The organism is Acidovorax sp. M14 (assembly GCF_049331375.1).
Taxonomy (GTDB): Bacteria; Pseudomonadota; Gammaproteobacteria; order Burkholderiales; family Burkholderiaceae_C; genus Acidovorax.
This window is the reverse complement of sequence record NZ_CP186263.1, coordinates 3426944-3480995: the sequence shown is the minus strand read 5'-3', so window position 1 is coordinate 3480995 and position 54052 is coordinate 3426944. Positions and strand designations below refer to the sequence as shown.

General features: G+C 66.2%; 55 protein-coding genes (2 of these 55 cut by a window edge). 14 read left to right on the top strand and 41 right to left on the bottom strand.

Annotated features, from left to right (window positions below):
* The 7 genes from ACOYR4_RS16315 to ACOYR4_RS16285 form a co-directional block, all read right to left on the bottom strand.
* Positions 1-1010 carry the 5' portion of a pyridoxal phosphate-dependent aminotransferase gene (locus ACOYR4_RS16315; protein ID WP_422847323.1) on the bottom strand. The gene continues 175 nt to the left of window position 1, outside the view, so 1010 of the gene's 1185 nt are visible here — the first part of the coding sequence; the start codon lies at positions 1008-1010; the stop codon falls past the left edge of the window.
* 118 nt (positions 1011-1128) lie between these two features.
* Positions 1129-1668: a transcription antitermination factor NusB gene (gene nusB, locus ACOYR4_RS16310; protein WP_422847322.1), complete on the bottom strand. Its 540-nt coding sequence runs from the start codon at positions 1666-1668 to the stop codon at positions 1129-1131.
* Entirely contained in the window at positions 1665-2129 is a 465-nt protein-coding gene (gene ribH / locus ACOYR4_RS16305) for a 6,7-dimethyl-8-ribityllumazine synthase (RefSeq protein WP_015015031.1), read from the bottom strand. The genes nusB and ribH overlap by 4 nt, the downstream gene beginning before the upstream one ends.
* A gap of 19 nt (positions 2130-2148) precedes the next feature.
* Positions 2149-3270, bottom strand: coding sequence for a bifunctional 3,4-dihydroxy-2-butanone-4-phosphate synthase/GTP cyclohydrolase II (gene ribBA / locus ACOYR4_RS16300; protein ID WP_110961003.1), 1122 nt, complete (start codon positions 3268-3270; stop codon positions 2149-2151).
* A gap of 386 nt (positions 3271-3656) precedes the next feature.
* On the bottom strand, positions 3657-3953 hold the full coding sequence (locus tag ACOYR4_RS16295) for a 2Fe-2S iron-sulfur cluster-binding protein (RefSeq protein ID WP_056064834.1): 297 nt from the start codon (positions 3951-3953) through the stop codon (positions 3657-3659).
* A 12-nt stretch (positions 3954-3965) separates the two neighbouring features.
* Entirely contained in the window at positions 3966-4604 is a 639-nt protein-coding gene (locus ACOYR4_RS16290) for a DUF938 domain-containing protein (RefSeq protein WP_422847321.1), read from the bottom strand.
* 565 nt (positions 4605-5169) lie between these two features.
* Positions 5170-5451: a DUF427 domain-containing protein gene (locus tag ACOYR4_RS16285; protein WP_015015027.1), complete on the bottom strand. Its 282-nt coding sequence runs from the start codon at positions 5449-5451 to the stop codon at positions 5170-5172.
* Between the two features lie 315 nt (positions 5452-5766).
* On the opposite strand from ACOYR4_RS16285, the gene ACOYR4_RS16280 reads away from it, so the two are divergent.
* Together ACOYR4_RS16280 and gshA are read left to right on the top strand one after the other, a co-directional pair.
* Positions 5767-6675 carry an SDR family oxidoreductase gene (locus ACOYR4_RS16280; RefSeq protein ID WP_015015026.1) on the top strand — a complete coding sequence of 303 codons (909 nt, stop codon included), beginning with the start codon at positions 5767-5769 and terminating at the stop codon, positions 6673-6675.
* A gap of 71 nt (positions 6676-6746) precedes the next feature.
* Positions 6747-8273, top strand: coding sequence for a glutamate--cysteine ligase (gene gshA, locus ACOYR4_RS16275; RefSeq protein WP_422847320.1), 1527 nt, complete (start codon positions 6747-6749; stop codon positions 8271-8273).
* Between the two features lie 95 nt (positions 8274-8368).
* On the opposite strand, the gene ACOYR4_RS16270 is transcribed toward gshA, so the two are convergent.
* Complete coding sequence (locus ACOYR4_RS16270; protein WP_369750460.1) at positions 8369-8599, bottom strand: oxidoreductase-like domain-containing protein; 231 nt, start codon at positions 8597-8599, stop codon at positions 8369-8371.
* A complete protein-coding gene (locus tag ACOYR4_RS16265; RefSeq protein WP_110961006.1) occupies positions 8596-8847 on the bottom strand; it encodes a hypothetical protein in 252 nt (83 codons plus the stop codon). The genes ACOYR4_RS16270 and ACOYR4_RS16265 overlap by 4 nt, the downstream gene beginning before the upstream one ends.
* Before the next feature lie 92 nt (positions 8848-8939).
* Here ACOYR4_RS16265 and ylqF point away from each other — a divergent pair, with 92 nt between their 5' ends.
* On the top strand, positions 8940-9911 hold the full coding sequence (gene ylqF / locus ACOYR4_RS16260) for a ribosome biogenesis GTPase YlqF (protein WP_422847319.1): 972 nt from the start codon (positions 8940-8942) through the stop codon (positions 9909-9911).
* Positions 9912-10122: 211 nt separating this feature from the next.
* Entirely contained in the window at positions 10123-12399 is a 2277-nt protein-coding gene (locus ACOYR4_RS16255) for a putative bifunctional diguanylate cyclase/phosphodiesterase (protein WP_209819902.1), read from the top strand.
* Between the two features lie 144 nt (positions 12400-12543).
* Here ACOYR4_RS16255 and ACOYR4_RS16250 read toward each other — a convergent pair whose 3' ends face one another.
* A complete protein-coding gene (locus ACOYR4_RS16250) occupies positions 12544-12687 on the bottom strand; it encodes a hypothetical protein (RefSeq protein ID WP_309825294.1) in 144 nt (47 codons plus the stop codon).
* 96 nt (positions 12688-12783) lie between these two features.
* Positions 12784-14058, bottom strand: coding sequence for an MFS transporter (locus ACOYR4_RS16245; protein ID WP_422847318.1), 1275 nt, complete (start codon positions 14056-14058; stop codon positions 12784-12786).
* Between the two features lie 563 nt (positions 14059-14621).
* On the opposite strand from ACOYR4_RS16245, the gene ACOYR4_RS16240 reads away from it, so the two are divergent.
* Entirely contained in the window at positions 14622-15674 is a 1053-nt protein-coding gene (locus tag ACOYR4_RS16240; protein ID WP_422847317.1) for a DMT family transporter, read from the top strand.
* Positions 15675-15808: 134 nt separating this feature from the next.
* On the opposite strand, the gene ACOYR4_RS16235 is transcribed toward ACOYR4_RS16240, so the two are convergent.
* Positions 15809-18952 carry a WD40 repeat domain-containing protein gene (locus ACOYR4_RS16235; RefSeq protein ID WP_422847316.1) on the bottom strand — a complete coding sequence of 1048 codons (3144 nt, stop codon included), beginning with the start codon at positions 18950-18952 and terminating at the stop codon, positions 15809-15811.
* A 127-nt stretch (positions 18953-19079) separates the two neighbouring features.
* Between ACOYR4_RS16235 and ACOYR4_RS16230 the strand changes: the two genes are divergently transcribed.
* The gene (locus ACOYR4_RS16230) at positions 19080-20015 is read left to right on the top strand and encodes a succinylglutamate desuccinylase (RefSeq protein WP_422847315.1); all 936 of its coding nucleotides are present in this window, start codon (positions 19080-19082) and stop codon (positions 20013-20015) included.
* Positions 20016-20084: 69 nt separating this feature from the next.
* Here the strand turns inward: ACOYR4_RS16230 and ACOYR4_RS16225 are convergent, their stop codons facing one another.
* The 6 genes from ACOYR4_RS16225 to ACOYR4_RS16200 form a co-directional block, all read right to left on the bottom strand.
* On the bottom strand, positions 20085-20957 hold the full coding sequence (locus ACOYR4_RS16225) for a DMT family transporter (protein WP_422849678.1): 873 nt from the start codon (positions 20955-20957) through the stop codon (positions 20085-20087).
* Positions 20958-21243: 286 nt separating this feature from the next.
* Positions 21244-24897 carry a response regulator gene (locus tag ACOYR4_RS16220; RefSeq protein ID WP_422847314.1) on the bottom strand — a complete coding sequence of 1218 codons (3654 nt, stop codon included), beginning with the start codon at positions 24895-24897 and terminating at the stop codon, positions 21244-21246.
* 24 nt (positions 24898-24921) lie between these two features.
* Complete coding sequence (locus ACOYR4_RS16215; RefSeq protein WP_422847313.1) at positions 24922-25629, bottom strand: histidine phosphatase family protein; 708 nt, start codon at positions 25627-25629, stop codon at positions 24922-24924.
* A 3-nt stretch (positions 25630-25632) separates the two neighbouring features.
* Positions 25633-26811: a response regulator gene (locus ACOYR4_RS16210; RefSeq protein ID WP_422847312.1), complete on the bottom strand. Its 1179-nt coding sequence runs from the start codon at positions 26809-26811 to the stop codon at positions 25633-25635.
* Positions 26812-26973: 162 nt separating this feature from the next.
* Positions 26974-27924 (bottom strand): NAD(P)H-dependent flavin oxidoreductase, encoded by a 951-nt coding sequence (locus ACOYR4_RS16205; RefSeq protein ID WP_209819909.1) that lies wholly within the window; start codon positions 27922-27924, stop codon positions 26974-26976.
* A 70-nt stretch (positions 27925-27994) separates the two neighbouring features.
* The gene (locus ACOYR4_RS16200; protein WP_422847311.1) at positions 27995-28786 is read right to left on the bottom strand and encodes a pseudouridine synthase; all 792 of its coding nucleotides are present in this window, start codon (positions 28784-28786) and stop codon (positions 27995-27997) included.
* A 273-nt stretch (positions 28787-29059) separates the two neighbouring features.
* On the opposite strand from ACOYR4_RS16200, the gene ACOYR4_RS16195 reads away from it, so the two are divergent.
* Positions 29060-29395 (top strand): ankyrin repeat domain-containing protein, encoded by a 336-nt coding sequence (locus ACOYR4_RS16195; RefSeq protein WP_015015009.1) that lies wholly within the window; start codon positions 29060-29062, stop codon positions 29393-29395.
* A 111-nt stretch (positions 29396-29506) separates the two neighbouring features.
* On the opposite strand, the gene ACOYR4_RS16190 is transcribed toward ACOYR4_RS16195, so the two are convergent.
* On the bottom strand, positions 29507-29929 hold the full coding sequence (locus ACOYR4_RS16190; protein ID WP_422847310.1) for a TerB family tellurite resistance protein: 423 nt from the start codon (positions 29927-29929) through the stop codon (positions 29507-29509).
* 180 nt (positions 29930-30109) lie between these two features.
* Between ACOYR4_RS16190 and ACOYR4_RS16185 the strand changes: the two genes are divergently transcribed.
* Positions 30110-31027 (top strand): DHH family phosphoesterase, encoded by a 918-nt coding sequence (locus tag ACOYR4_RS16185; RefSeq protein ID WP_422847309.1) that lies wholly within the window; start codon positions 30110-30112, stop codon positions 31025-31027.
* A 98-nt stretch (positions 31028-31125) separates the two neighbouring features.
* Here ACOYR4_RS16185 and ACOYR4_RS16180 read toward each other — a convergent pair whose 3' ends face one another.
* The 4 genes from ACOYR4_RS16180 to ACOYR4_RS16165 all read right to left on the bottom strand — a co-directional run bounded on the left by ACOYR4_RS16180 (position 31126) and on the right by ACOYR4_RS16165 (position 36005).
* Complete coding sequence (locus ACOYR4_RS16180) at positions 31126-32352, bottom strand: DUF1501 domain-containing protein (RefSeq protein WP_422847308.1); 1227 nt, start codon at positions 32350-32352, stop codon at positions 31126-31128.
* 11 nt (positions 32353-32363) lie between these two features.
* Positions 32364-33968 (bottom strand): DUF1800 domain-containing protein, encoded by a 1605-nt coding sequence (locus tag ACOYR4_RS16175; protein WP_422847307.1) that lies wholly within the window; start codon positions 33966-33968, stop codon positions 32364-32366.
* Positions 33969-34118: 150 nt separating this feature from the next.
* Entirely contained in the window at positions 34119-35417 is a 1299-nt protein-coding gene (locus tag ACOYR4_RS16170; protein WP_422847306.1) for an MFS transporter, read from the bottom strand.
* A 150-nt stretch (positions 35418-35567) separates the two neighbouring features.
* A complete protein-coding gene (locus ACOYR4_RS16165; RefSeq protein ID WP_110961022.1) occupies positions 35568-36005 on the bottom strand; it encodes a thermonuclease family protein in 438 nt (145 codons plus the stop codon).
* Between the two features lie 665 nt (positions 36006-36670).
* On the opposite strand from ACOYR4_RS16165, the gene ACOYR4_RS16160 reads away from it, so the two are divergent.
* Entirely contained in the window at positions 36671-37165 is a 495-nt protein-coding gene (locus ACOYR4_RS16160) for a DUF2242 domain-containing protein (protein WP_051022730.1), read from the top strand.
* A 36-nt stretch (positions 37166-37201) separates the two neighbouring features.
* Here the strand turns inward: ACOYR4_RS16160 and ACOYR4_RS16155 are convergent, their stop codons facing one another.
* The gene (locus ACOYR4_RS16155) at positions 37202-37756 is read right to left on the bottom strand and encodes a dihydrofolate reductase family protein (protein ID WP_422847305.1); all 555 of its coding nucleotides are present in this window, start codon (positions 37754-37756) and stop codon (positions 37202-37204) included.
* 97 nt (positions 37757-37853) lie between these two features.
* Positions 37854-38744 (bottom strand): LysR family transcriptional regulator, encoded by an 891-nt coding sequence (locus tag ACOYR4_RS16150; RefSeq protein WP_422847304.1) that lies wholly within the window; start codon positions 38742-38744, stop codon positions 37854-37856.
* 132 nt (positions 38745-38876) lie between these two features.
* Between ACOYR4_RS16150 and gstA the strand changes: the two genes are divergently transcribed.
* Entirely contained in the window at positions 38877-39485 is a 609-nt protein-coding gene (gstA, locus tag ACOYR4_RS16145) for a glutathione transferase GstA (RefSeq protein ID WP_422847303.1), read from the top strand.
* The gene (locus tag ACOYR4_RS16140; protein ID WP_422847302.1) at positions 39485-40195 is read left to right on the top strand and encodes a glutathione S-transferase family protein; all 711 of its coding nucleotides are present in this window, start codon (positions 39485-39487) and stop codon (positions 40193-40195) included. The genes gstA and ACOYR4_RS16140 overlap by 1 nt, the downstream gene beginning before the upstream one ends.
* 19 nt (positions 40196-40214) lie before the next feature.
* Here the strand turns inward: ACOYR4_RS16140 and ACOYR4_RS16135 are convergent, their stop codons facing one another.
* Both ACOYR4_RS16135 and ACOYR4_RS16130 read right to left on the bottom strand, forming a co-directional pair.
* Positions 40215-40751, bottom strand: coding sequence for a pseudouridine synthase (locus ACOYR4_RS16135; protein WP_422847301.1), 537 nt, complete (start codon positions 40749-40751; stop codon positions 40215-40217).
* Between the two features lie 88 nt (positions 40752-40839).
* Entirely contained in the window at positions 40840-41766 is a 927-nt protein-coding gene (locus ACOYR4_RS16130) for a peptidoglycan DD-metalloendopeptidase family protein (RefSeq protein WP_422847300.1), read from the bottom strand.
* A 191-nt stretch (positions 41767-41957) separates the two neighbouring features.
* Here ACOYR4_RS16130 and ACOYR4_RS16125 point away from each other — a divergent pair, with 191 nt between their 5' ends.
* Positions 41958-43220: a phospholipase D-like domain-containing protein gene (locus ACOYR4_RS16125; protein WP_422849677.1), complete on the top strand. Its 1263-nt coding sequence runs from the start codon at positions 41958-41960 to the stop codon at positions 43218-43220.
* Positions 43221-43249: 29 nt separating this feature from the next.
* On the opposite strand, the gene ACOYR4_RS16120 is transcribed toward ACOYR4_RS16125, so the two are convergent.
* Positions 43250-43498, bottom strand: a complete 249-nt coding sequence (locus tag ACOYR4_RS16120; protein WP_015014994.1) for a hypothetical protein — start codon at positions 43496-43498, stop codon at positions 43250-43252.
* Positions 43499-43755: 257 nt separating this feature from the next.
* Between ACOYR4_RS16120 and ACOYR4_RS16115 the strand changes: the two genes are divergently transcribed.
* Positions 43756-44541 carry a transporter substrate-binding domain-containing protein gene (locus tag ACOYR4_RS16115; RefSeq protein ID WP_422847299.1) on the top strand — a complete coding sequence of 262 codons (786 nt, stop codon included), beginning with the start codon at positions 43756-43758 and terminating at the stop codon, positions 44539-44541.
* A 42-nt stretch (positions 44542-44583) separates the two neighbouring features.
* Here ACOYR4_RS16115 and ACOYR4_RS16110 read toward each other — a convergent pair whose 3' ends face one another.
* From ACOYR4_RS16110 to ACOYR4_RS16090, 5 genes are all read right to left on the bottom strand, one after another.
* Positions 44584-45066, bottom strand: coding sequence for an SRPBCC family protein (locus tag ACOYR4_RS16110; RefSeq protein WP_422847298.1), 483 nt, complete (start codon positions 45064-45066; stop codon positions 44584-44586).
* Between the two features lie 170 nt (positions 45067-45236).
* Positions 45237-45554 (bottom strand): DUF2322 family protein, encoded by a 318-nt coding sequence (locus ACOYR4_RS16105; protein ID WP_291447094.1) that lies wholly within the window; start codon positions 45552-45554, stop codon positions 45237-45239.
* Between the two features lie 152 nt (positions 45555-45706).
* A complete protein-coding gene (locus ACOYR4_RS16100; protein WP_291447092.1) occupies positions 45707-46036 on the bottom strand; it encodes a hypothetical protein in 330 nt (109 codons plus the stop codon).
* A 37-nt stretch (positions 46037-46073) separates the two neighbouring features.
* Positions 46074-47072 carry an FHA domain-containing protein gene (locus ACOYR4_RS16095; protein ID WP_422847297.1) on the bottom strand — a complete coding sequence of 333 codons (999 nt, stop codon included), beginning with the start codon at positions 47070-47072 and terminating at the stop codon, positions 46074-46076.
* Positions 47069-48496 (bottom strand): S1 family peptidase, encoded by a 1428-nt coding sequence (locus tag ACOYR4_RS16090; protein WP_422847296.1) that lies wholly within the window; start codon positions 48494-48496, stop codon positions 47069-47071. The genes ACOYR4_RS16095 and ACOYR4_RS16090 overlap by 4 nt, the downstream gene beginning before the upstream one ends.
* A gap of 388 nt (positions 48497-48884) precedes the next feature.
* On the opposite strand from ACOYR4_RS16090, the gene ACOYR4_RS16085 reads away from it, so the two are divergent.
* Positions 48885-49826, top strand: coding sequence for a M14 family metallopeptidase (locus ACOYR4_RS16085; RefSeq protein ID WP_422847295.1), 942 nt, complete (start codon positions 48885-48887; stop codon positions 49824-49826).
* 55 nt (positions 49827-49881) lie between these two features.
* Here ACOYR4_RS16085 and ACOYR4_RS16080 read toward each other — a convergent pair whose 3' ends face one another.
* From ACOYR4_RS16080 to ACOYR4_RS16045, 8 genes are all read right to left on the bottom strand, one after another.
* Entirely contained in the window at positions 49882-50181 is a 300-nt protein-coding gene (locus ACOYR4_RS16080; protein WP_422847294.1) for a hypothetical protein, read from the bottom strand.
* 116 nt (positions 50182-50297) lie between these two features.
* Positions 50298-50591: a type II toxin-antitoxin system RelE/ParE family toxin gene (locus tag ACOYR4_RS16075; protein WP_422847293.1), complete on the bottom strand. Its 294-nt coding sequence runs from the start codon at positions 50589-50591 to the stop codon at positions 50298-50300.
* The gene (locus ACOYR4_RS16070) at positions 50588-50821 is read right to left on the bottom strand and encodes an addiction module protein (RefSeq protein WP_422847292.1); all 234 of its coding nucleotides are present in this window, start codon (positions 50819-50821) and stop codon (positions 50588-50590) included. The genes ACOYR4_RS16075 and ACOYR4_RS16070 overlap by 4 nt, the downstream gene beginning before the upstream one ends.
* A gap of 80 nt (positions 50822-50901) precedes the next feature.
* Positions 50902-51192: a nucleotidyltransferase family protein gene (locus tag ACOYR4_RS16065; protein ID WP_060987401.1), complete on the bottom strand. Its 291-nt coding sequence runs from the start codon at positions 51190-51192 to the stop codon at positions 50902-50904.
* Positions 51193-51281: 89 nt separating this feature from the next.
* Positions 51282-51596 carry a nucleotidyltransferase family protein gene (locus ACOYR4_RS16060; RefSeq protein WP_060987402.1) on the bottom strand — a complete coding sequence of 105 codons (315 nt, stop codon included), beginning with the start codon at positions 51594-51596 and terminating at the stop codon, positions 51282-51284.
* 102 nt (positions 51597-51698) lie between these two features.
* Positions 51699-52247 (bottom strand): DUF924 family protein, encoded by a 549-nt coding sequence (locus ACOYR4_RS16055; protein ID WP_422847291.1) that lies wholly within the window; start codon positions 52245-52247, stop codon positions 51699-51701.
* Positions 52248-52447: 200 nt separating this feature from the next.
* Entirely contained in the window at positions 52448-52903 is a 456-nt protein-coding gene (locus ACOYR4_RS16050) for a hypothetical protein (RefSeq protein ID WP_422847290.1), read from the bottom strand.
* A 373-nt stretch (positions 52904-53276) separates the two neighbouring features.
* Positions 53277-54052 carry the end of a glutamine--tRNA ligase/YqeY domain fusion protein gene (locus tag ACOYR4_RS16045; RefSeq protein ID WP_422847289.1) on the bottom strand. Its footprint extends 1087 nt past the window's final position, so 776 of the gene's 1863 nt are visible here — the last part of the coding sequence; the start codon falls outside the window, past its right edge — the gene reads right to left on this strand; its stop codon occupies positions 53277-53279.

Sequence of the window (54052 nt, the reverse complement as noted above, 5' to 3'; positions counted from 1 at the left end):
CCCAGGCGCTGCGTGGCCTGCGTGCAGTCGACCCAGGCGTAGAAGGCGCCATCGGGCATCACGGGCACGCTCAGGCCCAGCGACTGCAGCGCGGGGATGAAGAAGTCGCGCCGCGCCTTGAACTCGGCGCGGCGGCGTTCGTATTCGGCAATGCTCTCGGCCTCGAAGCAGGCCAGCGCTGCATGCTGCGACACGGTGCTGGCGCAGATGAACAGATTCTGCGCCAAGCGCTCGACCACGGGCACCATCGCGTCGGGCACCACCATCCAGCCCAGGCGCCAGCCTGTCATGTTGAAGTATTTGCTGAAGCTGTTGATGCTGATGATGTTGTCGTCGATGGCGAGTGCGGTGTGGCCAAACTCTTCCTCGTACGACAGACCCAGGTAGATCTCATCGATCATCGTGATGCCGTCGTGCGACCGCACCACGTCGCGGATGCGGCGCAGCTCGTCGGGTGCAATCGAGGTGCCGGTGGGGTTGGACGGCGAGGCCAGCAGAACGCCGCGCGTTTTTTCATTCCACGCCGCACGCACCTTGTCGGCGCTCAGCTGGTAGCGCTCGGCCGCCGTGGTGGGCAGCAGCACGGCCTTGCCCTCGGCAGCACTCACAAAGTGGCGGTTGCAGGGGTAGCTGGGGTCGGGCATCAAAATTTCGTCGCCCGACTCGATGAGCGCCAGGCACGCCAACTGCAGCGCGGCCGATGCGCCCGCTGTGACCACGATGCGGCGCGCAGGCACGTTGACGCCAAAGCGGCTCTGGTACCAGCCGCTGATGCGCTCGCGCAGCGCATCGAGGCCCAGCGCGTTGGTGTACTGCGTGGCGCCGTTGTGCACGGCGCGGGCGGCGGCTTCCTGCACCAGGGGCGGGGCGGTGAAGTCGGGCTCGCCGATGTTCAAGAAGATCATCGGTTCGCGCGTGCCGGCCACCTCGCGGGCCAGGGCCTGCGCGGCCTTGGCGACCTCCATCACATAAAACGGTTCAATGCGCTCGGCGCGCGTGGAAAACTTCATGGAATGGCATCCTGCCCCGACCGGGCGCCTTGTGGACGTGGTGGCGTAAGGGCGTAGAAAGAAAAGAAACTAAGCCGCCCCGGTTCAATGGGCAGGGCGGCAGCGGGGCAGGGCAGGTTCAGGCAGCGCCCGCGCCTGCGGCCTTGTCGGCGGCCACTTCCACTGCGCGCAGCTTCGGGGCCAGGCCGTTGAGCACGGCGTTCACGTACTTGTGGCCGTCGGTGCCGCCGAACTCCTTGGCGAGTTCGATGCACTCGTTGAGCACCACGCGCCAGGGCACATCCAGGCAGTTCTGGAACTCGTACACGCCGATCCACATGGTGGCGTGTTCGATGGGCGAGATCTCGGCCATCTTGCGGTCCAGCAACGGGGTGATCAATGCGTCCATGCTGGCGGCATGCTCGATGCAGCCATGCAGCAGCGCGTCGTAGTGCGCCGAGTCGGCCTTGTGGAAGCCCGCCAGGTCGCGCGTGAACGCATCGATGGCAGTAGCGTCGTTGCCGCCCACCAGGTGCTGGTACAGCGCCTGCAGCGCAAATTCGCGCGCACGGCTGCGGTTGGACTTGGAGGCGGCCTTGCGGGTGCCCGTGCTTTTGAGGCCGGTGCGGGTTTGCTTGGGCGGACGTGCCGACGATGGCGTAGGGGTGTTTTCGCTCATGACAGTTCGTCCAGCAGGTTGGCCATTTCCACCGCCACGCGGGCTGCGTCCACGCCCTTTTCGGTCTGGCGGGCGATGGCCTGTTCCATGTTCTCGGTGGTGATGATGGCGTTGGCAATCGGGATCTGGTAGTCCAGCGACAGGCGCGTGACGCCCGCGCCGGATTCGTTGGCCACCAGCTCGAAGTGGTAGGTCTCGCCGCGGATGATGCAGCCCAGCGCGATCAGCGCGTCGTATTCATCGCTCTCGGCCATGGCCTGCAGGGCCACGGGCACTTCGAGTGCGCCGGGCACCAGCACATGCTTGATGTGCTTTTCTTGCACGCCCAGGGCCAGCAGCTCTGCGCGGCAGGCGGCGGCCAGGGTGTTGGTGATGCTCTCGTTGAAACGGGCCTGCACGATGCCGATGTGCAGCTTCTTGCCGTCCAGTTTGTCTGCGGTGCCTTTGTCTGCGCCAAACATAGTGATCCTGTTCCTGTCTTTATTCTTTGGGGATGAAGCCGGTGATTTCGAGGCCGTAGCCGGTCATGCTGGGCATGCGGCGCGGCTGGCCCATCAGGGCCATCTTGTGCACGCCGCATTCGCGCAGGATCTGCGCGCCCACGCCATAGGTGCGCAGGTCCATGCGGCCGCGCTCGGGCGCCTGGGCGGAGCGGGCGGTGCCTTCAAACTGCGCCAGCAGTTGCGCGGCGCTTTCGCCGCAGTTCAGCAGCACGGCCACGCCCTTGCCCTGTTTGGCCAGGTATTGCAGGCTGGTGTCCAGGCCCCACGAGTGCATGGAGCGGTTGACTTCGAGCGCATCGAACACCGACAGCGGCTCGTGCACCCGCACGGGCACCACGTCGTCGGCGCTCCACTGGCCCTTGACCAGCGCCAGGTGCACGGCCTGGCTGGGTTGGTCGCGGAAGGCGTGGGCAGTGAACTCGCCATAGGCCGTTTGCAGCGTGCGTGTGCCGACCTTTTCGACCAGCGACTCGTTGCGGCTGCGGTATTCGATGAGGTCGGCAATGGTGCCGATCTTGAGGCCGTGCTCGGCCGCAAACAGCTGCAGATCGGGCAGGCGGGCCATGGTGCCGTCGTCTTTCATGATCTCGCAGATCACCGAAGCGGGGCTGCAGCCCGCCATGGCGGCCAGGTCGCAACCGGCTTCGGTATGGCCGGCGCGCATCAGCACACCGCCGTCCACCGCTTGCAGCGGGAAGATGTGGCCGGGCTGCACCAGGTCGCTGGGCTGGCTGTTGCGGTCCACCGCCACCTGCACGGTGCGGGCACGGTCGGCGGCCGAGATACCGGTGGTCACGCCCTCGGCGGCTTCGATGGAGACGGTGAACGCGGTGCTGTACACCGTGCCGTTGCGCGCGGCCATGGGCGGCAGCTTGAGGAATTCGCAGCGCTCGCGGGTGAGCGTCAGGCAGATCAGGCCCCGGCCGAAGCGGGCCATGAAGTTGATGGCCTCGGGCGTCACGTGGTCGGCGGCCAGGACGAGGTCGCCTTCGTTTTCGCGGTCTTCTTCATCCACAAGGATGACGATGCGCCCGGCGCGCATCTCGGCCACGATGTCCTCGACGGGCGAGATCGGCACGGGGGTGAGGGGGGTGTTCATGGAAGGTTGGGGCTTTCTGTGGGAGCCTCTGGCGGTGTGCCAGCTGGCGGTGTGCTGCAGCACAGGTCCCCGTGGCCGAAGGCAGCTGGTGTGCCCCCAAGAAACCGCCCCAAAGAACATGCGATGCGGCGCTGCCGCACGTCAAAGGAGCTGGGGAGCCTATGCATGAATCATCGCACCGCGTGCATCTGCGGTCTCGGGCGGTCTGCTGCGTTGCAAATGCTCGCAATAGCCCCGCTATTGCTGTGCTTTGCGCCTTGCAACCCATCCCGATCCGCAGCGCACACGCCGCGTCATTCATGCAGAGGCTCCCTGGCCCCCAAAGCCTTGGATTTTAGTGCACCGGGGCCTGCTTGGCTTCTGAAAGGTGCCGCCCCTGACGCAGATCAGATGGCGCTGCCCTGCAGCACCACGTCCGACGTGGGGTAGGCCACGCAGGGCAGCACGCAGCCTTCTTCCTTTTCTTCGGCCGTGAGGCCTGGCCATTCGATGGCGTAGCGCACGGTGCCTTCGACCAGCTGGCCCAGGCAGGTGCGGCAGGTGCCATTGCGGCAGGAGCTGGGCCAGTCGATGCCGCCTTGCTCCATAGACAGCAGCAGCGGCTGCTCGGGCCAGGCGTCGCACTGGGTGCCGTCGGGCTCGACCTTGGCGATGAAGAAAGGGGCGGCGGTGGGTGTCGTCATGGGCGTGTCACTTCAGGGTTGGTGGGCGGCGTGGGTCCACACCAGCAGCAGGTTGTTGGCGGGCATGGCGTGCCGCGCGGCCAGTTGCAGGCCGGCGTGGGCAGCCACGGCCGTTACGTTTTCGATGCGGCGAATGCCCCAGGCGGCGTCTTGCGCACGCAGGCTGGCGTCAAAGGCCAGGTTGCCCGGTGCGGTGGGCACGCCGTCTTCGAGGTAGGGGCCATATGTGACCAGGCGGCCGCCCGGTGCCAGGTGCCGCGCTGCGCCCTGCATCAGCCCGGTGCAGCAGGCCCAGGGGGCGATGTGCAGCATGTTGGCGCAGTAGACCAGGTCAAACGATGCGGCGCCGAATGCCGGGCCCTCGCTGGGCCAGCGGTCGTGCAGCACGTCCAGCCGCCGTGGCGCCTGCACGTTGCGGGCACCGGCCTGCGCGGCCCAGCCGGTGATGGAGCCAAAGTGGGTGTCCTGCAAGTCGGTGGGCTGCCAGGTCCAGCCGGGCAGGGCGGCTGCAAAGTGGGCCGCATGCTGGCCGGTGCCGCTGGCGATCTCCAGCGCAGTGCCGGTGGGGGGCAGCAACGCCAGCAACTGGGCGAGGATGGACCCCTGGTTGCGCTCGGCGGCGGGGCTATGCTGAAGGGGCGGGGTGGACACGAGGATATGGAGTGTTTTGGGCCGCTAGCGCTAGTGGATCATGCGCTGGCAGCTATGAAATAAAGAGCGGTCAACAAAGAACCGCCGTGGACTGTACCGCAGACGCCTTACCACCGTAGCTGCCTGTTTTTTCAGCGGCACAAGAAGTTTCCTTGTAAATCAATGACTTAAAACTGTCATACAAGGCTTGTTCACAGTTATCCACAAGATTGTCCAGTGCAGACAGGGATAACCAGGGGTTTTGGAGCCTTCCACGGGGCGGTGGATACGGTCCACCCACAGCGGGTTGTGAGTGCCTATTTTTTGAGCGACACAAGGATATGCCTTGTAAATCAAGCACTTAAACCTGTCATACAAGGCTTATCCAAGGTTATCCACACCATTGTCCAGTGCCTGTTGGGATAACCCGCGCCATGATTTTGTGAATTGCCTAAAAATGAGGCAATGCAGTGCATTCCCTTGCAAATCAAGCACTTGGCGTTGTCATACAGGACTTGCCAAAACTTATCCACATGATTGTCCAGCGCGCGCAGGGATAACCTGCTGAGCGTGCTGGCAGGCCGTTTCAGGCCGTGACCTTCACGCCCTTCCAGAACGCGACGCGGCCCTTGATCTCGGCGGCCTCGGGCTTGGGGTCGGCGTAGAACCAGGCGGCGTCGGTGTTCATCTCGCCGTTGACCAGCAGCGACAGGTAGCTGGCCTGGCCTTTCCAGGCGCACGTGGTCTTGTGGTTGCTGAAGGTGAAGTACTCGCGGTGCAGCGCGCTTTCGGGAAAGTAGTGGTTGCCTTCCACCACCACCGTGTCATCGCTTTCGGCAAGCACTACACCGTTCCAGATGGCTTTCATGGGAGATCCTTGGGTCAAAGTGGCCGGTAGCGCTAGTACTGTGTGCGCTAGCAGCTATCAAAAAATGAGTGAGGGAGGGATGCGCCAGCCCCTCTTGGAGGCCTGCGCAGCTGCCCATTATTCCCAATGTGCCGCGTTACCGCGCGCCATGTTCTGGCTCTGGAAGGGGGTTGGTGCGGTATCCAGTCGCCTGCGCAACGCGCACGGGCCCCGCAGTGGCTTACAGTGCAGCGCGCGGCATGCACACCTGCGGTGGGGTGCCAGGGGTTTTTGCGTTCCACATTCATCGACCAAGACAACAGGAGAACCTTCACCATGGGTATTGATTTCCAAGGCCGCGTGGCCATCGTGACGGGCGCAGGCGGTGGCCTGGGCCGCCAGCATGCATTGGCGCTGGCCCAGCGCGGCGCCAAGGTGCTGGTCAATGACCTGGGCGGCGCGGTGGACGGCAGCGGTGGCACGGTGACGGCCGCGCAGGCCGTGGTCGACGAGATCCGCGCCGCAGGCGGCGAGGCGCTGGCCAATGGCGCGTCGGTCACCGACTTTGCGGCCGTCGAGGCCATGGTGCAGCAGGCCATCGACGCCTGGGGCCGGGTGGACATTCTGGTCAACAACGCCGGCATCCTGCGCGACAAGTCGTTCGCCAAGATGGACATGGCCGACTTCCGTCTGGTGGTGGACGTGCACCTGATGGGCGCTGCCAACTGCTGCAAGGCCGTGTGGCCGCACATGGTGGCCCAGCAGTACGGCCGCATCGTCATGACGACATCCTCCACCGGCCTGTACGGCAACTTTGGCCAGGCCAACTACGGCGCAGCCAAGCTGGCCCAGGTGGGGCTGATGCAGACCCTGGCCATCGAAGGCGCCAAGTACAACATCCACGTGAACGCCCTGGCCCCCACCGCCGCCACGCGCATGACCGAGGGCCTGATGCCCCAGGAGGTGCTGGACGCCCTGAAGCCCGAGGCCGTGGTGCCCGCCATGCTCGTGCTGGCGCACGAAAGCGCGCCTTCGCGCACCATTTTGTGTGCCGGTGCGGGCACGTTTGAAGCGGCCCATATCACCCTCACACAGGGCATCCACCTGGGGATTGGCGCCGATGTGCCCGAGCAACTGGCGGCCCGCCTGGCCGAGGTGACCGAGCGCGCGGGCGAGCAAGTACCACAAAGTGGCGCAGCGCAAGGAACCAACGAGGTTGGACGCGCTTTGGCCGCAAGGGCTTGACACCCCCGTGGGCGGGCCAGCGCTCAACGTGCTAAGTTCCGGGCCGACAGAAGTTGGATCGGTATAAACATATGAGCAAACTGCACGAGAGACTGGCCGCCTACCCGGCGGACGCCCTGGGGGGGATTCGCCGCGGCATTGAAAAGGAAGGGCTGCGCGTGCTGCCCACCGGCGGCCTGGCCCTCACACCCCACCCGCTGGCGCTGGGCTCGGCCCTCACACATCCCCTGATCACCACGGACTACAGCGAGTCGCAGCTGGAGCTGATCACCGGCGCCCACAAGGGCGTGCAGCAGTGCCTGGATGAGCTGACCGAGGTGCACCAGTTCGTGCACCACACCCTGAAGGACAGCGGCGGCGAGCTGCTGTGGGCCTCCAGCATGCCCTGCGGCCTGCCCACGGACGAGACCATTCCCATCGGCCGCTACGGCAGCTCCAATGTGGGCCGCGCCAAGAGCGTGTACCGCATGGGCCTGGGCCACCGCTATGGCCGCCGCATGCAGACCATCTCGGGCATTCACTACAACTGGTCGCTGCCGGGTGTGAACAGCGAACAGTATTTCGCGCTCATCCGCAACTTCCGCCGCCACGCGTTCGTGCTGCTGTACCTGTTCGGCGCATCGCCCGCGCTGTGCCCCTGTTTTGTGGAAGGGCGCGAACACCGCCTGCAGCCCATGGAGGGTGGCAGCGCGCTGTACCTGCCCCACGCCACCTCGCTGCGCATGGGCCGCCTGGGCTACCAGAGCGACGCACAGGCCACGCTGGCCGTGAGCTACAACGGCCTGACGGGCTATGCCAACTCGCTGCACGAGGCGCTGACCAAGCCGTACCCGGCCTACGAGGCCGTGGGCATCCGCAACCCGGGCGGCGACTACAACCAGCTGGGCACCAGCCTGCTGCAGATCGAAAACGAGTTCTACGGCACCATCCGCCCCAAGCGCACGGTGCGCACGGGCGAGCGCCCGCTGCACGCGCTGCGCGAACGCGGGGTCGAATACGTCGAAGTGCGCCTGATGGACCTGGACCCGTTCGTCCCCGTGGGCATCACCGCGCCCACCATGCGCCTGCTGGATGTGTTCTTGCTGCACTGCCTGCTGTCCGACAGCCCGCCCGATACGCCCGCCGAGATTGCCGAACTCAAGCAGAACCAGCACCTCACCGCAGAGCGCGGCCGCGAGCCCGGTCTGCGCCTATCCCGCAACGGCCAGAGCGTGCTGCTCACCGAATGGGGTGCCGAGGTGCTGGCGGCGTGCGAGCCGTTGGCCGCCGCGCTTGATGCCACCCATGGCACCGACGACTACAGCACCGCGCTGCGCGATGCCCGCACCTTGATGGCGGCGCCTGAGTGCACACCGTCAGCCCGCGTGCTGGACAGCATCGTGCAAAGCCACCAGCACAGCTTTGAAGCCTTTGCGCGCCAGCAGTCCATGGCCGCCCGCGACGCGCTGCTGTCGCTGCCCTGGACGGCCGAGCAGCAGGCGCGCTACGTGGCGATGGCCGATGAGTCGATCGCTGCACAAAAGGCCATCGAGGCTGCCGACACGCTGCCGTTTGAGGAATGGCGCGAGCAGTACATGGCGGTGGAGCAGCTGGGCTGAAGGCGCGATCAGGGGCAGGTCAAATTGATCTGCTATTGAATTAGTAGCTGCTCAGGCATATTGCACTGGCGCTACCAGCCCAAAACGCCTCAAAGTCAGTCCTGCAGCTGCAGCAAGGCCTCTTGCCGCCAGTATTCGGCGGCGCTCAGAAACCCTTCCCACACGCAGCCGTTGCAGCCGCGCCCGCAGCAGGTCGTGGGCTCGGGCGGCGGGTTGCGCAGTGTGATGCCAAGAGCGGCCGCGCGCTGCTGCAGTACCGCGAACATGGCTTGCGCCGTGGCGCCGTCCACCGCCGGGACCGGGGCTGTCTCCTCAGGCAAGGTCACGGCTGGCGGCGCCCTGCTTTGGCGCGGCGCAGGCCGTACTGCACGCCAAACGCAATGCCCAGCACCAGCGCAAACCAGCCCACCAGCGCCACCTGGCCCATGAGGTCGCGCACACTGGTGGAGCGGGCCACATAGGGCGCCAGCAAGATGACCAGGCCGATGAGGGCCAAGGTCACGCCCTTGAACAGCAGCTCTTTGTCGGCCTTGGTGGCCTTGGGCGTGCGCGAGGTGTCGAGAGGGGCTGGCATGCAGATAAAAACGCCGTGGCGTGGGCAGAAGGAAGACCGCGATTATCCTTGCCACCCTCGGACACCTCAGAACAACGTAGAAAGTACCCCGCATGGCCATCCAGTGGTTCCCCGGTCACATGCACCTGACCCGCAAAGCCATCACCGAACGCATCAAGGACATTGACGTGGTGATCGAGGTGCTGGACGCGCGCCTGCCCGGCTCCAGCGCCAACCCGCTGCTGGCCGAGATCACGGGCCACAAGCCCACGCTCAAGGTGCTCAACAAGCAGGACGTGGCCGACCCCGAGCGCACGGCGCTGTGGGTGGACTGGTACAACGCCCAGAGCGACACGCGTGCGTTGCCGCTGGATGCATCCGACCCCGCCCCGACGCGCAAGCTGATCGACGCCTGCCACCTGCTGGCGCCCAACCGGGGCGGCATGGCCAAGCCCATGCGCGTGCTGATCTGCGGTGTGCCCAACGTGGGCAAGTCCACGCTGATCAACACGCTGAGCAACAAGCGCCAGGCCAAGACCGGTGACGAGGCGGGCATCACCAAGCTGGAGCAGCGCATCACCCTGGCCGACGACTTCTACCTGTGGGACACGCCGGGCATGCTGTGGCCGCGCATCGTGGTGCCCGAGACCGGCTACAACCTGGCCGCCAGCGGCGCCGTGGGCCGCAATGCGTATGACGAAGAGCTGGTGGCGCTGGAGCTGCTGCGCCGCTTGCAGAAGCACTACGCCCCCTTGCTGGAGGCGCGCTACAAGCTGGGCCTGCCTGCGGGTGCGGTGGCCGAGATGCACGACGAAGAACTGCTCGAAGCCATTGGCCGCAAACGCGGTGCCATGCTGGGCGGCGGGCGCGTCAATCTGCAAAAGGCGGCCGAGATTGTGATGACCGATTTCCGCAGCGCCATCCTGGGCCGCGTCACGCTGGAGACCCCGGCCGAGTTCGAGGCCTGGCGCGCTGCCGGCATGGCCGAGGACGCCAAGCGCCAGGCCAAGAAGGACGCGCGCGCCAAGGCCAAGGGCAAAGGCTCTGGCGTGCGTGAGCCCGCGCCGGACAGCGACGCGGACTGAGTGACCCGGCCTGCGCCTGCGGGCCAGCAGGCGCTGTCGACCATCTAGTGCCTACGCTGGCGACGGTGCCGGGGGCGCAATGTATAGATGCGGATGGGATGCCGACGGGATGCCGACGGGCGGGCGCTGCAGCCTCGCCAGCGGCATTTTGTTCATAGGCGTTTTCTATGCCTGCGGTTACGATGGTTTCCTCCCCGCAATTCCCGTCGCCATGGCCGAAGCTCCCGCTGTTCCGCTGCCAGACCACGAAGACGCCACAACGCGCCACCTGGTGCGTGTGGCGGGCTGGTCCGTGATGTTGCTGGGTTTTGTCATCGGCCTGCTGCTGCTCTGGGACCAGCCCGTGCAGCCGATGCGCGTGGCGCTCAACTTTGTTGCGGGCTGCATTGGCGGCACCGCACTGCTGCTGGCGCGCTGGCGGCGGTGGACGCTGGCCACCCATCTGCTGGTGTGGGGCGTGTGGGTGTCGGTGTCGCTGGTGGCGGCGCGCAATGGCGGCGTCAATGGCCCCAATCTGCTGAACTACCCCGTGATCGTTGTGCTGGCCGGATGGCTGCTGGGCGTGCGTGCCACGCTGACGCTGGTGGTACTCACGGCCCTGCTGTTCCTGGGCTTCATCTGGGCGGACATGCAGGGCCTGCTCAAGCCGGTGCAGGTGGCCAACCGCGTGGCGGGTGCGGTGTACCTTGCGGGCATTCTGGTGCTGACCGCCGCCGCCACGCTGCTGTCGCGCCGCAACTACATGAGCCGGGTGCGCGAGGCCCAGCAGACCGCAGCCAATCTGGCAGCCAGCGAGGCGTCGCTGCGCAAGCTGCTGCGGGCCGTGGAGCAAAGCCCCGAGGCCATCGTCATCACCGATCTGCGCGAGGACATCGAGTACGTGAACGAGGCCTTTGTGCGCCGCACCGGCTACGCGCGCGACGAGGTGGTGGGCCAGGCCTCGGCCCACTACTCCAGCAACGGCCTGGCGCCCGCGCAGCGCGAGGGCCTGCGCACCACGCTGGCACGCGGGGACAGCTGGGCAGGGGAGCAGGTCAACTACCGCAAGGACGGGCAACCACTGATCGAGTCCGTGGTGGTGGCACCCATCCGCCAGACCGATGGCCGCGTGAGCCACTTTGTGGAACTCAAGCAGGACATTACCGAGCGCAAGCGCGCCGCCGACGAGATCCACCGCCTGGCCCATTTCGACAGCCTCACCAGCCTGCCCAACCGGTCCACGCTGATGGAGCGCCTTCATGCGCTGCGTGGGCGCCCCGGCCGTGTGTTGTCCACCCAGCATGCCCTGCTGCTGCTGGACCTGGACCGGTTCACCACCTTCAACGATGCGCGTGGCAGCGAAATGGGCGACCGCCTGCTGTGCGCCGTGGCGCTGCGCCTGTCCGAGATCCTGCCCCCGCAGGATCTGCTGGTGCGGGTGGCGGGCGACGAGTTTGCCGTGGTGCTGCATGGTCTGGGGGCCGACGCCTCGCTGGCCGGCCGCCATGCGCTGGCCTTTGCCGAAAAGCTGCAGACCGCCTTGTTGCGCCCCCTGCGGCTGGAGGGCGACGCGCAGGACGCCCAACTGGGCGCCAGCATCGGCATCACCCTGTACCCCCAAACCTCGGACGATGGGGCGCACGACGCACTGCGGCGCGCGGGCACCGCCTTGCACCGGGCCAAGCAGGCCGGCGGCGGCCAGGCGGCCTTTTTTGAACAGGGCATGGGCGAGGCGGCCGAGCAGCGGTTTCGGGTGGAGCGCGAGCTGCGCCACGCCATTGGCGCGGGCGAGTTGCGCCTGCACCTGCAGTCGCAGGTCGATGTGTCGGGGCAGGTCACAGGGGCCGAAGTGCTGGTGCGCTGGCAACATCCGCGCGACGGGCTGGTGGCTCCGGGCGTGTTCATCCCGGTGGCCGAAGAGTCTGACCTCATCGTCAGCCTGGGCGAGTGGGTGCTGGCCCATGCCTGTGCGCTGCTGGCGCAGCCGGTGTTCCGCGAGCGGCGTTTGCGGCTGTCGGTCAACCTCAGCGCGCGGCAGTTCCGGCAGGCGGGTTTTGTGGGGCAATTGCGGGCCGTGCTGGCCGCCACGGGGGCCGACCCTCGGCTGCTCACGCTGGAGGTGACAGAGGGATTGGTGATCGACGACTTTGACGACGCGGTGGCCAAGATGCGCGCGCTGGCTGCGCTGGGCGTGGACATGTCGCTGGACGACTTTGGCACCGGCTATTCATCGCTGGCCTACCTCAAGCGCCTGCCGATCCAGGAGATCAAGATCGACCGGTCGTTTGTGCACGAGGCCCCCACCAATGCCGACGACGGCGTGCTGGTCGAGGGCATCCTGTCGGTGGCCCGGCACTTTGGCCTGCGCGTGGTGGCCGAGGGGGTGGAGACCCAGGCCCAGGCCGACTTCCTGCGCCAGCGTGCGCCGGACATCGTGTACCAGGGCTACCTGTTTGGCCGGCCCGAGCCCGATGTGCAGTGGCTGGAGCGGCTGACCCAGCCTGCGTGAACGAGGGGAGCGGTGCGCGCCGGGTGCAGCGTTGTTGATATGGAGTTTTAAGAAAAATTAGCTGCAGGCGCTTGTTGAATATGCGCCTGCAGCTATTGATTTGATAGCGCTTCGCCTTTTGGGGCGGCAGCGCACTGTGTTGGCTTACCTGTTTTTGTCTTTGCCCTTGGGCATGACAGTGGTCACGGGCGGCATGGGCCGGTCTGATGCGCTGTGTTCCTTGGGTGGCGAGGTGTCCTTTTTGGGTTTCTTCGCCATCTTGTTGCTGCGCTGTTCGCCTTTGGCCATGGGGCCTCCTTGAAAGGTCTCGGGATGGGACCGTACAAGCATGGTACGTCACAACGTGCGTCGTTGGTGGTCACAACGCGGCTACATTCCCGCGCCCTAGCTGGCCTGCGGCGCCGCCGCACCGCTGCGCGCCCGCAGGGCCAGCCGCTGGTCGTGCGCCAATGCCAGTGCGTTCAGCACAGCAAGACCCATACCCAGCGCGCAGGTGGCGCCCCAGCCGCCCCACAGCCAGGCCACCGACCCCATGGCCGAGCCCGTGGCGGCACCCACAAAGTAGCTGGTCATGTACACCGCGTTCAGCCGCGCGCGGGCCGTGGGGTCCAGCCGGTAGATCACGTTCTGGTTGCTGATGTGCACGCCCTGCAGCGCCAGGTCGGCCACCAGCATGCCCACCACAAACCACGCCAGGCTGCTCGCGCCCAGCCACAACGCCACCCAGCCCAGCAGCAACAAGCCCACCGACAGGGCCGTGGCCACCTGTGCCTGCCCCCGGTCTGCCATGCGCCCCGCCACACTGGCCATCAGCGCACCCGCCACGCCCGCCAGCCCCACCAGCCCGATGCCTGCATCACTCAGGCGGTGCGCAGGTCCCGCCAGCAGCAGCGCCATGGTGGAGAACAACACACTCACCGATGCAAACGACAGCGCACCCAGCAAGGCCCGGCTGCGCAACCTGGGGTGTCGCAGCGCCAGCGTGCCCAGCGACCGCAAGACCTGGCCATAGCTCTGCGTCTGTGCCGAGGCGGCATTGCGCGACACCGGCATCACCCACCACAGCGCCAGCGCCACCGCCACCATGGCAACGCCCGCCACGCGGTACACCAGCGTCCAGCCACCCACCTCCGACAGCAGCCCCGCCACGCTGCGCGCCGCCAGAATGCCGGTGAGCAGCCCGCTCATCACCAGCCCCACCGCCCGGCCGCTGCGCCCTGGTGCCGCCAGGGTGGCCGCCAGCGGCACCAGCACCTGCGCCGCCACCGAGAACAGACCGGTGAGCAGCGTGCCCAGCGCCAGCATGGCATAGCTGTGAGCGAAACCGCTGGTGAACAGCCCGAGTGCCGCCAGCAGCATCAGCGTGACGATGAGCCGCCGCCGCTCCAGCAGGTCACCCAGCGGCACCAACAGCAGCAGCCCCGCTGCATACGCCACCTGCGCCAGGGTCACGATGAGCGCTGCCGATGCATCGCGCACCTGCAGCTGCGTGGCAATGGAATGCAACAGCGGCTGGTTGAAGTAGTTGCTGCCCGCACACAGGCCGCAGGCCACGGCCATGAGCAAGAGCACGGGGGGCCTGAGGCCTGGCGCGCCAGGGGGCTGTGCGTTTTGGGATGGGTGGGCGGTAGAGAGGGGGGCTGGAGAGGACGAGGTCATGGAGAGTGCTGGTGCGTATCGCGGACACATGCAACGCCCATGCCATGAGTCGTGAGGCACGCGCTTCGATGGTGACCGGCTTCTCGTTTGGCGCATTCCAACAGACTTTTCCTCCCAGCGGGGTGCCCGGAGGGACTTAGGCTATGCGCTTGCATATGGCAGGATGCCTACCGCAAGTGTTCGAGTCCTGCGGCCTTGGCATACAGATCGCTACCCCCACTTTCGCGACAGCAGCGGATGCCGAAGTACTGGACAACGAGGGGCGGACTTGGGCGGGATGCTGTGTTCCAGCGCTTTCACGGTGCCGGTCGATGCGTGTTGGTTGCAAGGCTGAATGAGGGGCGGGTTTGGGCTCTTAAGAGCCGGTCATACTTTCGGAACCATCATCCGGTTTGAGACGCTTGCGGTTATCTGTCCTCCCTCGTCTGACGCTTACTCCCGACTATGAGAGGTCGAATGTGCTCAGGAATCCAGCTGCCACCGACAAGACAAAGCAAAATCTGAATGTGTTGTTCTCGCATTCTTTGTAACTTCATTGCCGCGAGCTTCACCGGCCAATACGCATGACACACCTGTCACTTTCGCCCGCTCTAAGAGGTGGTCTGCTGGCGCTGCTGGCGGCCGCCCTGTTTGGTCTGAGCACTCCGTTTGTCCAGTTGTGGGGCCGGGGTCTCGGCCCGTTCACTACGGCTGGGCTTCTCTATGGCGGCGCGGGCCTGGTGGCCTTGTTCATTCGCCGCCCCAGAGAGCGGGAAGCGCAATTGCAGCGTGGTGATGCCGGTCGTCTGCTGGCCATGGCAGTGTTCGGCGCCGTCATTGGACCCGTTGCCCTGGTATGGGGCCTGCAGCGCACCAGCGGAACGTCCGCCTCCCTGATGCTCACCCTGGAGGCCTTCTTCACAGCGTTGCTCGCCTGGAGGCTGTACGGTGAAACGGTGGACAGGCGTGTGCTACTTGCCATGGCTTCTCTCATGGCCGGTGGGATGGTCCTCACGCTGGACCAGGGCCTGCAGGGCAACGTGCAACTGCTCGGGTTGGCCGCTGTCATGGTGGCAACAGCCGCATGGGGCGTGGACAACACCTTGTCGCGCGGCGTGGCTGACCGTGACCCTGGACAGGTAGTGCTCGCGAAATCAAGCCTGGGTGTCGTTGCTACTGTCCTTCTTGCTGGGCTGCTTGCGGAGCCTATGCCAAATCTATTGGCGGCTGGCGTGCTGCTGGGCATTGGCGCGACTGGCTACGGTCTGAGCCTGCGCTTTTATCTGCTCGCTCAGCGCACCTTCGGCGCGGCACGCACGGGCTCAGTGTTTGCGTTCGCTCCGTTCATTGGCGCACTGGGTGCTTTTGGGCTTGGAGAGCGCGCAGCCTCGGTGCTGCTGGTCCTCGGAGGGGCACTGATGCTGGCCGGGGTGGTCTTGCATCTGATTGAGTCGCACGACCACGAGCACACCCATGAGGTCCTTGAGCATGAGCACGCGCATACACACGGTGACGGTCATCATGACCACAGCCATGAGCCCATGCCACAAGGGGCTCACAGTCACTTGCACACGCACACGGCGCTGGTACACAAGCACCCGCATGTGCCTGATTTGCACCACGGGCATATGCACTGAAGCCAAGGGGCTTCGCTGGCAAATGCCTATTTGTTGGCAAATAGTACGGACTGCATGTCCGCAGACAGCCTTAAGCCATCGCCTGGAAGCTCGGAGCGGCTGAACGCTTCTGGCCGTCAACAGCCTTCATCCACCTACCACCGCACCGGCCCTGCCTCGTCCGTCCAGAATATCCAACGCCGCGTCTCCACGTACGGCGACGTGCCGATGGAATAGGGGTCCATGCCCGTCTCGCGGCGCTCCAGCCGTACCAGGTAGCCGCCGTAGCTGGCCGCCCACAGCGTTGCGCCATCCGGCGATACGTCGATGGCGCTGATCGTGCTGCCGATGTGGTGGCGCCACAGGGCTTGACCTTCGTCGCTGTAGGCGTGGAGGTAGCCGTCGGCGTCGCCCAGGATCACCAGGCCGGGCAAGGTGGCGGACGCGTACACGCGGCAATGTTCGTCCAGTGGCGGGGTGTCTTCATCCGTGTCCGCCGCCTCTTGCGATGCAACGCCGATCGGAATCGAGCGCGTAGCGCCCCAGTACAGGTGACACGAATTGGCAAACAGGCGTGTGCCGTCGTGCGAGAACACGGCGTGGTGTGGGTAGGACGACAGGGGCTCATGTTCAGCCACCAAAGCGCCGTGCGTATCCAGCACGATGTGTGGGCTGTCCTGGTCGCCCACCGCGATATGGCGCTCGTCGGTTGACAGGGCCATGTGCAGCATGTCCAGCGCCAGCACCGTGACGGTCTCTCCTTCGACCTCTTCGTCCATCTGGTTCTTGGGCCAGGTGTAGGGGCCGTCTTCGTCAAACGTCTGTGGGTGCACGCGTTGAATGGTGCTCTCAGCGCCTGGCGCCGTGTAGGTCAGCAAATAGACTCCCGTGGGGTTGCGCAGTAGTACGCGCAGACCATCGTTGAACGGGATGATGTCATCGCAGCGCTGACCCAGCGGGCCGGCCGACACCTGCACCTGCGGCGGCAGGCCTTCGTTGCCGCGCGGCAGTGTGAACCGCGCAATCACCGGGCCATTCCATCCCCGGTGGGTGGTGATGTGCCGGCCGTCGCTTTGGGCAAAACACTGTCGATTGGGCGAGCGGCCCACGCCACGGATGCTGGGCAGCAGTGCGTGCTCGGTGCCTTGCAGTACCGCCCAGTGAGCGTCGTCGTCATGGGCAGCGCCGATGCGTGCGATCACGCGGTCATCCTCCAGCAGCCATACGGGGCCGATGAATTGCCCGGCTTTGGCCGCGCGTTTCACATACGCGTCCGGGGCAAAGGCAAAGCGCTGGCGAAAGCGCGTGGCAAGCTCTTCGTCGGCCCAGCGGCTCACCACGCGTGCCAGTTGCAGCACGGTGGGCGCGTCGGCCGTGCGCGGGTCTTCGGGCAGAGGGTCTTCGTCCTCTGCGTGTTCTTCGTCTCCCCCAAGGGCTGCGGAGGCGTCGGCAGGGGCGGCAGTGTCAGCAGTATTGGCATCGCGGGCCAGCTGGCTCGCGCGGATGGCCGCCACGTAGGCTTGCCCATCGGCCTGCCACTGCTCCGACAGGGTCATGAGTTCGACGGGAAACACGGCCGCATCGGGCAGGTCGGGCGGCAAGGGTGGGGTGGCCAGCAGTTGCACGGCAGCTTCGATGCGGCGGGCCTCGGCCTGCTGGGCCTGCGCCTCTTCGTGCCGTGCGCGGATACGGGCCTGCACCACGCCGTGAAAGCGCAGCAGGCGGGCAATGTGGTCGGCGGCGCAACGGGGCAGGGGGGCGCGGCTGTCGCTCTGGCGCTGGGTGTAGCTGAACTCGACCGCAGCTGGCCCTTCGCGCGCCTCGTCCACATCGATCTGGTAGGCGCTGTGGGCGTTGTCTTCGTCGTCGCCTGGTGCATCGTCACCGTTGCGCCAGCTGTACTTGAGCGCGCGGCCCCAGGGTTCGCCATCGTGCATGCAGGGCTGGCGCGCACCCACCCAGACCTCGCCCTCCCAGTAGCCGTTGCGGTCGCTGTCCCACCAGTCGTTGTACTGTTCGGTGAACACGGGCAGGCTGGTGAAGACCTCGATGTGCTCAGCCGTCATCGTGGCTTGCAGGCGCTGGTAGAGGGGGTACCGCGCGCGGTGCTGGCCCACGGCCTTGCGCACATAGTCCAGCACCCCGCGCCAGGCGTGTTCGCAGGCCTTCCAGGCGTCGGGGGTGTGGCCGGGCTCGGCGGGGGGCACCAGCACCTGCCAGTCGCCAGGCTCGCCCTGCGTGTAGCGGCGGTACAGCAGCGTGCGCTGGGCGACCGTGGGGGCCGCGTGGCGCCACAGCTTGGTGGCCACGCGCTCCAGCCAGTTGCGCGGCGCGGGCACCTGCTCCACCGACAGGTAGAAGTCCCAGGTCTTCCAGACGGTGATGAACACGTTGTCGTCGCGCGTGTCGCCCTCGTCGTCCACATGCCGCTGGCAGAGCGAAAAATCGGTCTGCTGAAACCAGCCGTAGGCCTTGTGCTCCTTGTGCGCAATCACCGGCGTGCGCACCACGGTCAGGATGTTGTCGATGCTGATGGCGTCGCCGGCGCACAGGTCGTGGGCCACGGGCTGGTCGGCGTGGATGTCGGCGCTGCTGCGCACCGCGCTCTGGCCTGCCCGCACAGCGGCAAGCAGCTGGCGGCGGTTGATCATGGCGGCCAGGCCGTCTTCGCCAGCATCCACGCCCTCGTGGAACTCGGGGGCGAACACGGCGCCCACGATCTCGGTCGAGAACTCTGCACGGTTGGGCACACCGCGCACCTCGTCCAGCAAAAACTCCACCTGTTCGGGGCCTGCGATGTCCACGTGGTACTCGTCGGTGAACAGCGCCACCCGGGCCTGCAGCCCCCCGCGCACACGCAGCTCGCCATGGTTGTAGTGGCCCCACAGCAGCTCGTTCACCTGCAGCGCGTCCTGCACGTACACCAGCTGTCCGCCCACCACGGCGTTATGCAGATGTGCGTTGCCGGTGACGATGAGGTGGGTGGTTCCGTCGGTGTCCGCGCTGGTCAAAGCGCCGTCGATGCGCAGGTCTCCGTCCACCAGGATCAAAAACGGTGCACGGGGCACCGAGGCATCACCGGGGCCGTCTGGAACGTCATGCAACCACTGGCGCAGCGGGCTACCTGGGGCCAGGGGGGCGTCGAGGTGCAGCGCAGGCCAGTGTGCATCGCCCGTGATCCACAAGGTGGTTTCGTCCGCCAGGGCGTCGGGTTCTTCCGCCAGGCGCTGGGCAATCCAGCAGTCGGCAGGGAGGCGGTGGGCCACGTCGGCCAGCGGGCAAAGTCGGACAGTGGTCATGGGGCGGGGCGCGGAAGGGGCGGGAGAAGGGCACGTGAGGGGCTCAACCGGCGGGCATCGTACACCGCACCCTGCGGCGATCCGGCTTTGCGCCGACAATGATGTGTCATCTTATTAATTCACCGCCATGACGCAGAACCCCCCCGTTTTTGAAGTCCTCCCCCGCGACCTCTCGGCCTACCGCCAGGGCAATGTGGGCATTGACTATGTGCACCGCTTCGAGTCGGGCAAGCCTGGCCCGCATGTGCTCATCAACGCCCTCACGCACGGCAACGAAATCTGCGGCATGGTGGCCGCCACGCATCTGCTGGACACGGGCGTGCGCCCCCTCATCGGCACGCTGACCATCAGCTTTGCCAACGTCGCGGCTTACGAATCGTTTGACCAGAGCCGCCCGTTCGAGAGCCGCCAGCTGGTGCACAACCTCAACCGCATCTGGTCGGCGGCCGAGCTGGACGGCACGGCGGACAGCCCCGAGCTGCAGCGCGCCCGCGTCCTGCGCCCGGTGGTGGCTGCGGCTGATCACATCCTCGACATCCACTCCACCAGCCAGGACGTGCAACCTTTCTGGGTATACCCGGCCTATGCGCGCAACGCGGAGGCGGCGCTGGCCATCGGCCGCCCGCCGGTGCATCTGGTGATGCCCAGCGGCCTGGGCTCGGGCACGCCGCTCATCCAGCACGGCCGTCACGGGCAGGCCGAAGGGGGCGGTGTGGCGGTGGTGGTGGAATGCGGCCAGCACTTCCGCCAGTCGGCGGCTGACTTGGCCACGGCCGTGGCGCTGGACTTCCTGGCGCACTTCGGCCTCATCGCGCCGGTGGCTGATCGGCCCGCACCCGCCGAGCAGCGCCGCTACGAGCTGCTGGAGACCTGCATGGTGCGCACTACCGACTTCCGCTTCACGCGGCCCGTGCAAGGGTTTGAAGTGTTTGCCAAGGGGGACCTCATCGCCACAGACGGCCCGCACGAGATCCGCGCGCTGTGCGACGACTGCACCATCCTCATGCCCACCCGCGAGCCCATCGTGGGCCGCGAGGCGGTGTACCTCACGCGGCCGATCTGACCCGGCTGGTACGACGCCAGACATGCGGGCGCGTCGCCCGACGGTCTGGCTGCAACCGCCTGACGTTGTTCAGGGCGGAACCACCGCCTGTGTGCGCTCCTGGCGCACGAGGTACAGCCCGCTGCCGATGATGATGGCGCCGCCCAGCAGCGTGCTGTAGCCAGGCACCGTCTGCCACAGCACCCAGTCCAGCCCCATGCCCCAGGCCAGGGCCGTGTATTCAAACGGGGCCACCACCGAGGCCTGCCCGTGGCGAAACGCCTCGGTGATCGCCAGCTGCCCCGCAAACCCGGTCACGGCCAGCCCTGCCACCAGCGGCCAGTGGGCCTGCGCCACGCTCACCCACTGGGGCCACGCCAGCGCGCCGGCGCCCAGCGCCAGCAGCGTAGTGGTCCAGAACACCAGGCTGGCGCTGGAATCGGTACGGGTGAGCATGCGCCCCGTGATGGCCGATACCGCATAGCAGGTGGCTGCTGCCAGCACCGCCAGTGCGCCCAGGGTAAAGAACGCCTCCTGGTTGGGCCGCAGGGCCACCAGCACCCCCACCATGCCCAGCACAATGGCCACCCAGTGAGCGGGGCGCACCTTTTCGCGCAGCACCACGGTGGACAGCGCGGTGATGAGCAAAGGGGCAATGAAGAACAGCGTATAGGCCTCGGCCAGCGCCAGTTCGCGGATGGCAAACGCAAACAGCGCCAGCATGGCCACGTTGAGCCCGCCGCGCAGCAGGTGCAGCGGCCAGCGCACCTTCAGCAGCCGGGGCACTTCGCCACGCCACAGCGCGTACAGCGCCACCAGCGGCAGCGCCGCCCAGCCTCGCAGCGCCGCAACCTGCATGGCGGGGTAGTGGGCGCTGAGTGTCTTGAGCAGCGCATCCATCAGCGAGAAGAAGCCCACGGCCGCCACCATGGCGAGGATGCCGCGCAGATTGCCCGCGGGCATCGCCAAGCCTGCAGAGGCGCTCGGCCGCGCCTCAGACATTGTGTGGCCCTGTGGCTGCGTGCGCGCCAGCGAGGCCTCGCTGGCGGTCATGGGGGGCAGGAGCCTGCGCAGAGAAGAAAAGGCGCGGGAAAAAGCGCGGCAATGGCGGGCTGGGCAAAGGCATGGGAAGGTGGGCTCCGCAGGACTGGCGCTTGGAGAGGCCAGACCATGGCGGGGCATGTGCGGCAAGGCCAAAAAGTGTAGCGCAGGCACGCCGCGCCGCTTCGCTGAGTTTTGTCAGCCGCGCTTACCCTAATGATGGGGTGGGCGCGGGCGTGTTGGCCGGGGCGGTATCGCTGCTGCCTCCGCCGTCCGCTGTGGCGAGGATGGCGTCGAGCAGTGCCAGCGCCTGCACAAAGTCGAAACCATCGATGGCCTGGGCCAGCGCCTGGGCGCGGTCCGGGTAATGCTGCAGCATGGCGGGGTGCAGCCCGGCGTAGGCTGCGCTGGCATCGAGGTCGTCGCTGGCCAGCAAGGGCCGCAGTGCCCGCAAGCCTGCTCGCAGATGGTCGGCATCGGCTGCAGGGGCCACGCTGGTCGGCTCTGCGGCAGCATCCAATACGAAGTGCAGGGATTGCACCAGTTGTTGTAGTCGCACATCCAGGTCTTGAAGCGCGTGTTGGGTGTCGGCATCCACACCCCCTTGCGGTGTGGCTTGCACCCTGGCCTCGGCTTGCTGCGCGGCCACCTGCAAGCCGGTAAGGCCGGCAGTGCCCGCCAGGCCCTTGAGCGTGTGCAGGATGCGCTGCGTTTCAGCCAGGTCACCGCTTTGCCAGGCCTGCAACGCCTTTTGCGCGTCGTGGGGGTGTTCCACCACCATGCGTTGCAGCAGACGCACCAGCGCCGCAAAGTTGTTGCCCAGCGACCGCAGTCCCTGCTCCAGCTGAAAGCCTGCCACGCCCTGGAGTTGGGCCCGCATCTGTGCTTCGTTCTGCAGCGTGGGGGTCGATGTTGCAACGCTGGGCGTTGGGGTTGCGCCCGTGGCGTCCACGGCATGGGGCAGCAGGCGCGCCAGCACGCGCGCCAGTTGTGCCGGGTCCACAGGCTTGGGCAGGTGGTCGTTCATGCCAGCGGCCAGCGCGGCGGCGCGGTCTTCGGCGAAGGCGTTGGCCGTCATGGCCACGATAGGCGTCTGCGCATGGCCTGGCAGCGCGCGGATCTGGCGCGTGGCCTGCAGGCCGTCCAGGTGGGGCATCTGGATGTCCATCAGGATCAGGTCGTAGTGACGTTCGCGCGCGCGCTCCACCGCAATCGCCCCGTCGCCCGCCATATCCACGGCAAAGCCCAGTTGGCGCAACAGCTCACCCGCCACCTCCTGGTTCAGCGTGTTGTCTTCGGCCAGCAGCAATTGCAGCCCCGGGGTGAAACGGACGGGCGCATCGGCGGCCAACGCGGGTGCAGCGGCCTCTGGCAGTTGCGCATGGTTCCACACGCGCACCAGCACGTCTTCGAGTGCGGTGGGCAGTACGGGTTTGGGCAGGAAGGCCGCAAACGGACCGGCATCCACCTCGTCGGCAGGGCAGCTCAGGCTGCCGCTGACCAGAATGCAGGCGGGGCGGTGTTGGAGCGGCAAGGCGCAGATCTGTTGCCAGGTCTGGGTGCCATTCAGGCCCGGCATCAGCCAGTCGGTGAGCACCAGCTCGTAGGGGTCGCAGAGTTCGTCAGCCTGTGCCACCGCTTGCACGGCCTGCGCGCCGGACGACACCGCGTCGGCCCGCGCTCCCAGGTGGGTGAGCATGTCGGCCAGCAGCTCACGGGCTTCTTCCATGTCGTCCACCACCAGGACGCGGGTGCTGGGGGGCAGGGCCTGCACATGCTGCGGTGCGGCAGCCTGGGAGCTGATGCCAAAGGGCGCCTCAAACCAGAAGGTGCTGCCCTTACCGGGCTCGCTGCGCACACCCACTTGCCCGTCCATCAGGTCGGCCAGGCGGCGCGAGATGGCCAGCCCCAGGCCGGTACCGCCGTGGGTGCGAGTGGTGGAAACATCGGCCTGCTGAAACGCCAGGAACAGCTTGCCCTGTTGCTCGGGGCTCAGCCCGATGCCGGTGTCGCGCACCTCAAAGCGCAGGCGCACCTGGTTGGCTTCGCGGTGGGTGACAAACGCGTGCAAAGACACGCTGCCGCGTTCGGTGAACTTGACTGCGTTACCCATGAAGTTGGTCAGGATCTGACCCAGCCGCATGCCGTCCCCATGCAGGATGGGGGGCACACCTGCAAGTTCGGCCATCACCTCCAGGCCCTTGGCCTCGGCCTTGTCGCCGGTAATGGTGAACACGTTGCTCACCACCTTCTCCAGCTCGAAATCGGTCGGGTCCAGGGCCATCCTGCCCGCCTCGATCTTGGAGAAATCCAGGATGTCGTTGATGACGGCCAGCAGGTGCATGGCAGCGCCCGACACCTTGTCGAGTTGCTGGCGCTGGTGCGGGTTGGTGGTGTCGCGGCGGATCAGGTGGGTCAGCCCGATGATCGCGTTCATGGGCGTGCGGATCTCGTGGCTCATGTTGGCCAGGAAGGCGCTCTTGGCCTGGTTGGCCTCGTCGGCCATGGCCTTGGCGCTGCGCAGCTGGGCATTGGTGTGCTGCAGTTCCAGCGTCTGCTGTGCGAGGGCTTGGCTGGTCTTTTCGAGATCGAGCGTGCGCTCGGCCACCAGTTGTTCCAGCTCGTCGCGGTAGCGGGCCAGTTCCCGCTCGGACTGCTTGCGGCTGGTGATGTCCACCCAGATGCCGGTCATACAGTCGCGGTCATGCAGGTGAAGGGGGCGCATCGAAACCCAGAAGTCGCGGACGCTGCCGGCCTTGTCACGCCGCTGGGTCTCGAAGTCCAGGCCGCCCTGGGCCTGAATGCGCTGGAGCTTTTCATCGACCTTGCTTCTGTCCGGGTCCAGTTGCAGGTCGTAGAGGTTCATCAACGAAAACTCTTCGCGCGTGTAGCCCAGCGATTCGTAGGTGGCATCGTTGAAGCTCACGAACTGCAGGGTCTGCATGTCCAGCACCACGATGCCGATGGGCGCCTGGCTGATGATGTTGGCGTGCAGTTCCTCCCGGTCGTGCAGCTCTGCCAGGGCCAGACGGCGTTCGTCCTGTGTTTTCTGAAAGGCCAGCACCGCATTGGCCATGTCCCCAATGAGCGTGCCTTCGCGTGCGGCCATGGCCTTGATGCGGGAAAAGGTCTTGTAGTCGCTCAAGCCGCTTTCGCCGCGCGACAGCTTTTGCAGGATGGTGTTGAGCCGGTCCAGCTGGCGGGATGTGGACCGCGACAGCACAAACCACAGGGCCAGAAACACCAGCGCGGCCAGCGTGCTGTAGAGGCGCATGCGGCGATCGAAATCCTGCAGCTGGTTGCGCGTGCTGGCAGCGTTCTCTATGGCGTGGTCCATGAAGGTTTTGGCAATGTCGCCCATGCGCAGTGCGAACACACCGTAGTACGCCGTGGCGCTGATCAGGTGCTCGCCTGCCGCTGACTGGTCGATGGCCATCTGGTCCGAACTCATCAGCGCAAACTGGCGAAACTCTTGAAAGGCTCTGAGCGCAGCGGGGTAGTGGGTGCTGACATGCGAGAAGTCGTGGGCTGTGGTCAGCCCCGTCAGGTCCTTTTCGAGCGCGGCCATTTCGTCCACGATGAGCCCGTGGAGCTGGTAGGCCTTGGCTTCGTCCACCTCGCGGTATTTGGAGACAGTCAGGGTCTGTGTCAGCCGCAGCTTGATCTCCAGCAGTTTTCGGCTGATGGCCTCCGCCTTGGCGGCCACCTGGATGTCTTCCTCCTGGCTTTGCAGTGCTTTGCGCTGCACGGTTTGGGTGTGCTGCTGCACTGCGTAGTCAAACCCCATGCCCACCAGAACGGCCAGCACCACTGGCAGAAAGAAACGCAGAAAAAACCGTTGGCGTTTGAGCAGGAGGAGCATGGGCGAGGGGTGGCGCGAGATGGGTCAGCGCTTGGAGGAGGCGGGCAGCAGGGCGGCCCAGTGAGACGGCGGAATGCTGCCCAGGTATTCAAACCGCGACTGCCCCAGCGGACGCAGCACCACCATCGTTCCCTCGGGCTTGACGAAATAACCCATCAGGTCCGCCATGTTGGGCGCGTGGGCCACGATGACGCGGTTGGTGCCGGCAGGAACCGGGGTGGATACCAGGGCCCGCGTGGCGGCGATCACCGGCTTTTTCTGCTCGCTCGTCAGGTTGGCGGTGTAGGCCAGAAGGGGCTCTGCGCGCAGCAACTGGGGCTGCGTGGCAAAGGTGAGCTGTGCGCTTTCGCGCGCCCTGCACAGCGGGCTGTGGATGACCTCGCCCACGGGAATGCGGGCACGCTGCAGCGTCACACCCAGTTCGCGCGCCTGCTGCCGCCCGGCATCACTGAGGACCCGCTGGGTATTGCAGTCGTTCAGGTCCACCTGCGGGGCCTGGTCCACCCGGCTGCTGTCGGTGGCGCCATGGCGCAGGTACAGCACAAAACCGCCCCGGCGCATTTGCGCCAGCAGGGCGGGGCTGACGAGAGTTTCCTGAAAGTCCTGGTCCTGTGCGCTGCATCCCCCAGGCCACCCTGCCGCCGCCGCAACGGCCAGCACACAAGCACCCACCGTGGCCCGGCAGACGGGCGGGCTGCCGCGCAGTGCGATGGCCGGGGACAAGGCAAGCATGCTTCACGGCTCCAGCGCGGGCACCGGGTGGTCTGCAAACTGCTCGGCGATGGCTGCAAACTGCGGCACCAGCTGTACGAACGCATCACAGATGTCGGGGTCGAAATGCTGGCCACGGCCGTTGCGGATGATGTCCACCGTGTCGTCGAGCGTGAACGCGCGTTTGTAGTGGCGGCGCGAGATCAGCGCATCAAACACATCGGCGATGGCCATCAGCCGTGCGGGTAAGGGGATGGCGTCGCCCTGCAGTCCCTCGGGGTAGCCCGAGCCATCCCACTTTTCGTGGTGGCCTGCCGCGATCTGACGTGCTGTCTCCAGGAACTCCAGCGCTGAGTTTCTGGGGGCGCTGGCCGGATGGGCCAGCTGCTGGCGCCCCATCTGCAGCACGCTGCGGATGGCCTCGTCGATGGCGTCGGCACCAATGCGGGCATGGGTCTTCATGATCTCGAACTCATCAGGGGTGAGCTTCCCCGGCTTGAGCAGGATCGCGTCGGGGATGCCCACCTTGCCGATGTCGTGCAGGGGCGCGGCCTTGGCGATTTGCTGGCGCTGGTGGGGACTGCCCAGCAGGTGCTGAAAGCGCGGGTGGTCCTGCAGGTGCAGCATCAGTGCCTCGATGTAGGCCTGCGTGCGGTGCAGGTGGTTGCCGGTTTCGTTGTCGCGCTTCTCGGCCAGCGTGGCCATCGCGTGCAGGCTGAAGTCCTTGATGAGCTCGTTTTCGGCCATGCGCCGCTGCACCTCGGCGTCCAGGTAGCTGTTCTGGTCGGCCAGCCAGTCGCGCGCGGCCTTCAGCTCCAGATGGGTGCGCACCCGCGCCAGCAGCACGGCGGGCTTGATGGGCTTGGCCACGTAGTCCACAGCGCCTGCTTGCAGGCCGCGTTCTTCGTCCGCGATGGCGTCGAGGGCGGTCACGAAGATCACCGGGATCTCGCGGGTCTCTGGCGCGGCACGCAAGGCGGCCAGCACCTCGTAGCCGTCCATCTCCGGCATCATCACGTCGAGCAGGATGATGTCGGGCACCGGCTGGGTGTGGGCGACCTGCAAGGCCCGCAGCCCCGAGTTGGCCACGCGCACGTGGTAGTACGGGCGCAGGAGCTGGCCGATGACAGTCAGGTTTTCGCGGGTGTCGTCGACGACCAGTACCGTTCTGAGCAGGGCTTTGTCATCGGTCGGCAAAAACATGGTCGGGGTGCTTTCGGGCTACCACGCAGAGAATTCGCTCTGGTGTAAGTGCATGTTACTGCCCTTACAGGAGCTGACAAGCTTTCCGTGGTGCGGTGGTCGGGTAGCACATCGCATCCATGCGTTGCCGCCGCAGCACTTGTCGGGCCGGGTGCGCCCCTTTTAGCCAAACGACCGCGCTGCGGCCAGGGCACCCATGCGCTGGCTGATGGCAAAAAACTCTGCCACGGTATCGTCAATGATCTGCTGCGCGGTCTTGACGGAGTCAATCAATCCCACGGTCTGCCCGGCCAGTGCAGGGGCCGCCTCCATGTCACCGTCAAAGTACACACGCTGGATGTCCGCAAAGCTGTCGGCGGGCATCAGGCCCGCCTCGTGGATGGCCTGGGTGCGCTGCGACTTGAGCGCGCGGATGCAGGGGCTGGCCTTGGTGTTGAGCATCCAGGTGCTGGTCACGCCCGCATCGACGATGGCGTTCTTGTAGTTGGCATGCACGGGGCTTTCGGCGCAACTCACAAACCGCGTGCCCATCTGCACGGCCTCGGCACCCAGCGCAAAGGCTGCGGCCATGCCGCGCCCGTCGCAGATGCCACCGGCTGCGACCAGCGGCACGTCCACCTGCGCGCGAATGGCCTGCAGCAGCACCAGGGTGGAGACCTCTTCGGGGTTCTTGAAGCCACCGCCTTCACCGCCTTCGACCACCAGGCCGTCAATGCCTGCGTCCACGCATTTGAGCGCCGCGTCCACTGTGGGCACCGCGTGGTACACGGTGATGCCCGCGTCCTTCAGCGGCGCGATGAACTTGGCCGGGCTGCCCGCCGAGGTGGTCACAAACTTCACGCCCGATGCGCACACAAAGCGCAGCATGGCGTCGTCCTTCAAAAAGCGGATGGGCAGGTTCACGCCAAACGGCAGGCCCAGCGCGCTCATCTTGGTGATCTCGGCCTGGCAGTTGGCGGTTTCGCCCGACGATGTTTCGATGATGCCCAGCCCCCCCGCGCGCGACACCGCCGAGGCCAGCTGCGTGCGCGCGATCCAGCCCATGGGCGCCTGGATGATGGGGTAGCGCGCACCGGTGTGGGCGAGGACGCGGTTGGTAGCGGGTGCGGTCATGGGCGGTGTCTCCTGATTTTTTGGGTGCGCCCATTATTTCGACGGGTGTGCTGTCGCTGTGTCGCCCGCGTTACGGGGCCGGGGCGGGTGTCTCTTGCCAGGGCAGCTGCACAAACAGGCGCTGCCAGTCGGCGCAGGGCGGCACAGCGGAATCGTCGGCGGGGAGGTATCCGCAGCCCCAGCCTGCAGGTCCCGGCCAGCGCAGCCCGCTGTCAAAAGTCATCGCCGCCCCCGTTACGGGGTGGGGCACCCTGAGCTGCCAGGCATGTAGCCACAGCCGCTGCTGGCCCAGTCGCTCGGCCCACCAGCGGTTGAGCGGGCCCTTGCCATGCGTGGCATCGCCAATGATGGGGTGGGCCAGGTGCTTGAGATGGCGGCGGATCTGGTGGCGCCGCCCGGTGGTGGGAAGTGCCTCGACCAGCGAGGCGCGCGTGGTGGCAAAACGCGCATCGCTGGCCTCGGGCAGCGTGAGCTGCGCCAGCCGCCGAAAGCATGTGTGAGCGTCCTGCACCGCCGCATCGGAGGGGGCATCGTCTGGCTTGAGCGCGTGGTCCACCTCGATGGCCTCAGGCGCCCAGCCGCGCACCATGGCCAAGTAGCGCTTGTGCGTGGCGCCATGCTCAAAGGCTTGCGACAGTGCCCGCGCTGCATCGCTGTGCAGCGCCATCACCAGCACGCCGCAGGTGCCCTTGTCCAGCCGGTGCACCGGAAACACATGCTGGCCCAGTTGGTCGCGCAGGGTCTGCATCACAAACCGCGTCTCGCCCGCGTCCAGTCCCGTGCGGTGCACCAGCCAGCCGGCAGGCTTGTAAACGGCCACCAGATGCTCGTCGCGCCAGAGGATGTGCAGGGGAGGGGGCATGGAGGAATATGTGTGCGCCATCGCGGGCTAGGGATCCTCTGCACGAATCTCGCTGGCCAAGTGAGCGCAGCGGATCGGGAGGGGCTGCAAGGCGCAAAACGCAGCAATAGCCGTCGCTATTGCGAGTATTTGCAACGCAGCAGACCGCCCGAGGCCGCTGATGCACACGGCGCGCTGATTCGTGCAGAGGATCCCTAGGGGAAGGCGCGGATTGTGCCGCACGCGCCGCTGCCTACACTGGTCTCGTTCAACCCTTGCAAAGGATGCCCAGGTATGTCCGCAGGAGACTGGAAAGACATGTACGCCGCCGCCGTGGCGGGCGATTTGGCGCTGGTGCGCCACCACATCAGCGCGGGCGTGAACCCCAACTACCAGCATCCCGAGATCCTTTGCACACCGCTTGTGGCCAGCCTCATCCACGGCCACGATGCCATTGCGCATTACCTGTTGGCCCATGGGGCGGACCCGATGCTGCGGTCCGACTTTGACGACATGACCCCGCTGGAGGCTGCGCGCCGTTATCGGCGCACCGAGTTCATTGGCATGCTGCAGGCGCAGGGTGCGAAGGAGGAGCGCAAGCCGTTCTGGTGGCGCTGGTTGCCGGTGTGAAGGCGAAGTGTGGGCACATCGGTACAGCCCGCGCAGCCCGGGCTAGCGGCCGCCGTGTAAGGCCTCTGCCGCACCAGCGGCGTATCCCTTGGAGGAAAACCGCGAAGCGAATCAATGGGGGCTTGTTTCCTTCGCACGCATCTTGGCGCCGATGTACTCGCCGTGCGTCACATGCAGCAGGCCCGCCACCTTGCTGATGGTGTGCATCTCGTTCTCATCCGGCCGTGCGTCCGCATAGGCCACCTGCCACATGGCTTCGACCAGCCGGATCTTCTCGGCCTGCGTGAAGTGTTCGTTCAACTGGCTGGTGAAGTGCTGGTAGTCGTAGGCCGTTCGGGAGGTGGTGGTGGCCTGGTCCAGCAGTGCCTGCAGTTCCTCGTCCGACAGTGCAAACTGCTGGCGCAGTGCGCTCTCCATCACGCCGCGCTCCGCTTCGCCCAAGGTCGCCTTGGTGCGCACCACCTCCACCAGCAACACGGCGGCTGCCAGTTGCAGTGCCCGTGCACGCTCGGCCGGCGAGGGTGTGGGGTGCAAGGGAGCAATGCTTTCCAAAAGTTCTTTGAGGGCTTGGAACATCGTGAGCTTACGAGGCTGCGTGAATGGGATGGATGCGTCAGGGGCGGCGTTGGTTCCGCTGCTTTGACGGGGTGGGGATGCTCTGGCTGCGCAGTTTGAGCTCGGTGTCCTGCCATGCCCCGGCGACAATCGGGGGCCATGACGAAGAAAACCATACTCCCCCTGCAACTGCTGGTTGCCCCCGACAAGAACGACCCCGCGCCGCTGATCCTCTACCACGGGCGCAATTGCCCTGATGGCTTTGGCGCGGCGCTGGCGGCATGGCTGTACTACGGCGACCAGGCTGAATACGTGGGGCTGGACCACGGCGATGTCAAGACCGTGGACGACCTGCCGCCCCTGCAAGGCCGCGCGGTGTACATCCTCGACTTCTCGTTTGCCAACGAGGTGATGGCCGCCATCGATGAGCGTGCCGCCAAGCTGGTCATGCTGGACCACCACAAGAGCGCCGCCGAAAAGCTCACCGGCTTTGCCTGCCGCTGCGGCGTGGTGCACTTCGACATGAACAAGTCGGGCGCGCGGCTGGCGTGGGAGTTTTTCCAACCGCACGAACCGATGCCTGCGTTGTTCAAATACGTGGAAGACCGCGATATCTGGAAGTGGGAGTTTGCCGAGAGTGCCGCCTTCCTCTCGGCCCTGGACATGGAAGAGCAAGGCTTTGCGCGCTGGCGGGAGATTGCAGACTTCACGCCCGAGCAGCTCCAGCAGTTCATGGTGCGCGGCGAGGCCATGGACCAGAAGTACCGCAAGCTCTGCGCCGACATTGCCGAAGGCGCGCAGCCGCTGGTATTCAACGGCATCACGGGCCTGATGGTCAATGCCCCGGGCATGTTCCACAGCCTGGTGGGCGACATCCTCTCGGCCAAGACCGGCACCTTTGCGCTGATGTGGAGCGCGGGCGAAAAGGGCGTGAAGGTGGGGCTGCGCTCGCAGCGCAACTTTGACTGCATCGCGCTGGCCGAAAGCATGGGCGGCGGCGGCCACGCGCAGGCCTGCGGCTTCAAGATGAAGGTGGAGCGCCTGCCCGAACTGTTGACAGGCATCTTCAACGCGTAGTGCTGGTGTGATTTGGAGAGAAAATCGCCCGAAGCGATACAACTGCATGCCTGAGAAGCTATCAAAAATATAGTGAACGGAGTGGAGCGCGAGCGCGGCTAGACCAATCGCAGGTCCGCGCCTTGGGTCCCTGGAAACACCCGCGCTACGGCCGCCGCGTTCAGCCCGTACATCCGCGCGAATAACCCGCCCAGCACACTGCGGTAGTCGTTGAGCACGGGGTAGTCGCGGTTCTGGAACAGCGTGGTGGCCGTGAGCGCCTGCTGCTCGCCCACGATGCGGCCGCCATTCACCCCGCCGCCCAGCACCCAGAACACTGTGCCGTGGCCGTGGTCTGTGCCCCGGTTGCCGTTCTCGCGGAAGGTGCGGCCAAACTCGCTGATGACCACCACCACCGTGGACTTCCACGCCGGGCCCATCTCGTCGGCAAAGCCTGCCAGGCCCCGGCCCAGTTCCTCCAGGCGGTTGGCCAGCGCGCCGGTGGCAGCCCCTTGGCCCACATGGGTGTCCCAGCCGCCCACGTCCACAAAGCCGATCTGGTAGCGCGACTGCATCAGCCGCGCCATGCGCCGGGCCGTGCCCTCAAAGCCCTTGGTGCTCAGCGCATTGCGGCTGGCGGCTTCCATCTCGCCCTGCATGGTGCGGGCCACTTCGTCGCGGGTGGCAAAGCCTTCGTTCACCGGCGTGGCCAGCGCTGTACCCCGGTACATGGAGGCGATGAGTTCGGCCTGCCGCGCATCCACACCGCCCCGCCCGGCGCCTGCGCTCAGCGCGGTGTTGGGCACATCCACCGCCCCGCGCAGCACCAAGGGCAGGGTGCTGGTAAACGCCATGGGTTGCAGCGCCGCTGCAGTGCTATCGCCGCGCGGGTTCAGCTCGGCCACTAGTCGGTTCAGAAAGCCCGATCGGTAGTCACGCCGCCTGCCCAGGGGCTGGCCCAGCTCGATGCTGTCCTGCGTGTCGAAGTGGCTGCGCGAGAGGTCGTCCGTGCCCGCAAACGGCACGAACGCGAGCTGGTGCTGCTGGTACAGCGGCAGCATCGATTCCGCCAGTGCCGGGTGCAGGCCCCAGTCGGCTGTGAGCGGCAGTGCGCCGCCTTCCTGCCCCGGCCGGGCGATGGCGATGTTGGGCCGCGTCTCGTAGTAGTAGCTGCTGGCCGTAGGCACGAGCAGGCTGGCGCAGTCGTAGCCACCGCGCAAGAACACCAGCAGAAAGCGCGTGTCCTGCGCGCGGGGTGCGGCGAGCACGCTGGCGCTGTGCACGCCCAGGCCCGCACCAAGGGCACTGGCGCCCAGGGCCTGGAGAAGGTGTCGTCTGTGCAGCATGAAGCTTCTCCTCAGCCGTGCATGAACTCGGGGGACGCGAGGAACAGTAGATTCCATTCGCGCGGTGAGGTGGCCTGCGCCAATGCGTTGCGCGTGGCCGGGGACCAGGTGGGTTCCATGGCGCGCACGTAAGCCGTCTGCGCCAGGGCGGGCGGCATGCGCGGCGCGGCGCGGGGCGCTGCGTCATCGCTTGCTGGCGGGGTTGCCAGAGCGCCTGCACCCAGGGCCCGCGCCATTTCAAAGCGCGTACTCATCTGCCCCGAGCCCGACCACGACGCGGAGTCCAGCGGGTAGCCGTCGGGCGTGACGCGGCCATACAGGGGCTCGGCCAACCGTTGCAGCCAGGCCAGTGCCGGATCGGTGCTGGGCAGCACAGCGTCGCCATGGGCCAGTCGCAGGCCCGCCAGCGCATAGTGCACTGGGTCCCGAAACCGCTGGCCGAGAGATGCGCGGAATTCTGGCGTGTGGAACAGCGTTTCCAGCACTGCCGCAATGTCGCCGTCGGTGCGTTCAAAGCTGCGGGCCAGGGTCTGCAGCAGCGCGGGCGGCGGGTTGTCTCCCACCAGAAAAAGCGCGATCTTGCGCGTGATGAAGCGTGCGGTGGCAGGCGCGCGCGCCAGGCGGTCCAGCGCCTCGTCCACCTCGGCCAGGCCCTCGGTGCGCAGCGGCTGGCCGAGCAGCGTCTTGGGCTCCCAGTCATGCCGGTGGGGGTTGAACTCGAACAGGCCGTCGCGCACGTAGTGGCGGCGAAGCGCGGGCTTCATGCGCGGTGGCTCGTCACCTGGCGGCCGCTGCGAAACGCCCACGCCGGTCAGCACGCGGGCCAGCTCCTGCACGTCCTGCTGGCTGTAGCCGCCGTCCACGCCCAGCGTATGCAGTTCCATCAGCTCGCGCGCATAGTTTTCGTTGATGCGGCCTGCGGCGTTCTGCGCGTTGTCCAGGTAGCGCAGCATGGCCGGGTGCCGCGCGGTTGCACCCAGCAGGTCGCGAAAGCGGCCCAGTGCGTGGGGGCGTATTGCGCGTTCCTCGTAGTCACCCACCAGGGCGCGCAGGTTGCCCTTGCCGGCAAACACGTTGAAGTGGTTCATCCAGAACCAGGTCATCTTCTCGCGCAACTGGGTGGGCGAATACAGCGCGCGCAGCACAAACCGGGCGGCCGCCTCCTGCTGCAGGGCGCGCATGTCCTGCTGCCATGTCTTCAGTGCGGCCTTGCGCTCGTCTTCGGTAGGCAGGGCCTTGGCGGCGCGGTGGCGGGCTTCCATGTCGGCTGCCAGCGCCTCGATGGGGGTGCGCGAGATGGTCATGGCGTCGATCTGCGCCTGGGCCTCGCGCGGCAACGGTGCGTTGCCACCGGGGCGCAGCTGGCTTGCCAGGTAGGCGCTGATGCCTAAGCCGCCCAGCGCTTGCACGCCCTGGCCGGTGCAGCCCCAGGTCACGCGGTCGAGCAGGTGGGCCTGCGTGGGTTCGTCGGCGGACGCCCAGCCGCCAGTGCTTACGGCGTTGGGCGATGCAGGGGGCGCAGCCTGGGCCGAGGGCCCGGCGCCAAAGGCCGCAAAAGCCGCCATGCCCAGCAGTAGCGTGCGGCGGTGGAGGGGCGGAGGGGAGTGGGGGGTCATGGTGCCTCGCTGGCTGCCAACCAATGGTGACCCCCATGGTGCCGCTGCGATCCACCGGGTGCAAGGCGGCGCAGCGGGTTTTACCTGCGCGATACAAACGCCAGCGAGGATGTATCGAGGGGTTTCGTGACTCGCCCCGCAGGATGCGCGTTACGGCGAAGGTGCCGCGCCCGTAGCCTGCGCGGCCTCTTCAAAACGGTCCACCTTGCGCAGGGTCTGGAACGCCAGCATCCAGCCACCCACCACCCCCAGGGTGCACAGTCCGCCCACGATGGCGGCAGGCACCACGCCCAGCCAAGCGGCGCTCGTGCCTGCGCGGAATTCGCCCAGTTCGTTGGACGAACCGATGAACAGCATGTTCACCGCGTTCACCCGCCCACGCATGGAGTCGGGCGTGGAGAACTGCACCAGCGCGCCGCGGATGTACACGCTGACCATGTCGGCGGCGCCAGCCACCAGCAGCGCCGCAAACGACAGCCAGAACAGCGTGGACAGCGCAAACACCAGGTTGGCCACGCCAAATACCGCCACGGCGATGAACATGGTGCGGCCCACATGGCGGTTGAAGGGCCGCATGCTCAGGTACAGCCCGGCGCTGACCTCGCCGACCGCCATGGCACTGCGCAGCGCGCCCAGGCCTGCCGGGCCCACATGCAGCACCTCTTGTGCGTAGATGGGCAGCAGCGCCACCACGCCGCCCAGCAGCACGGCAAACAGGTCCAGCGAGATGGTGCCCAGAATGATGGGCCGCGTGCGGATGAAGGTGATGCCCGCGCCAAAGCGCTCCAGCATCGTGCCCTGTGCGGGGCCGGGCGCCGTGGCATGGGCCACCACCACGCGCAGCAGCAGCGCCACGCCCAGCACAAAGCAGGCGCAGCAGATGGCATAGGTCAGCTCGCCGCCGCCCAGCGCGTACAGCAGCCCGCCCAGCAGCGGCCCGCCAATGCTGGCCATGCGCATCAGCATGCTGTTGGCGGCGATGGCCTGGGCCAGTTGCGCACGCGGCACGATCTGCGGCAACAGGCTTTGCATGGCCGGGCCCGAGAACGCGCGGGCGCAGCCATACAGCACCAGCACAGCATAAATGCCCGCCACGCCGCTGCTGCCGTGGCCCGACAGCCACCACAACAAGGCGCTGCACACACCGCCCACCGACCAGGCCAGTGCCAGGATGCGCTTGCGGTCAAAGCGGTCGATCAGGTCGCCCGCGGGCAGCAGCAGGGCCAGCATCGGCAGAAACTGCGCCAGCCCCACATAGGCCAGCGCCAGGGGCTGGCGGGTCAGGTCGTACACCTGCCAGGCCACTACCACAGCCTGCACCTGGGTGGCCACCACGGCCACCACGCGGGCGATCAGGAAAGAAAGGAAACCCGCGTGGCGGTAAACGCTGGCAGCTTGTTCTGGCGCGGTAACGGCGGCGTGCGGGGTGGTCGGCTCTGGGGTGGGCATGGACGGGGTCGGGACGTGTGGGGTGTACGGCAGGCATGGCGCCGCACCCGTGGGCGGGAGCGCCGATGCTAGCGTTTGTGGGCGCGGTCTGCTGTCAAGGGCTGGTAAAGCCGCCACGCAGACGCCTCTTTGCAAATTACCCCGGCGCAGTCAACGACGATGCCGGTGCCGGTAGTCCCACGGCGCCAACGGGCGCTTCTGGGACCACAGGCCCGCATGCTGCGCCTGCGCAGAACGCTGCAGGGGCGCCAGGTGGGGATAGCCGCTGGCGTACGGCGTGTAGACCCAGGCCATGCCAGCGCGCACCTGGGCCGTGGCTACGTCCGTCCCGCCGCAGCGCACCTGCGCCACCATGCGGCCATAGCTGTCTTCGTCCACCGGTTGCAGCGTGGCCCGTTGCCGAAAGCACAGTTGTGCCAGATGCTGTCGCGACTTCTGCCCAAACGCCTGACGGGATTCGGGCGCGTCGATGGCGGCGATGCGCACCTTGACCTGCTGGTAGGCACCGGGGGCGCCGCAGCGGGCGGTGAGGGTGTCGCCGTCGCTGATGGCGACGACCAGGCAAAGCAGGGAGGCGGCGAGGGGCACTGGGGGCTTGAATGTGGGTGGGTGGGCGCCGGCGGCGGTGTGGGGGCTGCAGCGGGCTGATTGTGGCCGGATGCGCTACGGCAGCGTGCCTTGATAGCTATGAATAGTATAGCGTTTGCGATTGGCCGGAATGGGGTGGCAGGCAGACACAGGGGCTGGCGCGAGGCGCCTGTTCGCTGCTCCGAAGTCCTTTCTGGCACTCAGCGCAGCGCCGGGCTTTTTTGCTTCAAGGTGTTACCACACCGATGTGTACACGGCGCGAAGAATATGGGGAACCGGGAGCGGTTACTGCCGTCAGACACCCCAGGCGCTGTGACAATGGGGTGCATTGCCCAGCGCGTTCGTTTCGCGTTTGGTTTGAGCTTGTTATCGTCGGCACTAGTGTGCTGTCCCGCAAATAGCTGCAAGAAATGAAATCGATGGCATCGCGCCCAGGGCAAGGCGCAAACCGCAGTGATAGCCGTAGCTATCGCGAGGAGTTGCAACGCAGCCCTGGGGGTGAGGACGCGATTTCATGTGCAGTTATTTACGGGACAGCACACTAGCCACCCACCACCCAAGGAGTCCCGGTTTTGCGTTTCCCCTGGTCCACAGAATTCCATGCCTCCCCATCCGCGCTTGTGCGCGCTGCCGCCGTGGCCCTGGCCTGTGGCGCGACCTTGGTCATGGCAGGCTGCACCAGCACGGGGGTCAAGACGTTTGGCGTGCAGGAAAACTTTGGCTCGGTTGCCACCTATTCGCGCCTGTTTGATGCCACCCCGGCCCAGACCTGCGAGGCGTCCCGCCGCGCGCTGCTCAGCCAGGGCTACGTCATCTCGTCCAGTTCGGCCGATCTGGTCGAGGGCAAGAAGAGCTTCCAGCCCGAGCCCGAGTCGCACCTGCAGATGGTGGTGCGCGTGGTGTGTGTGCCCGAGGCCAACGACGGCAAGGTCAGCCTGGGCTTTGTCACCGCCACGCAGGACACCTACGCATTGCGCAAGACCAACAACTCCGCCAGCGTGGGCGTGGGCGCCATCGGGTCGGTGTCGCTGCCGTTTTCGTCCAGCAGCGAATCGCTGGTCAAGGTGGGCAGCGAGACCATTGCCAAAGACACCTTCTACGACAGCTTTTTTGACCTGGTCAAACGCTACCTGGTCATCGACCAGGCGTTGGCGGACTGAGCCGCCCTGGCGGGACAGACGCCCGCACGCAGGCACTCAGCGGTCGGAGCGTGGCGGCACCCGGTAGCGCAGCTCGGCAAACACGCCGCCCAGCGTGGTTACGGATTGCAGCTGCAGCGGCGGCTGCACCACACGGCGCGGAAACAACGGGGTGCCCGCGCCCAGCGTGACCGGCGCCACCTGCACGATCAGCTCGTCCAGCAGGCCTGCATCGTCAAACTGCCCCACCAGGTCACCCCCGCCCACCACCCACACATTGCGGCCTGCTGCGGCCTGCACCATGGCCTGGTGGACGGGCCGCACATCGCCACGCACAAAGCGGACATCGGCGGCCGCAATGCTGCGCAGCGTGCGTGTGCTGAACACCCAGGTGGGCGGTGTGTACGGCCAGGGCTGCCCCGCATCGATGGCATGTTTCAGCATCCATTCGTAGGTGTGTGAGCCCATGGCCAGCGCGCCCACGTTGCGGATGAATTCGGGGTAGCTGGAGCCTTCGATCTCGCCAAATTGCAGCAGCCAGTCCAGGTCATGGTCGGGCGTGGCGATGAAGCCGTCGAGGCTGGACCCGCCGTAGAACTGTGTAGTGGTCATGCCCGCGCACTGTAGGGACCGGCTGCTGACAACGTGCTGGCAGCAGGCGCGGGTGGGGTCTGCCCGGTGCATTCATCGGCCAGAGGCCCCAGGTGACTCAAGGCAGCTGCACCGTCTCCGCCAGGTGCCCGTATACCGTCGCAATGCGCCGCAGGTGGCGCGACTCCGGGTGGGTCAGCAGCCACAGCTCGGTTTCGCCATCGGCCAGCGCGCCCGTGAGCGGGCGCAGGTCGCTGCGGCTCTGGGCCAGAAAGAGGGGCAGCACCCCCACGCCCATGCCCAGGGCCACCAGTTCCATCACCGTGAGCAGGCTGTTGACGCGGTAGGTGGGCTGTGCCCGGGGGTATTGCTTCTTGCGCCAGCGCACTGAAGGGTGGTCGGGCAGCGCGTCGTCGGGCGCAATCCAGGCGGCGCGGCCGGCCTCCACGTCCGACAGGGCCAGCGGGCTGGCAGCGCCTGCATACAGGGCCGAGCGGATCATGCCCAGCTGGCGCCCTACCAGGTGCTGCGGCGGGCGCTTGGTGGCGCGCACGGCGATGTCGGTGTCACGCCGCGTCAGGCTCACCAGCTCGTTGCCGGCATGCAGCTCGTACACCAAGGCCGGATGCCGGGGCTGCAGCAGCTGCAGGGCGGGGGCGATGAGGCCATGCAGGATGGTGTCGGTGGTGGAGATGCGCACCGTGCCCGACACCTGTTCGGGCTGTGCCTGCGCGGCAGAGCGGGCGGCCTCCAGGGCGGCTTCCACACGCTCGGCCTGCTCGGCCAGGGCCTGGGCCAGTTCCGACGGGCGGTAGCCAGCGCGTGACCGGTCGAACAGCGACTGGCCCAGCCCGCGTTCAATGCGCTGGATGGCGCGGAACACCGTGGACGCGTCCACACCCAGCCGCTCCCCGGCGGCGGCCAGGGTGCCGGTGCGCACCATGGCCAACAGCACTTCCAGCTCGGCGGCGCCCAGCTGGTATTGCACTGATGCAACGGTTGATTTCATGGTTGCTTATTTTGTTTGCGTTGTTGCAAGCGTAGATTTTGCCTGTCGCTGGCCGGCGCTGTGTACCGATGGGTATCCGTGGGTGCCGAGGAGCGACATATTCCAACCCTTTTTACAGAAAGCCCCGTTCCCATGAAGCTCTACTACGCCCCCGGTGCCTGCTCGCTCGCCGTCCACATGGCCCTGCGCGAGGTCGGCGTTCCGTTCGATCTGGTCGAGGTGGACCTGGTGCACCACACCACAGAGACCGGTGCCAGCTACCTCGACATTTCCCCGCGCGGCTATGTGCCCCTGCTGGAGCTGGCCGACCAGTCGCGCCACACCGAAGCAGCGGCGCTGCTGCAGTACGTGGCCGACCTGGACCCGTCGCGCGCATTCATCGGTCAGCCCGGCTCCAGCGAGCGCCTGGCCGTGCTGGAGTGGCTCACCTTCGTCAGCACCGAGCTGCACAAGGGCTTCAGCCCCTGGCTCTGGCACAAGGAGACGGCCGACTCCACGCGCCAGGCCGTCAAGGCCAAGCTGGCTGTGCGTTTTGCCGAGATGGACGCCGTGCTGTCGCGCAGCGACTTTCTGGCGGGCCGCTACAGCGTGGCCGATGCCTATGGCTTCACCATCGTCAACTGGTCGAACCTGCTGGGCATCCCGCTCACTGCCTACCCGCACCTGCAGGCCTGGATGGCACGCGTGGCGGCCCGCCCGCAGGTGCAGGCTGCGCTGCGGGCCGAGGGGTTGCTGTCGTGATGGCCCAGACCACAGCGCCCGCTGCGCTCACTCTGGTCTCGCACGCGCTGTGCCCCTATGTGCAGCGCGTGGCCATCGTGCTGCACGAAAAGGGCCTGGCGTTTGAGCGCCGCACCATCGACCTGGCCCGCAAGCCCGACTGGTTTCTGGCGATCTCGCCGCTGGGCAAGACTCCGGTCTTGCAGGTGCGCGGCCAGAGCCTGTTCGAGTCGGCCGTGATCTGCGAATACCTGGACGAGGTGGCCATGCCCGTGCTGCACCCTCAAGACCCGCTGCAGCGCGCGCGCCACCGGGCGTGGATGGAGTTTGGCTCAGCGGTGCTGAACACCATCGGCGCCTTCTACGCCGCGCAGGATGAGGCCACGCTGCAGGCCCGCGCGCAAGACCTGCGCAGCCGCTTTGTGCAGATCGAAGAGGCGCTGGGCCAGCGCAGCGCACCGGGGCCGTACTTTGCGGGGCCGCACTTTGGCATGGTGGATGTGGTGTTTGGCCCGGTGTTCCGGTACTTCGACGTCATCGACACCTTGCCAGGCATGGATGACTTGGCGCTCTGGCACGGCTTGCCGCTGGTGCAACAGTGGCGCGCAGCGCTGGCGGCGCGCCCTTCGGTGCAGCAGGCCGTGGGTGCGGACTATGCCGAGGGCTTGCGGGCCTTTTTGCGCGCGCGTGGGTCAGCCCTGTCGCGGCGCATGCAGCCGGTGGCCGCGTAGACCCCGCACGCCTACCAGCTCAATCCGCCCAGGTGCCCGGCGCCAGCCCGTCCAGCGTGTACGGCCCGATGGCCGCGCGGATCAGCCGCAGCGTGGGGTGGCCCACGGCGGCCGTCATGCGGCGCACCTGGCGGTTGCGGCCCTCGCGGATGATGAGTTCGATCCAGGTGGTGGGGATGTGTTTGCGCTCGCGGATGGGTGGGGTGCGGTCCCACACTTGGGGTGCGGGCTCCAGCAGCCGTGCGCGGGCGGGCAGGGTGGGGCCGTCGTTCAGCACCACGCCGTTGCGCAGCGCGGCCAGCGCAGCCTCATTGGGGATGCCCTCCACCTGCACCCAGTAGGTCTTCTCCATCTTGAAGCGCGGGTCGGCAATGCGGGCCTGCTGCTTGCCGTCGTTGGTCAGCAGCAGCAGCCCTTCGCTGTCGGCGTCCAGCCGCCCGGCCACGTACACGCCGGGCAGGTCGATGTAGTCCTTCAGACCCTGCCACTTGCCCTCGGGCGTGAACTGGCTCAGCACGCCGTAGGGTTTGTTGAAGCGGATCAGGCACGAGGTCATGGGGCTGGTTTCAAGCAAAAAGGGCCGGATGCGCTAGTGCAATATGCACTGGATGCTATCAATTGCATAGTAATGAAGCCCTGCACCATCAGGCCGGCACGAACAGTGCCGGGTCCACCATGGTGCGGTTCAGCATCACGCCCCAGTGCAGGTGCGGGCCGGTCACGCGGCCGGTGGCGCCCACCTTGCAGAACGCGTCGCCTGCCTGCAGCACATCGCCCACGCGCACCTCCATGCTGCTCAGGTGGCAGTACATGGTGAGCAGGCCCTGGCCGTGGTCCAGCCACACCGTGCCACCGTTGAAGAAGTAGTCGCCCACGTCAATCACCCGGCCCGGCAGCGGCGCCACGATGGGCGTGCCCGTGGCGGCGGCAATGTCCATGCCGCTGTGCGGATTGCGCGGCTGGCCGTTGAACACGCGGCGCAGCCCGAACGAGCTGGACCGCCGCCCCGGCACGGGCACGCGCATGCGCAGCGATGCCAGCGCCACGCCGGCGGGCTGCTCGGTGAAGGTGGCCATCACCTGGGCCTGGTGGTCGCGCTCGCGCTCGTAGCGGGCCTGGTCCTCGGGCGACAAGTCCACCGTGCGGGGCGACACCTTGAGGTGCTGTTCCTTGTACTGCTTGGGGGCCACGCTGTAGTGCACCAGGCGCGGGGTGCCGCCGCCTTCGGGCAGCACGCTGATGAAGGCATCGCCCGGTGCTGCCGCCAGCGGAATGCCCACGATGGCCGTCCACTCAATGGCATCGCCCACCACGCGCAGCGGCACATCCACCTCGCCCTGGCGCACCTGCGCCACCGGCCGCGTGGCCGCCGGGCCCAGCGACAGCCGTGCCACGCCGCCGGGCACCTGCAGCGCCTGGGGCCACACCGTGGGTGCGGGGGGCAGAGGCTTGGCGTGCAGGGGCGCTACCAGGGCGGGCTGCGCCAGCAGGCCCGCCGTGCCGATCAAGGCGCTGCGGCGGGTGACGGAGAGGGTGGGGCGGAGGGGAACAGGGCGGGCAGATTCAGGCACGGCAGAGAAGGGCGAGAGCAAAAAACAAAGAGGCAGCGCGAGGAGCTGGCGCGGGAGCAAAGCGCACCGCTGTCACGGCCGGAAAGGGGCGATTGTGCCCCCGGTGTTGGCGGCGTCCACCTACATCGCCGCGGCATGGCGCCACCTACCATCGCGCCATGCCTTCCGCCGCCCCTCGCCGCCGCTCCACCATGCTCACTGTCTTGCTCACGGCCCTGGCCACGGGGGCCCTTGTCCTGTTGGCACTCAACTTCACGGCAGGCGAGAAAAAAGTGCAGCAACAGCTGCCACGCCTGTACAGCACCGCCCACCCGCAGTTCGAGCGCGCCCTGGGCAGCCTGCTGGGCCCGGGCATTGTGGGCGGCAATGCGGTGACGGAGCTGATCAACGGCGACCAGATCTTTCCGCCCATGCTGGCCGCGATCAAATCCGCTCAGAAAAGCGTCACCTTCGAAACCTACATCTACTGGTCGGGCGACATCGGCAAGCAGTTTGCCGACGCCCTGAGCGAGCGCGCCCGCGCCGGTGTGCCCGTGCATGTGCTGCTGGACTGGGTGGGCAGCGCCAAGATGGAAGAGAGCTACCTGGCCGAGATGAAGGACGCCGGGGTGTTGATTGAAAAGTTCCACAAACCCCACTGGTACAACCTGGCCCGCCTGAACAACCGCACCCATCGCAAGCTGCTGGTGGTGGACGGGCAGGTGGGCTTTACCGGCGGCGTGGGCATTGCGCCCGCGTGGACGGGCAACGCGCAAGACCCCGAGCACTGGCGCGACTCGCACTACCTGGTGCGCGGCCCCGCCGTGGCGCAGATGCAGGCCACGTTTCTGGACAACTGGCTCAAGGTCACTGGCAAGGTGTTGCATGGCGAGGCGTACTTCCCAGCCATTGCTCCGGCGGGTGGGCAAAAGGCGCAGATGTTCTCCAGCTCGCCGTCGAGCGGCAGCGAGAGCATGCAGCTCATGTACCACCTGGCCATCACCGCGGCCGAGCACAGCATCGACCTGTCGGTGGCCTACTTTGTGCCCGACGACCTGACCCGCAAGCTGCTGATGGATGCGCTGGCACGCGGCGTGCGCGTGCGCCTGGTCACCCCCGGCGAGCACACTGACACGGAAACGGTGAAGGCCGCATCCCGCGCCACCTGGGGCGAGCTGCTGCAGGCCGGGGCCGAGATTTACGAGTACGGGCCCACCATGTACCACTGCAAGGTCATGATCGTGGACCAGCTGCTGGTGTCGGTGGGCTCCACCAATTTTGACAACCGCTCGTTCCGCCTGAACGACGAGGCCAACCTGAACGTGTATGACGCCGCGTTTGCGCAGCGCCAGACGCAGGTGTTTGAAGACGACATAAAGCGGTCACGCCGCGTGACCTATGAGGCCTGGCTGGAGCGGCCGTGGAGCGAAAAGCTGCACGAAAAGATGACCGGGCTGCTGCGCTCGCAGTTGTGAGGTGACTGCAGCGCCCGGTGTTTCACGGGTCAGTGCGTCACAAACTCGTACGCCACTTCTTCACTCTCCACCATCTCCAGCACTTCGTTGAGCTCGTCTTCGTTTTCGCTGCTGCTCCACATGTCTTCGGGGTCGTTGGCGAACAGGGGCTCGATGGCCAGGTCCAGAAACTTGTTGTCGGCCATCTGAATGACCGGCGTGCCTTCCGAGGTTTCGACCAGTTGCCAGTCGTCGGGCACGGTCATTTCGAGCTGGATGGTGACGTTGAGTTTTTTCATGGGGTTCCTTGTTGGGAAGGGGGGTGGGGGGCGCGCCAGCCGTTGGCAGCGCCTTCAGGGCATGCAGGGTAACCCAGCAGGGTGGCAGTGCCTGCGCGGTGCCATCATGGGGCACGCACAGTGACACGCACATGGCACGTTGAATGCTTGGTGCTGGCGTATTCTTTGGTGGTCCCGCCTGGGCTGGTGCGTGCAGCATTGGCCGGGCGGGCCGATTCATCCCTTCTGCACCCCTTTGTCTTCTGGAGCCCTTTCCCATGATCCCCAAGAAAACACTCGCCGTGGCTGCGGCCGCCCTGTTTGCCGCCATGTCCCTCGTCTCCCAGGCCGCGCATGCCGGCCCCCGGCTGGACAAGATCATGGAGGCCAAGGTCATCCGCGTGGGCACGCCCGGCGACTACCGCCCATTTGCCATCAAGACCGACGCGGGCTACAGCGGCCACGACATCGACGTGATCGAAACCATGGCCAAGGAGCTGGGGGTGAAGATCGAGTACGTGCAGACCTCGTGGCCCAACCTGGTGAAGGACCTGCAGGGCGACAAGTTCGACGTGGCCGTGGGCGGCATCACCCGCAACGTCAACCGCATGCGCATTTTTGACATGCTGCCCGGCTACGCACCCTTTGGCAAAGTCGCCCTGGTGCGCGCGGCCGACAAGGCCAAGTACACCAGCGTGGACGCCATGAACCAGCCCACCGTGCGCGTCATCAAGAACCCCGGTGGCACCAACGAAACCTATGTGCTGGCCAACCTCAAGGCCGCCCAGGTCAGCACGCACGACAAGAACGCCGAGATCCCCGCACTCATCGCCGAGGGCAAGGGCGACGTGATGATCACCGAAACGTACGAAGCCCTGCACTACGCCAAGGCCGACCCGCGCCTGGCCGCAGCGTTTGCGGACGCACCGCTCACGCCCAAGAACTACCTGGGCTTCATGCTGCCCACCGACGACGCCGACTATGTGCGCGTGATGGGCTTTGTGTGGGGCCTGGTGGACAGCCGGGGCACTATCAAGCAGGCGGCAGACAAGTGGTTGAAGTGATGGCTTTGAACTGACGTGGGCCTGGCGCGAGGGGGCAGTGCGTTACTCGCCCGGAATCTCCGGCTCCACCAGCAGCGCCAGCAGCTGCAGCGACTCCTGCCAACCCAGGTAGCACATCTCGGTCGGGATCACCGCCGGGATGCCCGCCTGCACGATGGACACCTCGGTGCCCGTCATCACCTTTTTGAGCTGGATGGTGGTGCGCATCTCGCCCGGCAGGTCGGGGTCGTCAAACCGGTCGGTGTGCACGATGCGCTCGCCCGGCACCAGCTCCACATACTCGCCGCCAAATGCGTGCGTGCCGCCGCTGCTCAGGTTGGTGAATTGCATGCGGTAGCTGCCACCCACGCGCGCATCCAGACTCAGCACCCGGCCCGTGAAGCCATGGGGCGGCAGCCATTTGCATAGGGCGTCGGCATCCAGAAACGCGCGGTAGATGCGCTCTGCCGGTGCGCGCAGCACGCGGTGCAGGGTGACGGTGCCGGTAGCACCGGCGGCGGCTACGGAGGTGTTGGGGGTCGTCATGCAGGATCTCCTTACGGGAATCGGGTGGATGGATGACAGCGTGCGCCTCAACACCATGGCGGTCAATGGCCCGGGGCGTTTACGCGTTCACACCCCTACGACGAATGGGCCGGTGCGTTTTCGACAACCCGCCGTGGCCTTCGCCCATCTTTTTGCAAGATCGCGCCGCCTCAGGCTGCCACCGTGCGCACCCCAAAGCTCTCGCTGCCCTGCGCCCAGGCCAGCAGCCGGTCGATGTTGGGGTGCTTGCCCGGAAAGGCGCGCGCATCCGCTACATGCTCCGCATACCACTCCAGCCCCAGGCTGGCAGCGGCAGGCGTGATCTGCCCGCCATACAGCGCCGCCAGCGCGGCATACACCACCAGCGACCCGGTCTGGCCGGGCTTGTTCTCGATGGTGGCCAGTGTTTGGCCGTCCGCGCCCAGCAGTTGCAGGGCGGCGAGGTGGCTGGCGGAGGGGAGTTGCTTCAGGCGGTCTGCGAAGTTCATGGCAGTCAAATTCAAGTGAAATGGGCCGCAAGCGCCAGAAGATCATGCGCGAGCAGCTATAAAAAAGTGAGTGGCTGATAAAGCGGGGCGGAATCTTAAAGGATGCGGGCCGGGGCCCTGACTTTGAACAGGCGCTACCGTTGACCAGGCGCTCACGCCTGCCACACCCCAAACCCCGCCGAGCGCAGGTCGATGCCGATCTCGATCTCCCTGTCCACCGCCTCCTCGTAGGTCATGGGGTTGAAGCCCTCGTACAAGTCCGGCAGCAGCCGCAGGCCGTACTGCGTCACAAACCGGTTGGCCTGGATGCCCGCCTTGTGCTTGTCAAACCGCACATCCGGGTCCAGCCCCGTCATGCCCACGTACACGCAGGGCTTGCCGTCGATGTAGCCAGGGTTGCACTTGCGAAAGCGCGGCTCCAGCAGCACGTCTTTGGAGAGTTCGACCACATAGACGTTGTGGTGGGGCTTGCGGCGGCGCATGGGGCAATGGCAGGGTAGAAGCAGGCCGTCTGGTTGCCTACTCGTCGTCCTCATCCGCCAGCCCGTCATCCCGCAGGCGCCGGTCCAGCTTGCCGCGCAGCGCATCGGCGTCTTGCAGGAACTGGTCCACCGGCACCGCAGGGGCCACGCGCAGGGCGGGCGGGAACAGGCTGCTCATGTACAGCTCGCTGCCCAGCCGCATGCGGTTGAGCCACTGCGCGCCCAGCCACGACGGCACACCCAGCAGCACCACAGCCGCCATGGCCCAGGCCAGGCCCAAGCGGCGGCGGGGCAGCACGGTGGCCAGGTGGGCGTACAGCGCGCCGGCCAGCACCAGCACCATCAGCACCGGGGCAAACCGCGACAGCGACTCCAGCGAGAACGTGAACGCCGTCAGATAGCTCAGCAGCTGCACCGCGTCGGCCACCAGCACTGCGGCGCACGCGATGCGCACGTGGCGCCAGAACCGCAGCTGGCTGCCAAACAGCTTGTTGGCCACGGACCACAGACCCGCCCAGGCCCCCACCACCGCCAGCGTGGTCAGCAGCAACAGGGGCAGCGATTTCAGGTACTGCGCGGCGTCGCGGGCCTCCAGCCACGACTCTCCCAGCCCGGCCAGCAGCACCAGCACCGCCAGCGCGGCCGTGGTGCCCACCGTGCGCCACGGAAACTGCGGCAGCGCCTGCTCCTCGGCAATGGGCGCATCGGCCAGGCGCAGGTGGATGTGGGTGTGGCCCAGGTCGATGGGCATGCCATCGGGCCAGTCAAAGCGTTCGCCCTGGGCATGCTGCTTGCGCTGCAGGCGTGCGCCGTTGCGTGTCTCCAGCACCTCGACCTGCACGGTGCGGGGCTCGTCCACCGCGCGGTCAATGCGCAGGTGCCGGGGCGCCACAAACGGGTCGTCCAGCACCAGGTCGCAGTCCAGCGCGCGGCCCACGGTCACGGGCCAGCGGGTGATGGGCGCACGCGCCAGCAGCGCGCCGTGGCGGTCAAAAGCCTCGATCAGCCCCAGGGTGGTGGTCGGCATCGGGCTCATGGTGCGGCCTCCCAGCGAAAGGCCTTGAGGTAGTGGCTGGCCAGCTTCATGCCGTTGTCAAACGCAATGCCCTGCACATCCAGGCGGCCCAGCACGCCCTGCGTGGGCTGGTTGACCGAGATGGCCAGCACCGTCATGTTGTACAGGCCGGTCAGTTTGCGGTAGGCCGACAGGCACACCACCGCGCGCAGCGGCACGCTGCCGGGGTCCACAAACCGCTCGGTGCATTCGGCCGCCGTCTGGTGGCGGTTGCCGCGTGTGGGCAGGCGCTCGTTGGCAAAACTTTGCGAATACATGCGGGCAAACCGGGCGGCGCCCAGCGTGGGCGCGTTGTAGGCCTCGTAAGACAGGCGCACAGCGCCGGTGCTGAAGTCGCCCGCCACCACGTCGCTGTCGGCCTGGCATTGCGTGCGCTCCAGGTTCAGGCCCGGGAAGGCCGGGTCACGCCCCGATCCCCAGCACCGCGCCAGCGCATCGTCAGGCACCGGCAGTCGGTAGTTGCCGTGGCGCTGCTCGCGAAACGGCGCTTTCAAAAAGCGGTCCGTCAGCAGTTGCTGGTGCTCCATCAGCTGCCGCGTCATCTCTGCATGTGCGGCCTGGGTGATGGGCTGGGCATTGGCTGCGCGCTGCACCAGCGCCTGCGCAAACTCGGCTGGTATCAAGAAGCTGACCTGCTCGCCGTCGAGCCGCTTGGCCACGTTGACGCCCAGCACCCGGCCCGCGTCGTCCACGGCGGGGCCGCCGCTCATGCCGGGGTTGAGCGCGCCGCCAAAAAAGATGCGCGGGTAAAAGCTGCGCTTGACCAGGCCGTTGTAGGTGCCCTCGGTCACCGCAAAGCCAATGTCCAGCGGGTTGCCCAGCGAGTAAATGCGCTCGCCCTGCGCCAGTGGGTCGGTGGTGGGGCGAAAGCTCAGCACCGGCGCTGCTGCCGTGCGCCCCTTGGCGCGCAGCACGGCCAGGTCGCGCTGCACGTCAAACGCCAACAGCTCCACCTCGCCCTCCTGCCCCTCCATCGTCACGTACACGCCCCGGTAGCGCTCGGGCTCCAGCGCCAACTGGCTGGCCACGTGAAAGTTGGTGACGATCAGCCCATCGGCCGACACAAAAAAGCCCGAGCCAATCGACGCTTGCGTGCCCGCATTGCGCAGCAGCGTGCGGATCTGCACCAGCTTGTCGCGCGACAGCTCGTAAATGCGCCGCGCGTCGCGCGACAGCAGGGCTGCATCGGCCGCTGTGGGCGCGGCGGCTGCAGCGCCCCCCGGTGTGGGCGCTGTGCCATCCACAGGGGCACTGCCCGCCGGGCGCATGGCCGGGGTGCTGGCAGCTGCGGGTTGGGGGGCGGGCTGTGCGTGCGCCAGCGCACACAGCAGCAAAAGCAGCGACGAGGTCGCCAGCCGCAAGGGCCGAATCGAAGGGAAGGGCATCGCGGTATTCTATGAACGCCCTGCGACAAGCCTTAGGGATGTCCTGCATAACTCCCTGCGGTCTGTGATAGCGCGGCCTCGGGCGGTCCACTGCGTTGCTTTTTTTGCCAATAGCTCGGCTATTGGCAAAAAAAGACGCCTTGCGGCCCATCCCGATCCGCACTACCACCGACTCGCGAGGGTCATGCAGGACATCCCAGAGCGGCTAACAAAACTCTTCTGGCGTCGTTGCTGCGTCTTGTCGTACTGCTCGTACTGCCTGCGACACAGCGCCTGGCCAGAACCGCTTCGCTGAGTTTTGTTAGCCGCTCTTATTGGTGTTGTCCTTTCCGTCAGCCCCGTTGGCCGCCGGGCCCACCATTCACCAGCCACTCCACCCCACGCACCCATGCAACCCACCCACACCTATCCCATCGGCACGCCAGGCCAACCCTGGGGCGCTGCAGAACGCGAGCAGTGGCGCGCACGCCAGGTGCGCCAGCGCAGCTACGCCGACGACGTGCTCACGGCCATCGAGGCACTGCGGGGCCGGTTTGACGTGGAGATGTATGGCGACGTGATTTATGCCGATACCCAGCACCCGGCAGAGCGCTTTCCCCTTCGGGCCCTGCGCAGCCGCGAGTGGCAGCCCGGCCTGCCCGCCGTGCTGGTGACCGGGGGAGTGCACGGCTACGAAACCAGTGGCGTGCACGGCGCACTGCGGTTTGTGGACACGCACGCCGAGCGCTTTGCAGGCCGCGTCAACCTGCTGGTGGTGCCGTGCGTGAGCCCCTGGGCGTACGAGCGGTTTCAGCGCTGGAACTTCGACGCCATCGACCCCAACCGGTCGTTCCGCGACGGCTCGCCCGCACAAGAGTCCGCCGCCCTCATGCGCCTGGTGGCTCCGTTGCACGGCCAGTTTGCCGCCCACATCGACCTGCACGAAACCACCGACACCGACGAATCCGAATACCGCCCCGCCGTGGCCGCGCGCGACGGCAAGGTGTTCGAACCCGGCAGCATCCCCGACGGCTTCTACCTGGTGGACGACACCGACAACCCCCAGCCCGCCTTCCAGCAAGCCATCATCGACGCCGTTAGCCGCGTGACCCACATTGCGCCTGCAGACGAGAAGAACGAAATCATCGGCACGCCCGTGGTGGCGCCGGGCGTCATCCACTACCCGATGAAGCAGTGGGGCCTGTGCGCGAGCGTCACCGGGGCGCGCTACACCACCACAACCGAGGTCTACCCCGACAGCCCCCGCGCCACGCCCGAGCAGTGCATTGAGGCGCAGGTGGCGGCGGTGTGTGCGGCGGTGGAGTTTGTGCTGGCCGACGCGCAACTCTGAGGGTTGCGGCCCCCAGCGGCACGGCTTCGTATTTTTGGTGCTTTCTTGGCGCTCGTTACCCAGCGCTTCCCAAAGCGCCCAGCAGCCGAGCACTCACCTCGGCTTCATCGAGCGCCGCGAACGCCATGTTGTGCTGCTCCGTCAGCGGCCCATGGCCCGGCTCCATGCGGCCTGCGGCGTCGTAGCCCATGGCCTTGAACTTCCACACCCCGCCGACCAGCTTGAGGGAGCCCACATGCGCGCCATCGGCATTGTGGACTGACACCACGCCAGCGTTGACGGGCACCAGCTGCAAGGGGCCAGCCACCTGGCCTGGCGGCACATGGGCGAAGGTGGGGGTGAACGGAGGCGTCATTGAGGGGTTTTATCGGTGCCGCAGTTGCTTGGATGAAATTGGCCTTTGGCGCTTGATAGATAAGCGCAAGCAGCTATCAATATTGAAGTTGCAGCGGTTGCGGTGGCGCCTCACACTCAACCAAGCCGATTCTTCCAATAGTCTGGCTTGCGGTGCTGGTGCGCTACGGCCAGCACCAGAATGCCTGGGCCATCCTGCGTGTAGACCACGCTATAGGGAAACCGCCGCAACCGGCAGCGTCGAATCTCTGGCCTCAGTGGGTGCCACGCCTGGGGAAACTGCTCAACAAGCCGCAGTGTTTTGAGGACTTCGATCAAGAGGGCATCGCCCAGCCCCGGCGCTTGTTCTGCGTACCAAGCGATAGCGTCGTCCAGCTCCATTTGTGCTGGCTCCAGCAAGCGGATGCTCATGTGCGCGGGGAAGCCGTTTGGTACTTGGCAATCACATCGGACAGGGCCACTGCCTTGATTTCACCGCGCCGGTAGGCGGTAAGACGGTCGCTTGCTTCATTGGCCCAGAGCGTTTCCAGAGCGGCGTCGGGCTGGTCCAGGCTGTCCAGGATGCGCTCCACCACTTCCATGCGCTCTGCGGGGGGCAGCTGGGCAGCTTGGGCGCTGAGGGCTTCGGCGGTGATGGTCATGGCGGCTCCAGGGGCGTCGGTACAAAGCGTCACTATAACGAGGCGAAGACACCTGCCAGACCGCGCCTGGTGCACCGGGCTTATACGGCCATCGCCTCGCGCAGCACCTGGTCACGAAAGCTGGCGGGCAGGCTGTTGGGGGTGAGCACATCCACCTCCATGCCCAGCAGCTGCTTCAGTTCAAACCGGATCGCGCCAATGTCCATCAGCGTGGTTTGCGCGGTGGGCTCTACCAACAGATCCAGATCGCTGTCGGCTGTGTCGTCCCCATGCAGCGCCGAGCCAAACACCCGCACGCTGCTTACCCGGTGGCGCAATGCGATCTCGCGGATTTGCGAGCGGTGCAGTGAAAGGGCTTCGGAGGGGCGCATGGTTTGAAGTTTAGCGGCGCTGCGTGTTTACGAGCCAAATTGGCATTTAGCGCCTGCAGGGATTACGCTAGCAGCTACTAAAAAGATAGCTAATCTTCTGCGGAAAAGATGATCGCGCGTTGCCGGTTGATGCTGGCCAGCACATAGGGGTTGCGCACCGCGCCCGGCTCCACCAAATCCACGCCCCGGCCCAGCAGGGCTTCCAGATCGGCCTTGGCTCCAAAAATGGAGTGGAGCCCGGGTTCAACACCCGGGGCAAACTCCACCAGAAAGTCGGCGTCGCTGTGGGCGGGGTCAAAGTCACTGGCCCGTGCCGCCGAGCCAAACACCTCCAGCCGCCGAATGCCGTAGCGCTGACAGATGGCGGCAATGCCGGAGCGGTATTGGGCGATGGCGGGATGCATGGGCGCAGTTTAATCGAGCGCCGCATTGACACCATATTGGCCTGTAGTGCTTGCGCAATAAGCGGGAGGCGCTATGAAGAATATAGCTAATTGGTGCGATGCCTAAAACGACGACCCCGGCTCGCTCAAAAACGCCAGCTCTTCGGTTGTGGAGGTGCGGCCCAGTACCGCGTTGCGATGCGGGTAGCGTCCAAAGCGGTCGATGATGGCCTTGTGCCGACGCTCAAAGTCCAGGTTGTTTTCCATGCCCGGCTGCGCAAACAGCACGAGGGCTTGTTCATGAATCACGGCAGATTCGCTGTGCATGTACGGCATGTAGGCAAACACGCGCTGTGCGGTGGGCAGGCTGCGGTCCTGCCCGCTGGCCACCAGCTCTTGCGCCAGGGCGAGGGCCAGTGCGTCTTGCGCAAAGGCGCGGGCGGTGTCGCGGTACACATTGCGCGAGAACTGGTCCAGCACCAGGATTTCTGCCAACCGGCCTTCTGGGGTAGCGCGCCAGGGGAACAGTTCACAGCGGGCTGCGGCATCCAGCGTGGGGCCGAAGCGGGTTCGGATGGATTCGTCCAGGGCGGCGTCTTTGAAGAAATGCTGCTGGGGAGTGAGTTCGGTGAACCAGAACTGGAAGATATGGCGAGGATGTGCCGGAGTCATACGTTGGATTTCGTTGCGGAATCGTTCGAAGTCTATTTCCGACCAGGAGCAGTCGATTGGGGGCTATGGATGCGGGCGTTCCACTCCCGTAACCTGTCCACGGTGCCAGGCACGCGGGCGGCGGACTAGATGATTGGTCCAAGCTACTTCCCGCCAGGATGCCTTTCGTCAATGGTGCCGGTTTACCGATATGTTGATGGTCATTCCGTGGGCACCCAATTGAACTGGTAGTCAGGAGTCTTGGCGCGGATATAGGCCGACCGGTACTTTCTGAACGCGTATTGAAGATTGAGGCTTCCTCGCCTTCCTTTCGCGCGTACGCCAATGACGAAGTCTGGTTCGATGTTCAGGTTAGCAAGGGCACGAAGTACGAAAACGCCTTCAATGATTACCGGCCTGTTCATGTTGTGCCGCCCTGCAAGAAGGCGGCCCATCAACTCCGTATCGTGTGTGACTTCGCGCGAATCAGACTTCAAAGTGCAATCAGCCTCGATCACGGGCATTCCAAGTTGCCAGGATAGGAAGCGACCCAGGCTCGACTTGCCTGCGTGATCCACACCGTCAATCGCTATCGTCAATGTGCGCCAGGGTAGAACGCGCTCGCGAAGCCATGCCGCCACTGCTTGGTACTCGGGACTGATCTCGCGTGGCCTCATGGTGCCTAACGTGGGTTGTTTAGAAGAACCTGCGGGACAAACTGCTCTATGCGGAATATTTTGAGCACTTACTTCTCCTGTAAAGAACTTGCTTTCTGGGTTTCTATGGGCAGGACTGTTGAAACGTCTCGGTACGTAACTCCGCGAAATCCGGCAAGCACCAACTAAAAACTATAGCCTGCTTGCAGGATGTAGCGGGCTCGTACCGGTATGCGTTGAATAGTGAGAAAGCTGGGTAGCGAGTCAGGGACTGATTTGGGGAGCGGCTGTCGGCATCTACCAGTTGAATTCAACCCTCCCAATGTTCCCGCCTGCCCAAAAGAAAAAGGCCAGCAAACCTGAAAGTCTGCTGGCCTCTTCGATTAACGGGGAATTACTTCCCCCACGAATCCTTCAACCCCACCGCCAAGTTAAACACCGGCTTCTCCGCCCGGTGATCCACACGATCCGCCACAAAGTACCCATGCCGCTCAAACTGGAACTTGTCATCTGGCTTGGCATTGGCCAATGATGGCTCCACGATGGCAGTCACCACCTTCAGGCTGTTCGGGTTCAGGCTTTCGATGAAGTCCTTGCCGCCCGCGTCGGGGTGGGCGTCCAGGAACAGGCGGTCGTACATGCGCACTTCGGCGTTCACGCCGTCGGCCACGCCTACCCAGGTGATGGCGGCCTTGACCTTCACGCTGTCGGCGCCGGGGGTGCCGCTCTTGGTGTCGGGCACCACGGTGGCCAGCACTTCGGTGATGTTGCCGTCCGCGTCTTTGGTGCAGCCGGTGCACTCAATCACATAGCCGCCCTTCAGGCGCACCTTGTTGCCGGGGAAGAGGCGTTTGTAACCCTTGGGGGGCACTTCTTCAAAGTCTTCGCGCTCGATCCAGACTTCCTTGCCGATGGTGAAGTGGCGCACGGGGCTCTCAACTCCTTCGGGCGCTGCACCAGAAGACGCGCTATGCGGCGCGTGGGGCAGGGCGGGCAGGCTGCAGGGTTCCAGGTGGCCCGCGCCCATCACGTCGTCCCAGTTGGTGAGCACCAGCTTGACGGGGTTGAGCACGGCCATGCCACGGTGGGCTTTCAGCTCCAGGTCTTCGCGCAGGCAGCCTTCCAGGGTGCTGTAGTCGATCCAGCTGTCGGATTTGGTCACGCCAATGC

Excerpts from the sequence above, each read along its gene's own strand:
- gstA (WP_422847303.1), top strand. The coding sequence starts at position 38,877 with ATGAAGCTCTACTACGCCCCCGGTGCCTGCTCGCTCGCCGTCCACATG.
- ACOYR4_RS16050 (WP_422847290.1), bottom strand. The coding sequence starts at position 52,903 with ATGAGGCCACGCGAGATCAGTCCCGAGTACCAAGCAGTGGCGGCATGG.
- ACOYR4_RS16210 (WP_422847312.1), bottom strand. The coding sequence starts at position 26,811 with ATGTTTTTGCCGACCGATGACAAAGCCCTGCTCAGAACGGTACTGGTC.
- ACOYR4_RS16095 (WP_422847297.1), bottom strand. The coding sequence starts at position 47,072 with ATGAGCCCGATGCCGACCACCACCCTGGGGCTGATCGAGGCTTTTGAC.
- ACOYR4_RS16220 (WP_422847314.1), bottom strand. The coding sequence starts at position 24,897 with ATGCTCCTCCTGCTCAAACGCCAACGGTTTTTTCTGCGTTTCTTTCTG.
- ACOYR4_RS16120 (WP_015014994.1), bottom strand. The coding sequence starts at position 43,498 with ATGAAAAAACTCAACGTCACCATCCAGCTCGAAATGACCGTGCCCGAC.
- ACOYR4_RS16065 (WP_060987401.1), bottom strand. The coding sequence starts at position 51,192 with ATGCGCCCCTCCGAAGCCCTTTCACTGCACCGCTCGCAAATCCGCGAG.
- ACOYR4_RS16280 (WP_015015026.1), top strand. The coding sequence starts at position 5,767 with ATGGGTATTGATTTCCAAGGCCGCGTGGCCATCGTGACGGGCGCAGGC.
- ACOYR4_RS16140 (WP_422847302.1), top strand. The coding sequence starts at position 39,485 with ATGGCCCAGACCACAGCGCCCGCTGCGCTCACTCTGGTCTCGCACGCG.
- ylqF (WP_422847319.1), top strand. The coding sequence starts at position 8,940 with ATGGCCATCCAGTGGTTCCCCGGTCACATGCACCTGACCCGCAAAGCC.
- ACOYR4_RS16060 (WP_060987402.1), bottom strand. The coding sequence starts at position 51,596 with ATGCATCCCGCCATCGCCCAATACCGCTCCGGCATTGCCGCCATCTGT.
- ACOYR4_RS16225 (WP_422849678.1), bottom strand. The coding sequence starts at position 20,957 with ATGCCCGCGGGCAATCTGCGCGGCATCCTCGCCATGGTGGCGGCCGTG.
- ACOYR4_RS16105 (WP_291447094.1), bottom strand. The coding sequence starts at position 45,554 with ATGAACTTCGCAGACCGCCTGAAGCAACTCCCCTCCGCCAGCCACCTC.
- ACOYR4_RS16155 (WP_422847305.1), bottom strand. The coding sequence starts at position 37,756 with ATGACCACTACACAGTTCTACGGCGGGTCCAGCCTCGACGGCTTCATC.
- ACOYR4_RS16160 (WP_051022730.1), top strand. The coding sequence starts at position 36,671 with ATGGCAGGCTGCACCAGCACGGGGGTCAAGACGTTTGGCGTGCAGGAA.
- ACOYR4_RS16240 (WP_422847317.1), top strand. The coding sequence starts at position 14,622 with ATGACACACCTGTCACTTTCGCCCGCTCTAAGAGGTGGTCTGCTGGCG.
- ACOYR4_RS16170 (WP_422847306.1), bottom strand. The coding sequence starts at position 35,417 with ATGCCCACCCCAGAGCCGACCACCCCGCACGCCGCCGTTACCGCGCCA.
- ACOYR4_RS16200 (WP_422847311.1), bottom strand. The coding sequence starts at position 28,786 with ATGCCCCCTCCCCTGCACATCCTCTGGCGCGACGAGCATCTGGTGGCC.
- ACOYR4_RS16245 (WP_422847318.1), bottom strand. The coding sequence starts at position 14,058 with ATGACCTCGTCCTCTCCAGCCCCCCTCTCTACCGCCCACCCATCCCAA.
- ACOYR4_RS16075 (WP_422847293.1), bottom strand. The coding sequence starts at position 50,591 with ATGAGCATCCGCTTGCTGGAGCCAGCACAAATGGAGCTGGACGACGCT.
- ACOYR4_RS16135 (WP_422847301.1), bottom strand. The coding sequence starts at position 40,751 with ATGACCTCGTGCCTGATCCGCTTCAACAAACCCTACGGCGTGCTGAGC.
- ACOYR4_RS16150 (WP_422847304.1), bottom strand. The coding sequence starts at position 38,744 with ATGAAATCAACCGTTGCATCAGTGCAATACCAGCTGGGCGCCGCCGAG.
- ACOYR4_RS16085 (WP_422847295.1), top strand. The coding sequence starts at position 48,885 with ATGCAACCCACCCACACCTATCCCATCGGCACGCCAGGCCAACCCTGG.
- ACOYR4_RS16295 (WP_056064834.1), bottom strand. The coding sequence starts at position 3,953 with ATGACGACACCCACCGCCGCCCCTTTCTTCATCGCCAAGGTCGAGCCC.
- ACOYR4_RS16250 (WP_309825294.1), bottom strand. The coding sequence starts at position 12,687 with ATGGCCAAAGGCGAACAGCGCAGCAACAAGATGGCGAAGAAACCCAAA.
- ACOYR4_RS16125 (WP_422849677.1), top strand. The coding sequence starts at position 41,958 with ATGCTCACTGTCTTGCTCACGGCCCTGGCCACGGGGGCCCTTGTCCTG.
- ACOYR4_RS16205 (WP_209819909.1), bottom strand. The coding sequence starts at position 27,924 with ATGACCGCACCCGCTACCAACCGCGTCCTCGCCCACACCGGTGCGCGC.
- ACOYR4_RS16285 (WP_015015027.1), bottom strand. The coding sequence starts at position 5,451 with ATGAAAGCCATCTGGAACGGTGTAGTGCTTGCCGAAAGCGATGACACG.
- ACOYR4_RS16185 (WP_422847309.1), top strand. The coding sequence starts at position 30,110 with ATGACGAAGAAAACCATACTCCCCCTGCAACTGCTGGTTGCCCCCGAC.
- ACOYR4_RS16235 (WP_422847316.1), bottom strand. The coding sequence starts at position 18,952 with ATGACCACTGTCCGACTTTGCCCGCTGGCCGACGTGGCCCACCGCCTC.
- ribBA (WP_110961003.1), bottom strand. The coding sequence starts at position 3,270 with ATGAACACCCCCCTCACCCCCGTGCCGATCTCGCCCGTCGAGGACATC.
- ACOYR4_RS16265 (WP_110961006.1), bottom strand. The coding sequence starts at position 8,847 with ATGCCAGCCCCTCTCGACACCTCGCGCACGCCCAAGGCCACCAAGGCC.
- ACOYR4_RS16070 (WP_422847292.1), bottom strand. The coding sequence starts at position 50,821 with ATGACCATCACCGCCGAAGCCCTCAGCGCCCAAGCTGCCCAGCTGCCC.
- ACOYR4_RS16115 (WP_422847299.1), top strand. The coding sequence starts at position 43,756 with ATGATCCCCAAGAAAACACTCGCCGTGGCTGCGGCCGCCCTGTTTGCC.
- gshA (WP_422847320.1), top strand. The coding sequence starts at position 6,747 with ATGAGCAAACTGCACGAGAGACTGGCCGCCTACCCGGCGGACGCCCTG.
- ACOYR4_RS16230 (WP_422847315.1), top strand. The coding sequence starts at position 19,080 with ATGACGCAGAACCCCCCCGTTTTTGAAGTCCTCCCCCGCGACCTCTCG.
- ACOYR4_RS16215 (WP_422847313.1), bottom strand. The coding sequence starts at position 25,629 with ATGCTTGCCTTGTCCCCGGCCATCGCACTGCGCGGCAGCCCGCCCGTC.
- ACOYR4_RS16055 (WP_422847291.1), bottom strand. The coding sequence starts at position 52,247 with ATGACTCCGGCACATCCTCGCCATATCTTCCAGTTCTGGTTCACCGAA.
- ribH (WP_015015031.1), bottom strand. The coding sequence starts at position 2,129 with ATGTTTGGCGCAGACAAAGGCACCGCAGACAAACTGGACGGCAAGAAG.
- ACOYR4_RS16175 (WP_422847307.1), bottom strand. The coding sequence starts at position 33,968 with ATGACCCCCCACTCCCCTCCGCCCCTCCACCGCCGCACGCTACTGCTG.
- ACOYR4_RS16195 (WP_015015009.1), top strand. The coding sequence starts at position 29,060 with ATGTCCGCAGGAGACTGGAAAGACATGTACGCCGCCGCCGTGGCGGGC.
- ACOYR4_RS16255 (WP_209819902.1), top strand. The coding sequence starts at position 10,123 with ATGGCCGAAGCTCCCGCTGTTCCGCTGCCAGACCACGAAGACGCCACA.
- ACOYR4_RS16180 (WP_422847308.1), bottom strand. The coding sequence starts at position 32,352 with ATGCTGCACAGACGACACCTTCTCCAGGCCCTGGGCGCCAGTGCCCTT.
- ACOYR4_RS16090 (WP_422847296.1), bottom strand. The coding sequence starts at position 48,496 with ATGCCCTTCCCTTCGATTCGGCCCTTGCGGCTGGCGACCTCGTCGCTG.
- ACOYR4_RS16110 (WP_422847298.1), bottom strand. The coding sequence starts at position 45,066 with ATGACGACCCCCAACACCTCCGTAGCCGCCGCCGGTGCTACCGGCACC.
- ACOYR4_RS16100 (WP_291447092.1), bottom strand. The coding sequence starts at position 46,036 with ATGCGCCGCCGCAAGCCCCACCACAACGTCTATGTGGTCGAACTCTCC.
- ACOYR4_RS16080 (WP_422847294.1), bottom strand. The coding sequence starts at position 50,181 with ATGACGCCTCCGTTCACCCCCACCTTCGCCCATGTGCCGCCAGGCCAG.
- nusB (WP_422847322.1), bottom strand. The coding sequence starts at position 1,668 with ATGAGCGAAAACACCCCTACGCCATCGTCGGCACGTCCGCCCAAGCAA.